The following is a 54,142-nucleotide window of genomic DNA, read 5'->3' as shown; positions in this document are numbered from 1 at the left end:
CACCCAGACGAGTAGCGCTCCGGCCACCCGCGCGGCGATCTGCCGCGCCCACGGGGTCTTCGTGGTGCCCGGAACGGCGGGCGAGGCGGCGTCCTTCTCTCGTTCCACCGTTCTCCGAGACACCCAGATCGTGCTGATGATCCCGACCATTCCGATGAGGGTGCTGACTATCACCCCGATGCCCTGCCATCGGGGATCTCCCAGATTGCCCATGTGACTCCCGCGTGCCGTGGCAGCAGTGCTCCCAAATTTCGCGCCAGATGTTCGTTGCGTAACCAGAACAGTCGATCCCGTAATCGAACCGTTAGCTCCGTTCCGCGTTGAACGCGGAGAGATCGAGGTTTCGACGTGACGAACTTCCGCGTCGCCTCACGGTGGCCCCGCACCGCCGTGAGCCTCATGACCGGTCGTGACCTGCGCGGAAGCGCGGAGAACCGACTCCATCCCGAGGCCGAAGCATGGGTACCTCACTGGAGGGAGGATGAGGATGACCATCGACGACGATATGCGGCTGATCGTGGAGACCGCGCGGCTGTCCTTCGTGGCCACCGTGTGCCCCGACGGCTCACCCAATCTCTCGCCCAAGGGATCGATGCGGGTGTACGACGACGCGCACCTCGCCTTCATGGACATCGCGTCCCCGAACACGGTCGCCAACCTCCGACGCGATCCGCGGATCGAGGTCAACTCGATCGACTTCCTCCGCAGGCGGGGCTACCGGTTCAAGGGCACGGCGGAGCTCCGCGAGCCCGGCGACCCTGTGCACGAGTGGCTGCACGCCTGGCTGCTCGACCTGAACGGTCCCGGCTACCCCGCTCATCGCGCGATCCTGGTGCACGTGGAGCGGGCGCTGCCGATCCTGTCTCCTGCCTACACCTTCGGCGGCGCCGACGAGGTCGATCTCAGGCGGGCATGGGCGGGTACGTACCTCGCCGACCTGGACGAAGAGCGATGATGAGCGTCCGCGAGACCATGACCGCGGCCTACATCACGCGGCCCGGCCCGGCGGACGAGATACGGATCGGCCGGCTGCCCGTGCCCGAGCCCGGCCCGTCGGAGGTACTGGTGAAGGTGCGGGCACTCGCCGTCAACCATGTCGACACCTTCGTCCGTTCCGGCGCCTACCGGACGCCCCTGCCGTACCCGTTCGTCATCGGCCGCGACCTGGTGGGGACCGTGGCGACGGCGGCGCCGGGGTTCGCCCCCGGCGACCCGGTGTGGTGCGACAGCCTGGGGTTCGACGGCCGCCAGGGGGCCTTCTCCGAGTACGCCGCGGTGCCCGCCGACCGGCTCTATCACCTGCCCCGCGGCGTCGATCCGGAGAACGCGGTCGCCTCCCTGCACACCGCCGCCACCGCCTACCTCGGCCTGTTCAGGGAGGCGGGCCTGCGGATCGGGGAGACGGTCGTCGTGACCGGCGCGGGCGGCGGGGTCGGTTCGGCCACCGTTCAGCTCGCCGCGGCCTATGGGGCGCGGGTGATCGCGACCGCGCGTCCGGACGACTTCGACTGGTGCCGGCGGTGCGGCGCCGACGAGGTCGTCGACTACCACGACCCGGACATGTACCCGAAGATCGCCGAACTCGCCCCCAACGGGGTGAACGTGTTCTGGGACAACGCCGGCCACTACCACCTGGAGCGGACCGTTCCGTTGCTCGCCCTCGGCGGCCGGATGATCATCGCGGCCGGTCTCGGCGCCACTCCCGCGCTGCCGGTCGGAGAGCTCTACACGCGTGACGCCAGCCTCCGGGGCTTCGCGATCAGCAACGCCACCGTCGCCGAGCTCACCGCGGCGGCCACGGCGATCAACCACCTCCTGGCCCGTGGCGCTCTGGTCTCCCGGATCGGCACCCGGCTGCCGCTCACCGAGGCCGCCCGGTCCCACCGCCTCCAAGAAGGCGCCGAGCCGCACAGCCCTCGCGGGCGCATCGTCGTCCTCCCGTGACAGGGGCGCTCAGGCGGACCGGGCCCTGCGGCGGATCTTGATGTCGCGCATGTCCGTCACCGCGATCTTCAGAACCTCGTGCGGGTAGCCGTGCGCGTCCAGCGCCTCCATCGCTCCCAGGAACGCCTCCTCCTCACCGTCGTCCGGTCCGGCGGGCACCTGGCAGCGGAAGGTGAAGGCGGACACGCTCTGGTCATGGGTGAACGTCCCTGCCTCCGTGTAGGCGATCTCGCTCGCCGCCCGCACGGCGGCTCGGCCGGCCTCGTCGAGCCCCTTGAACTTGCCACTGATCGTCACTCTGAACATGGGGCGTCCTTTCGTACGGCATAGGTGAGGATGCGCTCGCCGAGCAGTGTCTCGATGGTGTCCAGCAGCTCCAGCAAGGCGGCCGAGATCGCGTCGGCGGACTCGCCCGCGGTCGTCCGCCGTCCGACCTCGGCGTAGACCAGCGCGTGCAGGCTTCCGATCTGCCAGGCCACCGCACGCGGCAGCGGATCATCCCGCTCCGCCCCGGTCTCCTCGGCCAGTACGAGGGCGAGAGCCTCCGTCATCTCACGGCCGAGGTCCTCCAGGCGGGCGGTCAGCGTGGGGGCGGCCCGCATCATCTCCAGCACCCGCCCGAATCCGGCGCTCAGCCCGACCGCGCGGTCGCGCCCGCGTACCTCGTCCCGAAGCCGAGTCAGCACCGCGCCCACCGCCGACTGCCCGACCGGCCGCTGCCGGACGATGTCGGCCAGCCGCTGCGGGGACGCCTCCTCCGGAGGCAGGACGAGCTCCTCCTTGCACGAGAAGTAGTTGTAAACGGTGTTGACCGACACCTCGGCGGCCTCGGCGACCTGGGCGATGGTGACCCCGTCGAAACCGTGCGCCACGAAGAGGCCAAGGGCCACGTCCGAGATGCGCCGGCGAGTCTGCCGCTTCTTCCGCTCCCGCAGTCCCTCTGGCATCTTTGGAGCGTACTGTATTTTTGAAGTGGACTGCACTTTCGTTCGATCGTCATCCGGGCATGGCCAGGCCGGGGGCGGTTAATCGCTTTCGGGGCGGAGCGCCACTGTGCCAGCATCGCCCGATGAGCCTGAACCGATGTGACCTGTTGCGTTGGCAGTTCGACCTGACGTGGTCGCTCTTCGAATATCACCTAGAGCGCCTGAAGCCTGATGACTTCCTGTGGGAGCCGGCGGCCCACTGCTGGACGGTGCGTCATGACGTGGCCGGGAAGTGGGTGCCGGACTGGGCGGAGACCGAGCCCGACCCTGTCCCAGTCCCTACGATCGCCTGGCTGAGCTGGCACATCGGCTGGTGGTGGAGCGTGACGATCGATCACGCCGAGCAACGGCCACCCCGTGAGAGGGCCGAGATCACCTGGCCGGGCGACGGGACGAGCGCCGTCGAGTGGCTGCGCGGCCTTCGCGTGGAATGGCTGGCGGTGCTGGATCGACTCTCCGACGCCGATCTGGACGCCGCGGCCCCGTTTCCCTGGCCGAAGGACTCCGAGCACACGGTGGCCCACATGGTGGCCTGGGTCAACACCGAACTGCTGAAGAACGCCGCGGAGATCGGCCAGCTCAGGCTGACGCGTGCCGCCTCTGCCTGACGGTCCCGAGATCCGCCGCTGGCGGGCGCGTACGTGCTCTCAATCGGCGTGCCTGGTTCGTCCGAGCTTCGACCCGAGCCAATGCCTGCAGCCGTACAACGATTCGATGGTCTGCCCCATCCGGTAGTACAGCCGCGGCGGGACGTGCGCGAGCAGCGCCGACTCCCGCCGGGCCTGAAGAGCGATCAGCTCCAGCGGTGGCAGGTCGATGTACCGCGGCAGGTTCTCGTACCACTGGGCGCTGTAGCGGGCCGCTCGCTGCAGCTTGCGGATCGCTGATCTGCGCTGCCGCTCGTAGCGGGCGAGGGCTGGCTGGAGTCGCGGGTCCCCGTGCAGCGCGTTGACCAGGAAGGCGGCGTCCTCCAGGGCGAGGGCGGTGCCCGCGCCGATGGAGAAGTGCGTGGTGTGCGCGGCGTCCCCGAGCAGCACGAGGTTGTCGTGATACCACCGGCGGTTGGTCAGGGTGCGGAAGTTCAGCCAGTGCGCGCTGCCGTCGGCCTGCGACCGGCCGATCAGCGGATGCCCGTCCAGTATGTCGGCGAAGAGCTTCTCCAGCAGGGCCAGGCTGTCGGTCTCGTTCGTCTGGTCGAGCCCGAGTCCTCGCCAGGTCGCGGGGGAGCACTCGATGACGCAGGTGCTCCGGTCCTCGCTGAACCGGTAGCCGTAACACCACAGCCAGCCGTGGTCGGTCTCCACGAAGGCGAAGATGAAGGAGTCGAAGACCTTGGTGGTGCCGAGCCAGATGTAGGTGTTCCGCTCGACCGTCACCTCGGTGCCGAAGTGATCGGCGTGACGCTCGCGCAGCACGCTGTTGACACCGTCACCGGCCACGACGAGATCCGCGTCGGCCAGCTCGGCCTCACCGGCGATCTCCCGCTGGAACTCGACGCGCACGCCGAGCGCGCGGGCCCGCTCGGCGAGGATGGCCAGCAGTCGGTGGCGGCTGATGCCGAAGCCCTCCTCCGCCTGCTCCGTCACCGTCGCGCGGTCGTGCACGTGCGTGACCCAGCTGTCCCAGGAGACCAGGCTCTCGCTGATGGCGCGCGCGGACTCGGGGTCGGCGACGTGCAGATAGCTGAGCAGCTCGTCGCCGAAGGTCACGCCCCAGCCGTACGTCGAATTGACCGGGTTCCGCTCGTAGACGGTGATGTCGTGGGACGGGTCCACCCGCTTCATCAGGATCGAGAAGTACAGACTGCCGGGCCCACCGCCGACGCACGCGACCTTCACAACTTTCTCCCGCTACTCAAAGTGATCAATTAACAACATAGAGTAGCAAGAGTGTGCACGGCGGGACGATCTAGTCCAGCTGAACCGCCGGTCACGAGATGGCCAATTAGCGAACCGCCTCCAGACCGGGTCCACGCCGAACCAGTGGTAAGCCGACCACGAGAGCGCCTGACCGCCGCCGGGTCAGGCGCTCTCCTCCGGATACGCCGATCCCGGGTCGAGCCGCGGCGGTGCCGGCGCATCCAGCTCGGCGGCCTCACGCAGCGACATCAGGACCGCCAGCGGGTCGGTGATGTGCGGGTTGCGCTCCAGATGCATCAACTGCCGGGGAGACAGCGTCCGCACCGCGAGCAGCCCGTCGTCCTTCACCACCAGGATCGAGCCGACCAGCGCGACCGCCCGGGCGGTGCTCGCCAGCGACTCGATCAGCTTGGAGGCGGCGTCGGCCTGCGCGGTGTCCACGCCCGCCTGGGCCTCGTGCACCAGCCGCAGTTCGGCGGCCCGCTTGAAGCTCGCCAGCACCTCGTCCGCGGTCAGGTGTTCGCCCACGGTCTTGGCGGCCCTGATCCGGAAGATCTGGAACCAGGACCCGTGGATGGGGTCGGAACTGTCGATCACCTCCCAGCCGACGCTCTCGGCGAACCGCCCGATCGCCTCCCGCACCTCGTCCCGCATCCCGTCGTCGTCCTGATAGACGACGATCGTGTGCTCGTCCGCGACCGGGTCGCCGGCCGCGTCCTGCCGCCGCCGGGCGAGCTCCTCGACCATCGCCCGCTCGATCCTTCCCCACATGACGGGTTGCCGGTCCTCGGGCGCCGAGACGACGACCGGAGAGACCGGATCGTGCTCCTCGTAGCCCTCCCGAGATCGGAAGGAGGCCAGGAAGGGTTCGAGGAGCCGGACGGGCGGATAGTCGGCCAGTGCCTCCGCGGAGACGTGCGCCGGCACCTTCATCTCGCTGATCTGCCGGATCAGCCGTTCCATGGCGATCTGGTCCCGGCCCAGGACTCTGATCTGCTCCTCAAGCTCCACGGTCTGGGTCCGGATGCGGTTCCGTTCCAGGTCCATCCGGAGTTCGTCGACCCGCAGCTCCACCTCGGCGGCCCGCCGGGACCCCTCCAGGTCGAACAGCCGGCGGCGCGTCCGCTCCAACTCCGGGTCCTCAGCCTCGAATTCGGTGAGCGTGGTGTCGATCGCGTCGACGCCCCATGCCGAGAGCGCGCTCCGGATCCGGGCCGCCAGCTCCGTCCGGATCTCCTGCGTCGACGCCAGCAGCTCCAGCGCGCCGTACTCCGCCGCGGCGCTCTGGAGGTAGCCCGCCACCACGCTGCCGAGCACGCGTTCGGCGAAGCGCCGCACCGTCGCGGTCACCGGCTCCGGCGGTGTTCCGGCCTCCGCCCGCAGGTAGCCGAACGACTGGACCAGGTGGGGGGCCGTCTCGGGCCGGATGGAGACGGTCTGGGTGAGGCCGGCCCTCAGCCAGTGCCCCTCGACGTTGAACCTGAGCGAGCCGAAGACCAGGTCGTGAAGGTCGGGCGGCCCGCCCGGGCCGCGGTCCCGCCATTCGACGATCAGAATCCTGGTCGGCACGAGGACCACGGTCGCGAACCAGGGGTTGATCCGGTAGCTGCCGGGTCGGAGCACCTCGGCCTGCACCCCGCGCCTGCCGCCCTCCTCCAGGAACCGCCACGGAAGCTGGAAGTTCCGGTGGCCCGGTACGGGTTCGCCCAGCGCGGGCCCCTCCTGCCCGTCGACCGGCTCCTGGCCGGCGAAGGTCACCACGACGCCGACCGAGCCCACGGGGACCTCCACCTCGCGCAGACTCTCGCGGGTGAGCCCGAGGCCGGCGAGTTCCGCGTCGTCCGCCTCAGAGGTCCACACGTCGAACAGCTCGGGGTTGACCGCGTACCTGGCGCCGCCCGGCAGGACCGCCGGCTGCCGCCCCATCTGGCCCCCGTCGAGCAGGAAGGCCCGCCCGTCCTGGAAGTCGTCGCACTCGGTGAACCGGGCCAGCGGCTCCAGCAGCGGGGCCGGGGCGCCGGCCTTGGCGACGACGACCCCCACCGTGCCCGCCGGGACACTGATCTGCGGTCTCTCCCGGACCCGGTACAGCCCGGGGAGCAGGAAATACGCCTGTCCGCTCCGTAGCAGGGCCGCCTGGGCCCCCGGCGACCCGGCGACCTTGACCGAGGCCCGGTCCTCGGCGGAGGACCGCCCGAATCTGCGGTAGACGACGCCGACCCGGTCCGGTGGGATCCGGTGCATTCCGCGAAGGAGAACGAGCAGGACCGCGAGCACCGCGGCGGCCAGATACCAGACCATGTCACTCCGTCCAGCCCGGGGGCCAACTGGAAACGTTATGGAGCGGTCAGCACGAGAAACGGGACAGTCACCCTGGGAGGCCAGCGGCGGCGTACTGCGTGCGTTCGCCAGTGGGGTCCTCGCAGACGATCCTAGAGGGGCGATCGTCGGAGCATCACGTCGATGTCGGCATCGATGCGGACCGGCTGCCTTCCTGTCGATCATGACGGTGGGCTTCCTGTTCTGCGCCGATCCGCTCCGACCTCGACATGCGGATCGATCCGCAGGTCGAGCAGCAGGCGCAGGCCGTACGGGATCTGGCGGTACTCTCTCTCGGAGAGGGACTAGCCAAATTCGGTTAGCTCAAGATCGAGGGAGCTGGATGAAGCCGGTACGGCTGCTGGTGCTGGGAGCGCTGCGCAGGCGCGGTCGCGCACACGGCTACCAGGTCCGCACGGATCTGGAGTCGTGGGGCGCGCACGAGTGGTCCACCGCCACGTCGGGCTCGGTGTACCACGCGCTCAAGAGCATGGCCGACCAGGGCCTGCTGGCGACGTGCGAGGGTGTCCCCTCAGAGGCCGCGGGCCCGCCGCGGATCGAGTACGAGCTGACAGACAAGGGCGAACAGGAGTACTTCACCCTCCTGAGCCAGGCCCTCGCCGACCGCGAGCCGAGCCTGGACGTGCTGGGCGCCGCCGTCGGCCTGATCGAGGACCTTCCCCGGGAGCATGCCCTGCGGATGCTGCGCGAGCGAGCCCGCGCGATGCACGAGTGGCGCACGAGCATCACCTCGCAGCTGCCTGCGGACACCGATCTGGACACCTGGGGGCCGGTGGGCGAGGTCCTGTCTCTATGGCTGACCACCGCCGACGCCCGCGCCCAATGGACCCACCGGCTGATCCGCCGCCTGGAAGAGGGCGCGTTCACCATGGCCGGCGAGGACCCCGCACCCGCACGGCAGGGCGAATAGCGGCCTTCATCAGAACGGAGAAACCATGGCCAACGAGATCACCGTACCGCTGCTTCCCTGCCGGTCCATCGATGAGATCGTCGAGTTCTACACCATGCTGGGCTTCGTCCGGACCTACTACCAGCTCCGCCCGAACCCGTACGTGTCGCTCAAACGCGAAGACCTCCAGTTGCACTTCTTCGGCATCCCGGACTTCAAGCCCGAGGACTCCTACGGGAGCTGCCTGGTCATCGTGCCCGACACCGGGGAGCTCTTCGAGGCGTTCGCGGCGGGCATGCGCGAGGCCCACGGCAAGCTCCTGGTCTCGGGGATCCCCCGGATGACCCGGCCCCGCAAGCGCAGGAACGCCGAGAACCTTTCCGGATTCACCGTCGTCGACCCGGGCGGGAACTGGATCAGGATCGTGGCCGCCAAACCCGCACCCGAGGAGAAGGAGGCGGCCTCCGGCAGGCTGGCCACGACTCTGCAGAAGGCGGTCGTGATGGGCGACTCCCACGGCAAGCACGTACGAGCGGCCCAGATCCTGGACGCGGCTCTGGAGCGGGACAAGGAGACCGCGACGGCGGCCGAGTTGCTCGAAGCGCTGGCCTACCGCGCCGAACTCGCACTCCGCGCCGAGGATTCGGCCGCCGCCCGCGACGCCCTTGCCCGCGCTCGCGCGCTCACCCTCTCCGAAGCCGAACGCGGCGGCCAGCTCGCCGACATCCTGGCCGCGCTGGAAGACCTGGAGGCCATTCTCGGGCCCGCGCACCGGCCCTGACCCCACATCCGGCCCGGGGACCGCCGCGGGCGTTCACAAGCGCAGGCGAATCCCCGTGATCTCAACTCCGGCACCGGCCCTAGCAGTCGCAGATGAAGCCGTAGTTGCCCCAGGAGCCCTTCATGACCAGCTGGTACTTGCTGCCGTACAGTCCGTAGATCCCGTGACGGAATTGCTTGTCCGGCGACACCCGTCCTGATCCGACGCGGGCACCCGTCTCCCTGTCCCACACCTCCCAGTCCACAATGCTGGTGCTGTCGATCCCGATCCATACGCGGTTGAGGGTGCGGTTCGCGGGCGCGTAGCCGCTGGCGCACTTGTTCGTCCAGTAGTCGGGGCGGCAGGTGTGAGTGACCTGGGCATTGGCCGGCTGGGTCGTCGCGACCATAGCGGCTGTGGCAGTGACCAGCGCGAGTAAAGCCATGGCGGCTCGGCGCACGATTCCTCCAAGGGTTGAAGTCACCTTCGCAAACCGGGCAAGTCTCGCATCAGCTATCCCTTCAGTACAAACGTTTTTAAGCAGGTGCATCCGCGGTGGGCTGATCGTCGTCGGCGGGATGCCTGCTTGGAGCCGGACCGGCAGCAGAGAGAGGCGAAGTGCTGATCAGTTTCGACGGGACCTTCTATACGATCACGGATCCTCAGTTCGAGATGAGCATCCCGGCCTGGGACGGCTATGAGCCGGACACGGCCGATGCGGCCGGCGCAGCGATCTGTTGCTCGGCTACCGGATGAATCAATCCTGGCGGTGTCACACGCGGAGATCCACCAGCGGCGCACGAAGGTGTTCAGCGCTCCGAGATCCCGACGACATGTGAAGACTGACCCAGGGCGATGACCGGGTGAAGTCATCGATGGACGCGACCGGCAAGGTCCGGCATGCTGGTTTCTCCCTGTGCGGAGGTTCAGATGACGATGGGGTTCGCCGAGTTTCTGTTTGTGCTAGTGATATGGGTCGTTCCAGCCGTTTTGTTGTTTTTCTTGCTCTACTGGACAATCCGCCTGGCAATCAGACATGAGAAGCGGCGGGTGCCGAGTTCGCGTGAGGCCGCAGATCAGAAACGACGGGAACGCGTGGCGGTGGAGCGTGCCGCTCAGCATCGCCCCAGACGACGTCGCTCCGAATGAGCAAGCGTCCGACGGCTTTCGTGGCCTGTCATGGCGTACTTGAGGAACGCCTCAAGGTCATGCTCGTCCCCGTTGTGGATCCGCTTGGCGACTTTGTTGGGTGGATAACCGCGAAAGGGCTCTCCACGGCAGCGGCATTCTGGTCGTCGCCGTGCAGCGGTTCGAGCTGGGTGAGGCGGTACGGTGGCGGCGTGAGCAGCTCTGACTGACTCACCCAGCTGGCTGAGCGTTCAGTTCCGGCCGCCGCGCGAGGCGAGCTGACTGCGCCGAAGCATTGTTCGGCGTGATCTGGCGTGAAACCCCAGGCGTTCACGCCGTCGCCTACAACGCATCCTCGTCAATACCGGAGAGGGCCGAGGAAAGGAGCAGGCATGTCGACCGAGCCGGAGCCGGGCCTCGCGCCCGAGCACACGAAACCCCCCCACATCAAGAACGAGCCGATCACGATGACGGTCGACGGGCAGGACTTTCGCATTCGTGAGCGTGCTGGGAGGCCCGGCGAGTACGACTTCGACTGGCTCAGCGGGCCGCACGAGTACGGCTTCGGGATCACCAGAGCTGCCGGCGCCGCGATGACCCTGGCTGAGATGGAGGAGGCCATCCGCGGCTTCCTCGCTGAGATCGACCCCGCCACCGGTTACCTGAAGGAATAGCTGAGCGGGCATGACCCTCCCCGGCAGCTCCTGACCGAGGGATGGGCAGGCCCCTGCCTCAGCCATTACAGGCAGCACGTGCTTGATGATCACCCTGGAGTCGGAGCGCCCCCGCAGGAGGCGCCCTTTCAGGCGGTCAGCCGCTTGAACATGTGCACGTCTTCGTGACCGTCGGGAATACCGAGCATCCGACCGGTTTCGACGTAGCCGTGCCGCTGGTAGAAGCCAGGGGCCTGGAAGGTGAAGGAGGAGACGGCGACCCTGTCACACCCTCGTCGCACGGCCTCCGCCTCGGCGGCTTGCAGGATCTTGCTGCCCCATCCCTGCTTGCGACTGTCCCCGCGGACCCAGAGCATTGAGATCCCGCAGAGCCCGCCCCAGGTCCAGGCGGTCAGGCCGCCGACCAACTCGCTGTTGCCGTCGGTGACCTTGATGGAGAAGGAGTCACCGTAGGCCGTGCTGGTGGCGGCTTCGTTGAACGCCGTCAGTGCATCGTCGAGTTGCTTGCTCAACTCGGGGTCGTCGTCGCCGACGACCAAGGTCGAGGCAGAGTCTCCAGTCACGCTGATGGAGTATGTCAGCGGAGTCCGGTTCGGACGAATGAATTTCGCGTGGCCGAGCGGCCGTCCGCCGGGACCGGTCCCGAGGCCGGTCAGCAATCTTCCGGCGCCCTACGCCGTGACGTCCAGCTCCGCGTACATGCCGGCACCGTAGTGACCAGGCATCTCCTGCTCGGCCACCAAGGCCGCCAAGGCCGCCGTGGACGTGGTGCCCAGCACGACTGCCGCCAACACACCAGCCGCCAGCCATCCTCTCCGCCGCAGGACACTCACCTGCGCCCCTGCAGCAACTCCAGACGACGTTTGTATTCGTCGACGTCGATCTCGCCTCGGGCGAGCCGCTCAGCCAGCATGTCCTCGGGCCGCTGTGGCCCTTGGACCTGCCCTTCCGTCTTCCGCGAGCCGCCGATGTAGCGGACCAGCGCCACGATCCCAGCGATGATCAGTCCCCAGAAGAGGATCATGGTGATCCCCATGACCAGCCAGTAGCCGGTCCCATAACCCCACATCATTGCCCCCAGCCCTCCTTTCAGGAGGTCTCCGTTTCAACATGCCACGACGGCGACAGTGACCGGCAGGGCCGTTGGTCCCACTGGAGCATGCTGATGGTCCTGTAGTGGCGAACTTCGGATGCGGCCGAGCGCCGGGCCGCTGTACGGCGGCGCGCCGCGCCGTCGCTTGTCGTGATGACCGCCCACCGCGTTCGGCAGTGGCACACGAAGCCCACGCAGAACGGCCCGGGTTCCTTGACCGTCGCCAAGGCGTACCGACGTTCCGGCCCGCGATCAGGGAGGCCGACGATCGATACGTCTAACCTGTCGGCGTGGGCACCGACATCTACGGCCACATCGAGGCTCGCCACCCATGTGCGGACGAGGATTGGTACGACTGGGATGCATGGGCGGTGTCCATGCCCCTCCACCCGCTCTACGACGGCCGTGATCATGAGTCGTTCGGCTGCCTCTTCGGTGTTCGTAACCGGCTCGGCTGGGCCCCCGTCGCGGCCGGCCGTGGTCTACCTGCCGACGCGTCGGAACCTGTTCGCACTGAGTATGAGGACTGCGTCCGGATCGATGCCGCCATACATGGCTGTACGTGGGTTTCGTGGGCGGAGTTACGCGATCTGGATATGAGTGTTCATTCCGCCGCTCGGGGGGTGATTGATGTCCACTCCGGGCTTGGCTCGTCGATCAGCCGGCATCGGGTCGATGACCAGTGGCCTGATGATGTTGTGAAGGAGTATGGTGTGCCGCCGTTAGGTGCCTCGCCCGTCGAGGCCCCGATGGGTTGCTGGGAGGTTTCTGGAGCAACGCTTGAGTATCGCCCGATGACGCGACTGGACGCGCTGGGACCGGGCACCGGTTGGGACCATGTCTTCGAGGTGATGCGGGCACTGGCGCTGCGGTTCGGAGCTGAGGGCGTGCGATTGGTCGTCTGGTTCGACTGACGACACTGCGAAGGCCGTGCCGAACATTGACAGAACATCATCCGAAAGCTCTCATCCGGGAGTCTGCGACTGTCGGTGGCGGCTGGCAGCATGGCGCCATGACCGCGCATCCCCCTGACGTCTCCTGGCTCTGCGGAGAGTACACCGACTACGGCTACAGCTTCATCTACGTTCGTGACGCACCCGAGCAGGTAATCGCTCGCCTCGGCGGCCGATGGGAGGACTTCACGCCCGGCCCATTCCCCGGCAACCCCGACAAGTTCCCATTCCCTGGCGACCCGATCGGCATCGCCTCCATCGGCGAATGGTCGTTCATCATCGAATCCGGCTCTCTTGGCACCCACGAAGACGTGGTCACTTCGCTGTCCAAGGGCACCCGCCTCGTCTCCCAGTTCGCGCTCAGCATCAAGGGCTTGGACTACTTCTACTGGTGCGAGGACGGTGAGATCAGATTCGGCTTCTGGGCACAAGAGGGATACATGATGGAGACACCGGACGAACTCGTGGACATCCTGGCGGAGATCGACAGGCTCTACCCCGGGTTACCCTATCTCTACGAAGGGCCGGCCTTCCTGCTCGCCGAGCGCCTGACCGGGATAACACTGACCCAGCAACTGTTGGCAGAATCCACCTTTTACTGGGGAGCGGTGCCAGAACCACCCCCATAGCCGTCGTTAACGGCAGGGCAACCAGCCCGTGACCTGCGGTTTCTCATCGCATCGCACGCATCTGCCCTGCCTGGTCATCTCGTCTGTCCCGCCCGAAGGGGAAGCGGGCCAGGGCCACGGATCAAGGGTGGAGCGCCCCCCGCCGAAGGCTGCTTGGTTCTCTATGCCGTGCCACGACCACCAGGCTGAGAATGCCTTGTCGATGGGCCGACCACTCACCACGAACTGTCGTACAGATAGCTGTACCAATACCCTTCGAGATGGGTGTAGCGGTCGCCGCCATCGGCATTCTCGTTTGGTTCGCCAGAGGTCAGCCAGACGAAGCCCTTGTCGTCTTGCCGGAACAGGTCCCGGACGACCAGCCGTGCACTGCCGGGGATCTTTTTCCCTGTTAAGAGATCGTCGTACCGCCTTCCGTCGCATACGTAGTACAGGCCAACCCATTGGCAAGGCTCTTTGCGGCCAGGATTCTCATCCACCGCTGTGGCGTAGGCTCTCAAGCTCGGCTCGGAGATTGTGTAGCGGATCCAGAACGGCGCATTGGTGATGAGGGCGACCCTGACGGCAATCGCGATATACCACGGGGCGAGCGCGCTCTTGAATGAGCCGACTGGCGCCTTTCCCTTGTGGTCGGCCCAAGTGATTCGGATCGTCCAGTACAGGAATAGGAGGAAACCGATGGGGACCCCGAACTTGAACGTCTCGAATCCGTACCAGGAGGGATAGCTAGCCCATATCAAGAGCAAGGTGGCTGCGGCCGAGAAGACGATCAGAAACGGTAATCCAGGCGGCTTGTTGATCACGGTGTCACATTAGCGGTATCCGAAGACGCCGGATAGCCGCTCACGGCAACGAGGCCTTGCTGGAGGAGCCCATCAGGGCAGTAACTGGTCCCCTCCTCGGCGTGGTGGGCAAGCTCGCCTCACGGGCCAGTCAGGGGGCAACGATCGAGCTGCACCTTACGCGTGAGCAAGTCCCAACACAACCAGGCCTAAGGGCCGACGATTCCATCCTGCCTGGGCCTGAAGATGAGAGCGGGTGACGGAATTGAACCCGCGCTGTCAGCTTGGCTCCGAACGGGTGCGTCAGCATATTCGCCCTGGGGTTCTTGGAGTCGTACGGATCTCCACTCCAAGGGGCGGATTCGCCTGTGTTTGCCGGTCGCAGCGGATATAATTGCACCTTGATCGAAGTCATCGCTGAGGAGGCAGATGCATGACGGACCAGGGGAATGGCGACGGCGGGAACAAGGGCAAACCCGGAGAATCGCTGTTCGCGATTTGGGCCGCCCTAGGGTTTGTCATTGGGGCTTCCCTGGCAGTGAAGTACGTTTACTCCATGGGTTATACCGCCGATGATGACTTGCCTTGGTGGCCACAGGGCATCATCATGATATCCCTGTTCTTCGGGCCTATGTTTCTGCTTGGTTGGATCGCGGAGCAGCTGAGCGAAGAAGTGTTGTCAGGGAATTCCACCTGGGCGACATATTGGACGACAATGGTCGGCATCACCGTGCCTGTTTTAGCTGTCGCGGGCATCACAACTTTCGAAGATGTTCTTGATTTGTTCAACCATCTGTGAGAATTGATATCCATATCACAGTGAAGCATGGTCCGCTTCATGTCGTTTCGTGAGGCGGGGGCCGGCGGACTAAACGGCGGGTGCACCAAAATCGACACTACTGCTGCTGACAGCTGACCACTGAGGAAGAAGGCGGAAGCGAAACCTAAAGTTTTCCACGAAGACGACGAGCAGCGTGAGGCGAGCTCCGTACGCGCCTGGGCGCGGTCCTGGGTTGGCTACGGGCTTCTGTGCGTCCTGGACCTGTGCCCTCTTGCGCTGATCACGCGTAGGTTCGCGTGCCATCATCCCTGATCAACGTGCTTGGCCGCCACTTGGAGTACGTCCTCGTCACTGACCCGCCGAGAGACCTGCCCGATCTGCCGACCCTCGCCTAAGATCCTGGACACCATCCCCGATCCGCGCAGCCGTTGAGGGCGCTGCTACCGACTCGGTCCACTGCTGGCGTTACCCCTTGCTCGGCTTGTCCCGGGTCGATGGCGGGCGGGATAGCCAAGCTTGTTGGCGAGGCCGACCGCTTACCAGCTATCCCAGCCTTTGTAGCCGTACCAATGATCCTTCAGATAGCGGTAGCTGTCGTCAGCTGTCTCGTCTGGCTCGCCGGAGGGTAGCCAGAGGAAACCTCTATTGTCGTCCAGGAACCACTCCTGCACTCCGAACGTTGCGCTGCCGGGCACCTCTTCACCAGTGTCGAGATCTGAGTATTGCCACCCGTCACACACGTAGTACAGCCCCGCCCATTGGCAAGGCTCTTCGCGGTCGGGGTTCTTGGCTACGGCTTCGGCGTAGGCTTTCATGCTCGGTTCGGAGATCGTAAAGCGTATCCAGAACGGGGCGTCGGTGATGAGGGCGAGCACGACACCGACGGCGACGAACCACGGCATGAACCAGCGGCTGCCTAGGCCGTCTGTCAAGGTTCCCTTGTGGTCGGCCCATATCATCCGGATTGACCAATAAGCGAGCAGGAGCCAGCCAACGGGGATCGCGAACAGGAACATCTCGATCCCGTACCAGTATGGATAGCTGGCCCATATCAAGATGACGGATGCCGCGGCCGAGAAGACGGCCAGAAATGGTAATCCGGGCGGCTTGCTGATCACGGCGTCACCCTAGCGCCATCCGGTTAGACCGGACAGTCATGTTGTGAGGGCTGCCGTCGAGGTCGACCACGGTGGCTCCCGCTTCACGGGCGATGATGACGCCCGCAGCGGTGTCCCACGGTTGTTGCTGAGCATGGCGACCTATCACCAGATCTGGTGGCCTCAGGCGGATGAAGCGCGCTTTGAGGGCGATCGTCTTCCCGTCTGGAACGACGGTGTCGGCTACGTGGACCCTGACACGGGCGAGGTCCTGTCCACCTGGGACGAAGCTCTCGACCAACTCGGGGACGAGCCCATGCAGGTGGACGTCAAGGGCGTGCTGGCCGGGTCATCGGACGCTGACCAGTGCATCCGGTACTTGTCCAGGTACCTGACGAAGAGTCTCGGCGAGATCTTGGACGGTCAGGCTCAGCGAGAGCATGCGGCCCGTTTCGTCGATGCCCTGCGGTACGCTAATAACCGTGGTTGACCCCTAATTACCACCCTTAATGGCACGCTAATGGCACGACGATCAAGGCTCTAAGCAGGACTCGGCGGCGATGGTGCGGAGTCGCTCGATCTCGGCGAAGATCTCTTGATCGGTGAGCCCGGACTGAACGATCAGCCCCTGCGGCTCAGGTTCGCTGTGGTACTTGCGAAGAGAAAAACAGAGGCCGACTCGGAGGGCTGCCAGTTCCCGGCGGAGCGCGTCGCGTTCGGCGATCAGCTCGTCTACGTCGTCCAGCGTGAAGAGCGTCTTGGAGGGGTCATTTATGGTCCAGCCGCGCTCGCCGGCTTCCCAGAAGATATTGATCTCAACGCCTTCAAGAGGGTCGCCACCAAGTGTCGCGTCTTGGGCGGTGGTCACGTTGAGATCTTCTACACGGAGATGCCAACCCCCTGCGTTGACGTCGACCACGACGGGGGTTTCGTCGGACTGGCCGGTGAGGTAGTCGAGAAGTTGGCCGACGGTGAGCATGGGCGCAGGGTGACATGAATTGCGCACCTGCGCACACCCCGCCTGCCATCGACCCGCCCGAAGGGGAAGCGGGCCAAGGCCACGGGTACCAGATGGAGCGCCCCACCGGACGAACGATCTGGTACCCGTGGCCCTGGTCTGCTCGGCTTGTCCCGGGTCGACGGCGGACGGGATGATCAGGCTTCCACCTCAGCCACTTATGGACCTTTCGATGAGCACATCCTTGGCGGTCATCCCGGAGTCGGAGGCCCCTGCCGGAGGCAATGGTTGGAGCCACACAGGATGGTGCTTGCTCAATCTGGTCGGGAGGTGCGCCGAATGGTAGTTCGCCGGAGGTATTGGAGCCGAGAATCACGTAAGGCTCTGCTCTGCTGGACCTGCTTCGTCGCGGCGTGGTTCTTGGTGAACCTGGCCGTCGACTACGTCACCGAGGGAGCGCAAAGGATCACAGCGGCTTACCTCGCGGCACGGCCTGTCGTGCTTGGCGTCTTTTGGTTGGTCGGGGTAGTGGTCATTCGCTGGTCGGCACGCCGAGCACCTGGCGATTCGGATGAGTCGAACCAGAGCGGCCCATAGGCTCTCGTTCCTGGAGAGGCCGGGAGCCGGGAGTGATCTGGCGGCGGTGTGCCGGTGGTCGGTGGGGTCGGCTGGGTACGGCGCGGCGGCCGTGCGGCGATGCCCCGCGTGGCGCCCGCGCCGTGACCGGCCTCCAGGCCGCAGCGCGGCGCGGGGACGCCGGCGCGGGGCGTACGGCGGCGCGGCGCGCCGCCGCTTGATACCTACAAGAACAACTCGGCAAGTCGGCTGTGGCGTTCAGCGTGATCTGGCGTGGAACCCCGGGCGTTCACGCCCGGGAGGAAACGACAGCGCGGGAGGGCCGCCAAGGCCCGAGCGGTGCGGTGACCGGTAGGCCGTGGAGCGGCTCAGGGTGAAGATCACATGCGCGTGAAGCGCGCGGACGACGCGTCCGCCCTCTTCTCACGCCGGGTTCGGTTTCCATCCCGGTGGCGTGGGCTTGGCGATAATGTGTTCGAGGTGAAGCTGGTGGTGCAGGTGAAGCTGCTGCCGACGCCTGAGCAGGCGGCGGCGCTGGAGGCGACGTTGCGCACGGTCAACGACGCGGCCACCTGGGTGGCGGCGCTCGCCCATAGCCAGCGGGTGTTTCGCAACTACGATCTGCGCAGGCACGTCTACGGGCAGGTCAAGGACAGGTACGGGCTGGCGGCCCAGGCCGCGCAGCATGTCATCAAGAAGGTCGCCGACGCCTACACCACCCTGCACGCCCATGTCCGCAACGGCAATCTTGGCAAGCGCGGCTCCGTCCGGCGTGAGCGGGTGCTGGCCCGGCCGATCGTCTTTCGCCCGGGCGCGGCCCAGCCGTTCGACGACCGCTGCCTGTCCTGGCGGATGGACGCCCGCACGGTGTCGATCTGGACCGTGGGTGGGCGGATGAAGGGCGTGGCGTTCACCGCCTCGGCCGATCAGCTCACCCTGCTGGCCGCTCACCGCAAGGGCGAATCAGACCTCCTCTACCGCGATGGCAGGTGGTTCCTCATCGCCACCTGCGACCTGCCGGACGTGCCGGTGCGCGCTCCGGACGGGTTTGTCGGGGTGGATCTGGGGATCGCCAACATCGCCACCACCGCCACCGGCACCGGCGATGGTGTCCGCCACAGCGGCAAGACCCTGAACGCGGTCCGTCACCGCCACCGCGAGTTGCGCCGCCGCCTGCAGGCCAAGGCCACCAAGTCCGCGAAACGGCTGCTGAGGAAACGCCGCCGCAAGGAAGCGCGTTTCGCCGCCGACACCAACCACACCATCGCCAGACGCATCGTGACCGAGGCTGCACGCACCGGGCGAGGCATCGCCCTGGAAGATCTCCAGGGCATCCGCGACCGGGTACGGCTCCGCAAGCCCCAGCGGGTCACGCTGCATGCGTGGTCGTTTCACCAACTCGGCCACTTCATCGCCTACAAGGCGGCCCGCGCCGGTGTCGCCCTGGTCTGGGTGGACCCGGCCTACACCTCGCAGGCCTGCTCGGCCTGCGGGCACGTGGCCAAGAACAACCGGCCCGACCAGGAAACCTTCGCCTGTACGTCGTGCGGCTTCGCTGAGCACGCCGACGTCAACGCAGCCCGCAACATCGCCGCACGCGGCGAGACGGGCTGGGCAGTGAGTCACGCTGCCTGACGCGGACCAGACCGTCGAAGCCACCGACGGCCAGGAGTTGCAAGCTCAGTCCCTTCAGGGCTGAGAAGCTGACTTCTGGGTTCCCTCGCAACCCGAAACGGCAAAGCCATTTCTAGTCCAAGGGGCCTACCTGGACGGAAAGTATCAGAAAGGTGTGATTTCTATTGTGCGGAGAAGGGGGGAGCATTCCATACCCATCACCGCGCGAGAGATTCATGCGATGTTGGCAGCCGGTCGAGCCCTGCTGCAGAGGGGATCTATGCCACGTCCCACTGATCCGACAGAGGATTAGGACCGATTGAGCCCGGTAGCCGTGTGGGCTTCAGTTATGAGCTCCACAAGATCGGCCACGAGTTTGGGACTTGCAGCGATGGTCGCGTGGGCGGTCATGCTGTGCGGGCTGCCGTCGAGATCGACCACCGTAGCTCCCGCCTCTCGGGCGATGATGACGCCCGCGGCGGTGTCCCATGGGTTGTTGCTGAGCATGATGTTGGCGTCGATCTTGCCGTCCGCAACCCACGCGAGATCGATCGCGGCTGAGCCGAACATCCTGATGCGCTGGACGCGAGCGGCGAGTTCTTGGGTCAGGACGAGCCGCAGCCGGTTCCGCTCGTGTGCGTCCTCGCCCACGGCGTAGTCGCCGATCGCCACGATTGCGGTTTGCAGCTCGCGGGCGTCGCTTATCCGGATATCGGACCCGTTGGCGACAGCGCCGGCCCCTTCGGCTGCCGAGTAGCGGAGGTTGAGAAACGGTAGGTCGATCACCCCGAGCGTGGGCATGTTCTTATCGACCAAGCCCAACGACACTCCGCATAGCGGGATGCCGTGCAGGAAGTTGGCCGTTCCGTCCACGGGATCCAGCGCCCACATCAGGCCGTCGCCCATACTGCTGACGCCTTCTTCCTCGCCAAGGAATCCGATCTCAGGCGTCTCGCGAGACAGGAACTCCCGCACGGCGTGCTCCACGGCGTAGTCCACCTCCGTGGCCATGTCCCGGTCACCCTTCGCCGTGATAACGCCAGGAGCCTTGGTTCGGATGATCTCGCTGGCGATCGATACGGCACGTTCGGCGATGGGGAGAAGCGTTCGGGCGTCGGTGGTCATACAGGTTTGCTCCGCTCCCACATGTCCCTGAACACCTGGTCGAAGACGGGGAACAACCCCTCTGCGGCAGTGTTGTCCCTGATCACAAACGTTGGTGAGTCGACTCCGCGGGACTGCGGTAGGTACGGCTGGACCACGCAGAGTGCCCGGTCCACGATCAGCACATTGAATCGGATCGTCTCGTCGTAGACGTGGAGTTCAAGGCGCTGGGCTGACGTGGTGTCGAGTCGATCGCGGAGTCTGGTCAGCATGCTGATGTTGAGCGCCGTGAGGGTCGTCAGGGTGCTGTCGGTGTAGCCCTCTTCGGCTTCGCGGGCGCGGATCGCCTGACCCTTCGGGTCGAGAAAGAGGCAGCGGATCCGGGTGCCCGAGTCCAGCAGGCGCTTGAGCTGATGGTCGGGGTAGCTCTGGCAGAGGATGTTGAGCGACAGGCCCGCCGCGTTGATCTCCTTCGCGCTGTCGAACATCGCCGACGCGGGGTACGCGGAGGAGAAGGCGGAGCGGCTGCTGAAGACTGCGGTTACGTCGGCCACCTGAGGCATGGCGCAGGTCTCGGCCCCGGGGCCGGCGCTTCTGACTGGCTCCGGCTCTGTCCTCGGCGTGGGTACTTCGATGGTGTTCGTGGAGAACAGCTCGTGCGCCGACCTTCCTGGGAACATCGCCTCCAGGACGCGGCAGTGGCCGGAGTAGGGCAGGCCCTTGAGTTCGCCGGTCAACCACCGGTGGAGCTGCGCTCGGCTCGGCCAACCGCCCTGCAACGAGGGGTCCACTTTCTTGGCGGCTTTGTCGTACTCCTTGTAGAACGTGCTGTAGGTCTGCCAGTGGCGTTGCGTCAGCAGAGTCTTCAACAGGATCGGCTGGTCAGTCATGATCCGCGCCTCGGGCTGGGGTGCCACATGGGCCCAGGTTAGCGACAGAGACGGGCTCGGAGGAGACAAAGAGGAGACGGACGGAGACAAGTCGATCACAGACGGCACTCGCGCGCGATCGAGACGTGACAGGTCCTCGGGCAATCCTCGTCACATGACTGCGCGATGCGACTCCTGCTCAGGACGAGGCTGGAAGTACATCAGCCTGCGCCGGGGTGTGGTGGCGGCTGAGAATCCCGATGACGCCGCCTCCGGCGACGGGTGCCGGGGTGACTGCTGGCGTTGCAACGGGACCGGCGAGGCAGGTGCACTGTCGTGACCCGGGTCTCCGACTGCCTCAGTTTCCATGTCGCTCCGCTTCAGCCGGATCACATGCGTCTGGTCTGGCGGGATCCCACCCGAGCGGAGAACCGCGTACGCGTGACCGCTCATACCTGCGACTGCGTGAACACGGTCTACGAGCTGTGCCACGCGGGGGGCCAGGCGCACATTCGCCGGACTCGGCGAGGCGATGGGCCGGTACAGGTCCACGAGAGCCATCGATGGCTGTTCAAGGAGGCGCAGGCCGTCTGGCTGGCCCTTCTCGACGGTCGGGCCCGATGAGCGGGCGCGGCGGAGGGTGAGTCCAGGGTGCCCATTCCGCCGCGCCTTGGGTTGGTGGGGGACTTCTGAAGCGCAGCCAGACAGTCCCCCACCAGTCCGCACGCTTCTTTCAACCAGGCCGGGAGGCTGGCGTACTCGATCAAGGTTCGCGAGATAAGGGCTCCTCGCCCTGCCGCCAAGACCACCTCCGCTAAGGACGCGGCGTGATGGCGCGGCGCAACACTCGTCCCGCCAGCACGATCAATCTCAAGGTCGGTCAGGGTGCTGACGTGCGCAACCATCCGTACCCGCAGCGGTCGCCGGTCCTGGGCCTGGCCTTCGGCGGCACTCAGGTGCTCGTCATCACGTAGGCGAACGACCACGTCACTCTCGACGACGTCGAGTTCGCTCGGAGCTTGGCGCGCGAGGCCGCCATGTTCGCCGGCGCGGTGGAGCGGATGTTCCACGGTCTCCCGAACGGGCTGGGGGTGACGGGGCGATGACTCTCAGCCCGTACACCTACGTGCCACGTTCGCAAGCCTGCGTTGGGGTGAGGTCAGCGCGCTACGCCGGATGGACGTCGATCTCAAGACACGTACCGTCCGCGTCCGGGGCGACTTCGTCGAGCGCTCTCCGGGTGGGCTGGTGCTGGGGCCTCCCATGTCCAAGGCCGGTCGCCGTGTCGCCGGACGGTGGGTATTCCGCAAAGCGTCGTCCCTATCTCCGAGAGCACATGGATACCTACGTTCAGAGTGAGCCGGGCTCGCTGATGTTCCTGGGAGCCAAGGGCGGGCCGATACGCCGAAGCGGCTTCAACGCCCGTACACGCTGGGTGGACGTGGTCACGGAGATGGGCCTGCCAGGGCTTCATTTCCACGACCTGAGACACACGGGCAACATGCTGGCCGGGCCGAGTCCGGCGCGGGCCTCAAGGACCTCGTGGCGCGCGTGGGACACGACAACGTCCGAGCCGCCATGATCTACCAGCACGCCGTCAGGGGAGCCGACGAGGCGATCACCAACGCCATCGATCGGCAACTCGAAGCACGCGACGATGACGACGACAAGGGCACGGCGGGCGTACTGGTCACGGCAGAGTGATCACGAGCTAATGGCCCGTTAACGGCCCGCGAAGATCGAACCAGTCCGGAAACGATCAAGGCCCGGGTCGGGATTCATGTCCCTACCTGGGCCTTCACGGTGAGAGCGGGTGACGGGAATCGAACCCGCGCTGTCAGCTTGGGAAGCTGATGTTCTGCCATTGAACTACACCCGCATCGGGCCGAAGCCGCGTCCACCACTGTAGCGGAAACCGAGCCCACTTCAGCAAGCCCAGGCACGGTAGGTTGCTCCACGTGCTGCTATCTGACCGTGACATCCTCGCCGAGATCGACGCCGGGCGGCTAGCGCTCGATCCCTTCGACCAGGAGATGATCCAGCCTTCCAGCATCGACGTACGGCTCGACCGGTTCTTCCGGGTGTTCGAGAACCACAAGTACCCGCACATCGACCCCTCGGTGGAGCAGCCGGATCTCACCCGGCTGGTGGAGCCCGACGGCGACGAGCCGTTCATTCTGCATCCGGGCGAGTTCGTGCTGGCGTCGACGTACGAGGTGGTCACGTTGCCGAGTGATCTGGCGTCGCGGTTGGAGGGCAAGAGCTCGCTGGGCCGGCTGGGTCTGCTGACCCATTCCACGGCGGGTTTCATCGATCCCGGGTTCAGTGGGCACGTCACGCTGGAGTTGTCCAATGTCGCGACGTTGCCGATCAAGTTGTGGCCCGGGATGAAGATCGGCCAACTGTGCGTGTTCCGGCTGAGTTCTCCTGCCGTGCATCCGTACGGTTCGGCGAAGTACGGCTCGCGTTATCAGGGGCAGAGGGGGCCGACTCCTTCACGGTCCTTCCACGGCTTCCACCGGACGGCGATCTGAGAAAGGCGGGGAAGGTAAGCCCATGGGCATCCCAATGTCACGGTGTCACGCAACACACGGAGGGTAGCGACTAGGAGAAGGGGACATGAAGTTCGCATTTTGCCTGGTTACCCGTACTCTCTTCCACGGACCATCCCCGCACATCTGGAGATCGACGTGCGCCTGCGTCTCACGCCACGTGAGGACAGCTACTACGACCTGTTCGCCGACTCGGCGAACAACCTGGTCACAGCATCACGCCTGCTGGTAGAGATCATCAGCGACGGTTCGGACAGGGAAGCCCTGGCCGACAAGATGCGCGTTTGCGAGCACACCGGTGATGAACGCACCCATGCGATCATGAACCGGCTCAATGAGAGCTTCATCACTCCGTTCGATCGCGAGGACATCTATCGTCTCGCCTCGAACCTCGACGACGTGATGGACGCCATGGAAGCGGCCTCCGACCTCATCGTCCTCTACCAGATCGACCACCTGCCCAAAGATGTCGTGCGGCAGGTCGAGGTGCTGGAGAGGGCCGCCGAGCTGACGGCCGAGGCGATGCCCCGGCTGCGGTCGATGAAGAACCTCAACGAATACTGGATCGAGGTCAACCGGCTGGAGAATCAGGGCGACCAGGTCTACCGGCGGCTGCTGGCCAAACTCTTCAGCGGCGAGTATGACGCGTTGACGGTCATGAAGATGAAGGAGGTCATCGACGCCCTCGAAGAGGCCGCCGACGCCTTCGAGCACGTGGCCAACACCGTCGAGTCGATCGCGGTCAAGGAAAGCTAACCTCAGTGGACCTCACGCTCGCCCTCGTCATCAGTGTGGTCGTCATCGCGTTGATCTTCGACTACACCAATGGCTTCCACGACGCGGCGAACGCCATCGCCACCTCGGTCTCCACGCGCGCGCTCACCCCTCGGGCCGCGTTGTTCATGGCCGCGGCGATGAACTTCATCGGCGCCCACCTCGGCACGCAAGTCGCCCAGACCGTCGGCAAAGGGATCATCGACGCTCCCCAGGGCTCACACGGGCTGGTGATCGTGGCGTCGGGGTTGATCGGCGCCATCGCCTGGAACCTCATCACCTGGCGCTTCGGTCTGCCCTCCTCCTCCAGCCATGCGCTGATCGGTGGTCTCGTCGGAGCGGCGCTGGCCTCGGCCAGCCTCGTCCACTGGGATGGCGTGGTGGACAAGGTCGTCATCCCGATGATCCTGTCACCGCTGATGGGCTTCACGCTCGCCGCGGCGATCATGATCGCGATCTACTGGATCTTCCGCAACGCGCAGCCCGGCAAGACCAACCGCGGCTTCCGCTACGCGCAGACCGTCTCAGCCGCCGCCATGGCGCTCGGGCACGGCCTGCAGGACGCCCAGAAGACCATGGGTGTGATCTTCCTCGCCCTCGTGGTCGGCGGTTACGCCGCTCCGCAGGACGAGATCCCGCAGTGGGTCATCCTCGCCGCCGCGACCGCGATCTCCCTGGGCACGTACGCCGGCGGCTGGCGGATCATGCGGACCCTGGGCCGGCGCATCATCGCGCTGGACCCGCCGCAGGGGTTCGCGGCCGAGACCGCGGCGGCCACGGTCCTGTACGGCGCGGCGATCGGGTTCGGCGCGCCCATCTCGACCACCCACACCATCACCAGCGCGATCATGGGCGTCGGCTCGACCAAGCGGCTGTCGGCCGTGCGGTGGGGCGTGGCGGGCAACATCGTGACCGCCTGGGTTCTCACGATTCCGGCGGCGGCTCTGGTGGCTGCTCTGTCCTATTACGCCCTGCACTGGATGGTGGAGTAGCGGCCTACATCACGTAGCGCGGCCTACTTCACGAAGCGGCGTACATCACGTCCACGTCCCACCGGTTGAACCCCAGTCCCTCGTACAACCTGATCGCCGCCGTGTTGGCCTCGTCCACGTAGAGCATCGCCTGGGCGAGGCCGCGCGAGCGCAGGTGGTGGAGCCCGGCCAGGGTGAGGGCCCTGCCGAGGCCGGTGCCCTGCTGGGAGGGGTCGACGCCCACGACGTACACCTCGCCGAGGGGCTCGTGGCCGTGCCCGGAGGACCCGTGGATCTTCGTCCAGTGGAATCCGACGAGCCGCTCGCCACGGCAGGCCAGGAAGAACCCGGCGGGGTCGAACCACGGCTCGCGCTCGCGCCGGAGCAGGTCGTCCCTGGTCCACGAGCCCTGCTCGGGGTGGTGAGCGAAGGCGGCGGCGTTGACCTTGAGCCACTCCTCCTCGTCCTGTCCGGGCACGAACGCGCGCAGCCGTACCCCGTCGGGCACGGCGTAGGGCGGCAGCGGCGCGAACAGCGAGCGGCGCATCTGCCACAGCGAACGCATCCGCTCGAACCCCATCGACGCGGCCAGCGTGCCGGCTCCGGCGTGGTCGCCGTGCGCCCACAGCCGCAGCCTGCCGCCGGTCAGTTCGAGTACGGCTTCCAGCAGTCGCCTGCCGTGTCCCGTGCGCCGGAAGTCCGGGTGGACGACCAGCTCGCCGCTCGGGCCCTCGACCTCGTCGGTGGGGTCGACGTGCGCGTAGCCCGCCAGGGCGGGGCCGTCGTACAGCAGGAGCGAGCGGGCGAGCGGGTCGCCGCCGTAACGCATGTGGAGCATCACGTGCTCGTTCAGCGGCCGTACGCCGTCGGTCTCCGTGGCCGCGTCAACGATGCGCTGGACCTCGGCGATTTCCTGGTCATCGAGCCGTTCTCTGATCTCCACGTGCGTTTCCACAGCTCGCACTCTAGGCGTACAACTGGCAAATAACGCCATGTAGGGGTGCCACGAATCGTTACCTTTGCGACATTGGCTGCTCAGCTTGTCGCCGTAACGTCTTGGGCCATGACGTCTCGTTCCCTCCTCCGGCTCGCGCTGGCCGGAGCCGTCGCCACAGGCTCGGTGCTGCTCGCCGCAGTGCCGGCGGACGCGGGTAAGGCTCCCAGGACGGTCCCCATCCGTCTGCTCGCCCTCAACGACTTCCACGGCAACCTGGAGCCGCCGGGCGGCTCCTCCGGCCGGATGGTCGACGAGAGCGGCGCCACGGTCGACGCGGGCGGTGCCGCCTTCGTCGCCACCCACATGAAGGCCCACGCCGACCAGAACACCATCGCCGTCGCCCAGGGCGACCTCATCGGCGCGACCCCGCTGGTCTCCGCCGCCTACCACGACGAGCCGTCGGTCGAGTTCATGGGCAAGATCGGGCTGAAGGTGGCCGCGGTCGGCAACCACGAGTTCGACGAGGGCTACGCGGAGCTGCGCCGGATCATGAAGGGCGGCTGCCACCCGGTCGACGGCTGCTCCCCGGCGGGGCAGTGGAAGGGTGCGGCGTTCGACTACGTGGGCGCGAACGTCCTGTTCAAGAACCCGAACGAGAAGACCGACGCGCTCGCGGCGCTCGGCGCTCAGGGCCAGGTCAAGAAGCTGATGGCCGACTGGGGCGTGCCCGCGCTGCCGCCGGTGAGCGTCAAGTGGATGAACGGCGTACCGATCGGCTTCATCGGCCTCGTGACGCAAACCACGCCGAACATCGTCACCGCGGAGGGCATCAAGGACCTCAAGTTCGTCGACGAGGTCAAGGCCGCGAACGTGGCGTCCAAGCTGCTCAAGCTGCTCGGCGTGAAGGCCCAGGTCGTCCTCGTGCACGAGGGCGACCAGGTGACGGCCGGCCAGTCGCCCGACGCGTGCAGCGCCGTCCCGGGCGCGGGCAACCGCATCGCCACGCAGGTCGACCCCGAGATCGACCTGGTGCTCAGCGGCCACTCGCACCAGGCGTACCTGTGTACCGTCAAGGACCCCGCCGGGCGGAACCGCCTCTACTCGCAGGGCGGCTCGTTCGGCCGCGTCATCACCCAGGTCGACCTCCAGGTGAACGTCAAGACGCGGGACGTCGACCGCTCGACGGTCGTGGCGGACAACCACGTCGTGACCCGCACGGTCACCCCGGATCCCGAAATTTCGGCGTTCGTGCAGACGTGGAAGGATCGCGTCGCGCCGGTGGCCAACAAGCCCGTCGGCACGATCTCCGCGGACCTCACCAACACGGCCGCCCCGAGCGGTGAGTCGCCCCTCGGCAACCTCATCGCCGACGGCCAGCTCGCCGCGACCAGGACCGGCGGCAACGCCCAGATCGCCCTGATGAACCCGGGCGGCGTCCGCAACTCGCTGAACTACGCCGGCTCCCCGGCCGGAGAGGGCGACGGGGTCGTCACCTACGGCGAGGCGTTCGCCGTCCAGCCCTTCAACAACCTCATGCAGGTGGTCACGCTGACCGGCGCCCAGCTGAAGACGGTGCTGGAGCAGCAGTTCACCGGAGGCCCCAACAACCAGGCGTTCACCAAGATCCTGCAGCCCTCGGCGAATCTGACCTACACCTACAGCAGGTCCGCCGCCTGGGGCGCCAAGGTCTCCGACATCACGATCGACGGCACGCCGGTGACCGACACCCAGTCGATCCGGGTCGCGGTCAACAACTTCCTGGTGGGCGGCGGGGACGCGTTCCTCGCCTTCACCGAGGGCACGGACGTGTGGAGCGGCCCGCTCGACATCGACGCCTTCGTCGAGCACCTCGGCAGAAACAACCCCATCGCCCCGCCCGCCACGAACCGCATCACCGTGGTGGACTGACCCGCTCGGCGAGGCCCGGTCCCCGCTGCGGGGACCGGGCCTCGCGCCGCGCGACGTCCCCCGGCCGGCCCCTCGGCGGCCGGAGGACGCGCGATCCCGTCACCCCAGGAACAAGGCGGTGACGAACTGCAGCAGGTGCCACGCCACGAACGCGCACAGCGAGCAGAACGCCCATTCCTTGGCCCGTGAGACGCGGGACACCCAGCGGAGCGCCTCCACCGAGTCCCCCCGCGGCCGGACCGTCCTGGCCAGGAAGTACGCCGACATCAGCCAGGCGACGGCCGAGGCCACCGCCAGCCCGAGCGAGAGGGCCAGCAGCGGCGGTGAGGAGGGCATGGCGTCGGCGGGGGAGAGCTGCCGGCCCCACAGGGCCAGCAGTCCGGCGAGCACGGAGAGCGTGATCCGCCGGTCCTTACGGGCCTGGCGCTTCAGCCAGCGCAGGTCTCGGCGCAGTTGGTTCTTGGTGAGCATCCGGATCACCTCCGACGGAGTAGCTGGGACACCAGCTAACGGGAGGAGCCGGGAGGGAATCTGCGACCTCGGGCCGCGAAATCTACGACATTTCGCGGAGTTCGGTGGCCGCCCGCTTCAGCTCGGCGAGGTCGCCCACCTCCTCCAGGATCCGCACCGCCTCGGTCAGGTGCTGCCTGGCCTGCGCGAAGTCGCCGAGGCGGCGGGCGATCAGGCCCAGGGCGCGCAGGGCGCAGCCCTGGTCCCGCCGCGTGCCGCAGGCCAGGTGCACGTCCCTGGCCTGGGTGGCATGGGTCAGCGCCTCCTCCGGCCGCCGCAGGTCGAGCAGGATCATGGCCAGCGTGGTCAGGGCGGCGGCCCAGCGGTCACGGGTGCCCGTCTTGTGCTGCAGCGCGGCCGTCGTCCTGGCGTACTCCAGCGCCTCCTCCGGCCGGCCCGCCGTGTGCAGGGCCTGCGCGATCGAGAGCAGCGCGCTCGCCTCGTTGTCGCGCATCTCCTTCCTGATCGCGAGCGACGCCCTGGCCGCGCGCAGCGCGTCCTTGTGCCGGTCGAGCGACAGGTACGTGTAGGCCAGCGTCTCCTGTACGTCCGCCTCGGCCCGGCGGTTGCCCATGCCCTGGACGATGTCGAGCGCCTCCAGCGCGTAGACGAAGGCCACCTGCGGGTCACCCTGACGGCGCCGGACCCGCGCCAGCCGGTTGAGCATCCGCGCCTCGACGGGCGGGTCCTGGATCACCCGGCTGATGGCCAGAGCCTGGTTCAGGTAGTCGGCGGCGCGCAGGTAGTCGGCCAGCCGCCAGTGCACCAGCCCGATGTCGCCGAGGGTCTCGGCCTTGCCCTGCTCGTGATGGAGCTCCCGCTGCACGTCCAGCGCCAGCTCGTAGTGGTCGAGCGCCTCGTCGTAGCGGGAGCCGTTGCGCGCGATCCGGCCCAGCGTGCACAGGGCTCGGCCGCATCCGTGCTGGTCGCCGGTCGCCGTGTAGCCGGCGAGGGCTCGTTCGGCGTCGCGCTGCGCGTCGTGCGGCAGCCGGAGCGTGTCGTAGATCTCGGCCAGGCACAGGAGGGTCTCGGCCTCGGCGTGCTCGTCGCCGAGCTCGTGGCAGATCGACAGCGCCTCCAGGCCCTCGGCCAGGGCGGCTTTCGGCGCGCCGAGGTGGTGGCGCACCCTGGCCAGGATGATCAGGCTCTGCGCGGTGCCTCTGCGGTCGCCCAGCCGCTCGCGTACGTCCAGGGCCTGACCGGCGTGGTGCAGGGCGAGTTCGTGGCGTTCCTGCGACAGGTGCAGGCACGCCAGGGTGTGCAGGCAGTCGGCGACCCCGGTCAGGTCGCCGATCTCGCGGTACAGCTCCAGGGCCTCGCCCGCGCACTTCAGCGCGTCGTCGTTGTGGCCCGCGATGCCGTGCACCTCGGCCAGCTCGTTGAGCGCGCGGGCACGCCCCTCCCGGTCGTCCAGCTCGGTGAAGTCCGCCAGCGCCTCGCCGATGTAGCGGGCGGCCTGCGTGGACGGGCCGATGTCGTGGTGGATGGAGCCGAGATGGCTGCGCATCCTGGCGATCGCCCGGCGGTTGCCGATCCGCGCGGCCGAGGTCAGACCGGCCTGCTGGATCTCCAGGTTGTTCTCGTAGTAGCGCAGCCGTTTGAACGGCTCGAACACGGCCGCCGCGAGCTGCCAGGCGATGCCGTGCGCGTCGGTCTCCTCCGCGAGCCGGACCGCCGAGACCAGCGAGCGCCGCTCGGCCTCGAACCACTCGCGCGCCGTGGCCGGATCCGTGGCCACGGCCAGATAGTGGTCGAGCAGCCGCACCCTGGCCTCCCGCACCCCGGCCTCGGCGTGCCGGCCCAGCTCCCTGGCCAGCCCCTTCACCAGGTCGTGCACGCGGTAGCGCGGCCCGGGCATCGGCTCGACCAGGTACGCCCGGTGCAGCCCCTCCACGGCGATCACGGCCTCGCTCACCGAGCAGCCGAGCGCGGCGGCCAGCACCTCGGGCGTGAAGTCCCGGCCGGGCAGCAGGCCGACATGCCGGAAGGCTCGCCGCTGCGGCGGGCTGAGCGACTCGTAAGCCAGGTCGAGGGCGGACCGGAAGGCCTCCTCGGGATCGCCGGAGAACGGCGGGCGCCGGTCGGGCCGGCGCAGCTCCCGCACCCGGGAGGCGACGCTGAGCTCGGGGTTCTCGCTCAGCTTGGCTGCCGAGATCCGCAACGCGAACGGATGGTAGGAGCAGACCCGGGCCAGCTCGGCCAGCGCGTCGCGATCGGCGGCCCGGGGCGAGTCGGCGCCGAGCACGGACACCAGCAGCGCGACGGCGTTGCCCGGGTCCAGCACCGGCAGGTCCATCAGGTCGGCGTGCCCGGTGGCCCGCAGCGGCGCCATCCTGGTCCGGCTCGTCACCAGCACCACGCAGTCCTTGCTGCCCGGCAGCAACGCCCGCACCTGGGCCGGATCGGCGGCGTTGTCCAGGATGAGCAGCAGCCGCCGCCCGGCCAGCCTGCTGCGGTAGAGCAGCATCAGCTCGGCCTCGTCGGAGGCGGGCATGTGCTCACGGACGCCGAGCGAGCGGAGGATCTGCCCGAGCGCCTCGGCCGGGGTCATCGGCGGCTGGCTGGGCGACTGGCCGCGCAGGTCGATCACGATCTGCCCGTCGGGGAACCGCTCCTCGTGCAGGTGTCCCCAGTACGTCGCCAGCGTGGTCTTGCCCACTCCCGGCAGCCCCTGGACGACCATCGTGTTGGTCCGGTTGGGCCGCTCCAGCCAGGAGGTGAGCAGGTCGAGGCTGAGCTGCCGCCCGGTGAAGTCGGGCACGGCGGCGGGCAACTGGGCGGGCCTCGGCACCTCGCGCACGGGCAGCGGCTCGGCCTGCGCGCCCGGCCGGGTCAGGAACGGCGTGACCTGGCCCTCCCACGGGGCGGAGAGGTGCTCCCAGCCGCCCGCGACGGTGCGCAGGGCGGCGGCGTCCACGATCCGAACCCGCCGGTAACCGGGGCGTTCCAGCCAGCCTCGCCGTACCCACTGGGCGACCTGCCGCTGCACCACGTCGGGCGCGCTGCCGACCAGGTCGGCCAGGGTCTCCACGGACAGCGGCGGCGCCGCGTCCGAGGCCAGCCCGTAGCGTCCGTCCAGGTGCAGCAGCCACACGGCCAGCCGGGCCGCCACGGGCGCCCGCGCGAGCGCCTCGTGCCGGCGGGCCGCCAGGTTGCGGGCGAACAGGTCCTGTACGAGGGCGGTGGCCACCGCCGGGTTGGCCGAGGCGTGCTCGCGCAGCGCCCGGATGTCGATCGGCCACGCCCGCACCTCGGTCAGCGCGTCGACCCGCACCCGCTCGCCCGCGCTCCAGAAGGCCAGCTCGCCCACGAGATCGCCGCCGGCGCGCAAATCGTGAATGGTCTCGCGTTCGCCCGGCGGTGTGTATTCGCGGGCATAGCCGTGGTCGATCAGGTAAACGCGGTTGGCCGGCCGTAACGGTGAACAAATGCAGTCATTACGTCGATACACGCGGGGCCGGGCGGATTCGTCGACCAGCGCTCTGAACAAGCTCACGGAAACACCACCAATCCGGGGGGACGGCGGTGTCCACAGCATGACGGTCAGGGGCGGCGAAGCGCCGATCATGTCACATCAGTGCACCCTGGACTGGGCACCCTGTCAACGGGCTACACGTGAGCGGGGTCCGCGCGGTCGGGGACGAAGCGGTAGCCGACATTGCGGACGGTGCCGATGAGCGACTCGTACTCGGTGCCGAGCTTGGCGCGCAGCCGCCGCACGTGCACGTCGACCGTGCGGGTGCCGCCGAAGTAGTCGTAGCCCCAGACCTCCTGCAGCAGCTGGGCGCGGGTGAACACGCGCCCCGGGTGCTGGGCGAGATACTTCAGCAGCTCGAACTCCTTGAACGTCAGGTCGAGCACCCGGCCGCGCAGCCGGGCCGTGTAGGTGGCCTCGTCGATCGACAGGTCGCCGCTGCGGATCTCGTCGGGCACGTCCTCGCCGCCGGCCTGCGAGATGCGGCCGGTCGCCATGCGCAGCCGCGCCTCGACCTCGGCCGGCCCCGCGGTTTCGAGGAGAACGTCGTCGGCGCCCCATTCGGCGGTCATCGCGGCCAGGCCGCCCTCGGTCACGATCACCAGCAGGGGGCAGTCGATGCCGGTCGTGCGGATCAGCCGGCACAGGCTCTTGGCCTGTACGAGCTCCTTGCGGGCGTCGACGAGCACGGCGTCGGCAGGTGGCGCGTCGATGAGCGCCGAGGCCTCCGCGGGCGCGACGCGGACCGAATGGAGCAGCAGGCCCAACGCCGGCAACACCTCGGCGGACGGCTCGAGGGCGTTGGTCAGCAGGAGCAGGTTGCTCATTACGGCCTCCTCAAACACGACGGGACCCGGGGGCTACGTCGCCCAGGTCCCGTAGGCGAGGATATCCCACGGGAAGAATGCGTCCATTACGGGTCCACCTGGTGAACAGCGATTCTCCTGAAACACTGACGTTCACGATGTCGCACAATGAAGCGGACTCGATTGTGAGGTTCCCATGGCTAGGGGAAAAGTTAGGTATTGGGCCGCGGCGAAGGAGGCCGCGGGGTTGGCCGAGGAGCCGTTCGAGGCGGCGACACTGGGCGAACTCATGACGAAAATCACACAGGATCGCAGCGATTTGGCCCGGGTCATGAGCCGATCCTCGTTCCTGGTCGACGGCTCCCCGGTGGGCAGACGCGCCCACGACGAGGTGCGACTTCACGACGGCGCGACGGTCGAGGTGCTGCCGCCCTTCGCCGGTGGGTGATCAAGCGGGCTGGTGGGGCAGATGCCATGCATCGATAAGCTCATGACCCCCGCTTGAGACAGGGAGCCCGATGCGCAAACTGGCTGTGTTCCTGATCGTGCTGGCCCTGATCGTCGTCGTCCTCGACCGGGTGGCCGTCGCCGGCGTGGAGCGAGACCTGTCCAACCGGATCGCCGCCGCCGCCGACCTCAGCCGCACCCCGACCGTGACGATCGAGGGCATCCCATTTCTCACGCAGGCCCTCTCCGGCCGCTATCCCGAGGTACGGTTCGATCTCGGCACGCTCACCTACGGCGGCGTGCCGGTGAAGAACCTGCGAGGTGCCGCCTACGACGTGACCGCTCCCCTGGCTGATGTCATCCAGAACACCGCCGACATCAGGGCCGAGCGGCTGACCGTCATCGGCACCCTGACCAGGGAGACGATCGACAAGTACGCGCCGCGCGGCGTCAAGATCTCGGGGAACGGCCGGCGGCTCGTCGCGTCCGGCGAGGTGAGGGTTGGCGTGAACCAGGTGAAGTTCGACGCGGAGATGCGGGTCGACGTGGCCGACGGCGGCATCCGGCTGCAGGCGGAGAAGATCCAGGGCGTGCCCGACGCGCTGGCCAAGTTCGTCAGCTACACGATCCCCTTCCAGGGCAAGCTGCCCTTCGACGTCAAGGTGACCGGGGTGAAGAGCGTGGCCGACGGATTGGAGTTCTCGGCCGAAGCGACAGACGTGCCGCTTCGTGGATGAGGCTGAACCGGTCGGCCCCGCCGTACGTGAAGAGGGCGTGAGTCCAGCTGGCACCGCCGACGAAGAGCTCGTGCGGACCCTTTTCGACGATCACGCCGGGCCACTCTACGGGTACGTACTGCGACTTACCGGTGATTCCGGACGTGCGGAGGATGTGGTGCAGGAGACGCTGCTGCGGGCGTGGCGGCATCCCGACGCGCTCACCGGGCGGCCGATCCGCGCCTGGCTGTTCACCGTCGCCCGCAACCTCGTCGTCGACCAGCACCGCGCCCGCAAGTCGCGGCCGCCGGAGACGGGAGACGAGGCGCTGGCGGTCGTTCCCGCCGACGACGAGCTGGAGCGGGCGGTCGAGTCGTGGGCCGTGGCCGAGGCGCTGGCCGTGCTGCGGCCCGAGCACCGCGACGTGCTGCTGGAGGTCTACTACCGGGGGAGATCGGTGAAGGAGGCGTCGGCGACGCTGGGCATCCCGCCGGGCACGGTCAAGTCACGCACCTACTACGCCTTGCGGGCGCTCAAGCTCGCCCTGGAGGAGCGGGGGCTGGCGCCGTGACGTGCGAGGAGGTGCGACTCTCGCTCGGCGCCCACGCGTTGGGCGCGCTCGACCAGGAGGAGGCGCTGCAGGTCGACCTGCACCTGGCGACCTGCGAGGAGTGCGGCGCGGAGCTGCTCGACCTCGAAGGGGTCTCGGCGTTCCTCGGCAAGGTCTCCGAGCGTGACGTGGAGCTGGTGGCCAGCCCCCCTCGGCAGGTGCTCGACCGGCTGCTGAACGCGCGGGCCAAGCGCCACCGCAGGGGCCGCGTGCTGATGGCCGCCGCCGCCTCCGTGGCGGTGCTGGCCGTCGGCGGCACCGTCTGGACGGTCTCCGCGCAGCGCCCGGACGTGGGCACCACCGCCGCCGCGCCCGAGAGGTCCGTTTCCGAGACGCCGGCCGACACGGCCGGCTCAGCGGACGCCTCCGACACGGCCGTCCAGGCCGAGACCAGGATCCTCGCCGAGCCGACCCCCAGCACCCTGCTCAAGTCGGCTCCGCCCGAGGACGCCGGCGGCCGCGAGTTCCCCGGCGCGAACGAGGCCAGGGGCTACTACGCCCACGTGACCGCGATCCCCGGTGAGAGCGGCACCCAGCTCGCGGTGCGGGTCACCGGGGTGCCCGAAGGCACGACGTGCCGGCTGCTCGTCATCGGCAGGAACGGCGAGCGCGACTACACCGACGCCTGGACGGTCGACCGCGACACCTACCGGAACAAGACCGTCTTCCCGCGCCACACCCGCATTCCGATGACCGACATCGCCAGGTTCGACCTGCTCGACCCGTCGGACAAGGTGCTGGTGCGGGTCAAGGCGCCCGCGCGGAAGTAATCCGGGCCGCCCGTGGTTGCACCCTCCGATGACTGGTGTGTGGGTGGTTCTGGCGACGCTGGCGCTCGGCCTGGCGATCGGGGTGGTGAGGATGCTCCGTGACGGACGCGTGCGCGACCGGCCCGGCGACCGGCTGACCGAGGCGTCTCTCGGGGCGCCGCTGGGGGAGCGGGCGACGCTGCTCCAGTTCTCCACGGCGTTCTGCCAGCCGTGCCGGGCGACGCGGCGGATCCTGGCCGACGTCAGCGCCGTGGTGCCCGGGGTGACGCATGTCGAGATCGACGCGGAGTCGCGGCTGGATCTCGTCCGTGAGCTCGACATCATGCGCACGCCCACGGTCCTCGTCCTGGACGGCGACGGAAACATCGTGAAGAGGGCGTCGGGACAGCCGCGCAAGCAGGACGTCCTCGCCGCGCTCGCCGGAGCGGTGCCTGACCCGGCTTCTCATGCTCCGTCTCACGAATCGGACGAGAAGTGACAGATGTCGAGACGCCTAGTAGTGTCGGGCCCATGAACCCATCGACAGAGCTGCTGACGAAGCGGCGCGCGGTTGATTTCTGCCGCGTGGCCACCGCGCTCTGTCGTGCTGCCTGAGGACGGTCTCGCGCGGATTTCCGATCCGCCCCACATCCGACCCTTCAGGAGCATCCCACGATGCGTGCCGATCCTAGAGCGTTGCGCTTCGGCGCGGCCATCACCGCACTGGTCCTCGCCCTCGTCCTGGTGACGGGGAGCGCCTGGCTGCTGGCCGCCCAGGCAGTGGTGTTCGCGTGCGGCGCCCTCGGGCGTCAGCCGTACGGGATGCTCTTCAAGGCGCTGGTCAAGAGCGCCCCGGAGGAGACCGAGGACGCCCGGCCGCCGCGTTTCGCGCAGGTCGTCGGGCTTGTCTTCGCGGTCGTGGGCCTGGTCGGATTCCTCGCCGAGATCACCCCGCTCGCCCTCGTGGCGACGGCGGCGGCCCTCCTCGCCGCCTTCCTCAACGCAGCCTTCGGATTCTGCCTTGGCTGCGAGATGTATCTGCTTGTTCGACGTCTACTGCCCGCCGCCAAAATGGAGGTTTCGAAATGAGCCGTTCCGCCGCCCTGGTGGACGCTGACTGGGTCGAGGCCAACCTCGACACGCCCAACGTCGTTCTCGTCGAGGTCGACGAGGACACCAGTGCCTATGACAAGGGGCACATCCGTGGCGCCGTGAAGATCGACTGGAAGCAGGATCTGCAGGATCCTGTGCGCCGCGACTTCGTGGACAAGACCGGTTTCGAGACGCTGCTCTCCGAGCGCGGCATCTCCAACGACGACACCGTGGTGCTCTACGGCGGCAACAACAACTGGTTCGCCGCCTACGCCTACTGGTACTTCAAGCTGTACGGCCACGGCGACGTCAAGCTGCTCGACGGTGGGCGCAAGAAGTGGGAGCTCGACTCGCGCGAGCTGGTCAAGGAGGTCCCCGAGCGGGCCAAGACCCAATACACCGCCCAGGACCAGGACACCTCCATCCGCGCCTTCCGCGACGACGTGCTCGCCTCGATCGGCAAGCTCAACCTGGTCGACGTGCGCTCGCCCGACGAGTTCACCGGCAAGCTGCTCGCTCCGGCCCACCTGCCGCAGGAGGCGGCCCAGCGCGGTGGCCACGTGCCCACGGCCCGCAACATCCCGTGGTCCAAGGCGGCCAACGACGACGGCACCTTCAAGAGCGACGAGGAGCTGAGCGCCCTCTACGGCGAGGCCGGTGTCGACTTCGGCAAGGACACCATCGCCTACTGCCGCATCGGTGAGCGTTCCGCGCACACCTGGTTCGTCCTGCACGAGCTGCTCGGCCAGGCCAACGTGAAGAACTATGACGGTTCGTGGACCGAGTACGGCTCGCTCGTGGGCGTGCCCGTCGAGTTGGGGGAGGCCCGCTGATGACCACCGCGCCAGGGTGCGGAGCACCCGAACAGACGGTCGCGCTGCCGACCGGCATCGACCTGGCCGGTCAGGCCGTGATCCAGGGTGTGGTCACGGGCGCCGGCACCGCCTACGCGCGGCTGCTCGACCGCTCCGGTGAGTTCACCGGTGAGGTCGTGGTGTCCGACGAGGGCGTCTTCCGCTTCTTCGCCGCGCCCGGTGACTGGACCGTCCGCATCATCGCGGGCGGCGGGTTCACCAGGGACGTCCAGGTCGAGGCCAAGCTGGGCGAGGTGTCCCAGCTGGCGGTGGCCGTCTGACCACTGCTCGTCCGAGGGGGCCCGCGCCGGCAACGGCGCGGGCCTCTTCCGTGTCCGCTACCGGCCTTGCCGCGCCGGGTGGCGCATCAGCAGCGTGGCCCGCACCTCTTCGAGGCCGATCGCCCGATAGCCGTGGGGCACGTCCGACCGCCACGCGATGTGGTGCCCCGGCCCGGCCGTGAGGGGCGCCTCCAGCGGCCCGGCGATCAGCGTGCCGCTGAAGACCGTGAGGTGCTCGCTCACCCCCTCGCGGTGCGCCCGCGACGTCTGCGTGGTGCCGGGCGGCACCCGGAGCCGATAGAGCTCGAAGGTCGCCCCCTCCTCCTCGAACACCTCCAGCAGCGCCGCCTCGATCACGGCGCCGCGCACCAGCCTCGGCTCGGGCGGCGTGTCCAGGATCGCGCCGATGGGCACGCCGAGCTGGGCGGTGATGGCCCAGAGCGCCTCCAGCGTGATGTCGCGGGTGCCGGTCTCGACGCCGGACAGCGTCGCCTCGCCGATGCCCGCCCGCCTGGCGAGCTCCGACAGCGACACCCCCCGCGCGTGGCGCAGCCGCCGCAGCCGCTCCCCGACCAGGCGAGGGTCGGGGTCGAGCGCGGACAGAGGTTCCATGCCGCCATGGTCCCGCAGGGTTCGCGCCGATGCGCCGGAGGTCCCGGAGATGTGACGGTAGGGATTCCTGACCCTCGTCGGGGCTCCGCCTGCCGCCGTTCGTGGTGGCCGCGGGTTGCCGGTCCGGGCTGCGACAGAAGAGGCAGACCGCTACGATTCGGCAAATGTCAGGTTCGTCAGGAGTGGCGGCACCGCCCCGACCGGCGCCCTATCCGGCTCAGAGGATGCCTTCGCCGTTCTCGCTGCCCGCGCACACCCTGCGCCTGCTGGGGAAATGCGCGTTGCCGCTGATCCTGTGGTTCTCCGCCGGCCAGCTGGTGCGCTTCGTGTTGCTGTACGGCGCGACGGAGGTCGCGTACGGAGACTTCCGCCAGGTCCGCCTCGTGGTCACGATGACGCTCCTCACGCTCGTCGTCCTGGCGGCGATGACGGTCGTCACCGGCATGCTGCATAGCCTGCGCGGCGCGCTGTGGGAGATGCGCGCCCGTGCCGCCGACGGCGTGCGCGACGAGCGCTTCTTCCGGGCCCTGGACCGGGTCGCCCCCACCTTCGCCGCGCTCTACCTGGCCTGGGGCTTCCACGTGGAGGACGCCCGCGATTTCCAGCAGATGGACCTGCTCCACCACTTCCACGACCTGACCGACGCCGCCTGGTTCGGCGAGGAGACGCAGGTCGGCGGCAGTCTGATCGATCTCGACTGGCGGGTGTCCCTGGGCGCGATGGTCGTCGCCTTCGGGTTGAAGACGCTGTTCGCGAAGCTGGTGGAGAAGGGCAGGAGCGGGTTCCACGGCTTCGCGGCGGCCTTCTCCGAGTTCGCCTTCGTCTTCTACGGGCTGAACGCCACGGTCGCCATCGCCGACGCCCGTTCGGAGTGGATGGAGAGCCGCGCCGTCGTGACCGGCGCCGAAGAGGTCCTGGCGCAGGCCAAGGAGACCGTCCCCGGCTGGAAGGACGTCGGTGGCGCCATGAGCGAGATCTGGCCGCTGTTCGTCGACGCCGTGGTGATCCCGCTGGCCTGGCTCACCGTGGCGCTGCTGGTCTTCGGCGCCTTCGCCGACGACACCCGCACCCTGGTCAAGGGCACCCGGTTCGAGCGCGGGGTGGATCGCCTGGAGCAGAGCCACGACCTGACCCAGAAGTCGATCGACCGGGTGACCGGCGGTTTCCGGGACCGCTGGGTGCCGCTGGCCAACGCCTTCCGGCTGATCGTCAGGGGCGGCGCGCCCCTGTTCGGCATGATGTGCCTGTGTTACGTGGCCATCGCGGTGGGCGCGCGGTACGCCGATCGGGCGGTCCGGACGCTCATCGGCTCGCAGGTCGACTGGGCCTGGTTCCATCTCGGGCCGCCGATCGACTTCGTCCGCGACCTGCTGGTCACCGTGATCACCATGGCCCTGCTCGCGGCCACGTTCGACCTCGCGGCCACCCGGGCCAGGCTGCGCGGCCAGTCGTTCACCGTCTGAACCTCAGCACCTCGGTGTTCGGCTCCAGCGCCGCCACGGTGTCGCGCTTGAAGAGGTCCTCGGTCGGCGTGTCCGAGCGGTAGGTGCTCGGCCTGAAGGAGAGCTCGACCTCGTCCGCGAGCCGCGCGGGCACGATGGCCACCCCTTCCAGCACGTACTCCTTGCCCACGTCCAGCCGATCCGTCGGCCGGTCCGCGTCCAGCAGCTCCACGGTCCAGGCGCGTCCGGCGCGGTCCTGGAGCTGGATCTCGCCGGGCTCCGCGGTCATGGTCGCGCTGCCCTGGTCGACGACCTTCTCCCTGATGTCGATCTTCAGCCAGGCGACGTCGGCGCCGTGCCTGTTGTCGGCCGGCGGTTGCGTGGGCGCCACCGTGGCCTGCCACTCGATGCCGTGCGCCGTCCCGGCCTGCCCCGGGGCGACGGAGATCAGCCGGGTCTCGTCGGTGGCGACCTTCTCGTAGAAGAGGTAGCCGTCGTACGTGCGGACGGCGCCGGCGGCGCCCGCGAGCAGCACCGCCGCCACGGCGACCAGGAGCGTCCGGCCCCGGCGGCGCGCGGGGGGCGGCGCGGCCGGCTCGGCGGAAACAGGCGCGGCCGGCTCGGACGAGACAGGCGGGGGAGGCTCGGTGTCCAGCACCTTCGGAAGCGGCTGGGTGGAGCCGCCGGGCGTCTCCCGCGCCAGGGGCGGCCAGACCTGCTGGTCGGGGCGGGGAGCGTGGGAACGGGAAGGGGGCGGGGTGAGTGGGGGCCAGGCGCCGTCGCGCCGCCGGTCTTTCCTGGGTGAGAACCAGTCGCCGTCGTTCGCGCTCATGTCCCGCTCACTTCTTGACGATCGGGTAGACGTCCTGAGGCTGGGCGGCGAGCTTGCGCGCGCCCTCCTCGTCCAGCCCGAGATCGACCTCGACCTCGGGCTGGTACGGCTCGACCAGCGCGGACGGAGGCAGGCCGAACACGATCCGGGCGCCTGGGAGCACCGAGGCCGGCACCTCGAAGAAGAACGCGCCGGTGACCCAGATGTCCGGCTGCACCCAGGCGGCGGCCAGCGTCGAGCCGGAGTCCACCCGGTCCGTGGCGGCGAACCTGCGCTCGTCGCCGGTCAGCAGCACGGGCTGGCCCAGGTGGTAGGGCTTGAGGCTGGACTTCGCCGAGGCGTTGACGATGAGGAACAGGTTGTCGGTCGTGACGGTCTTGGAGCTGCTCCGGATGGCCTTGGCCACGGCGAACGAGTTGAGCCGGACGGTGAAACGACCGGCGTCGACGTTCGCGCCCTTGTCTCCGGTGTACGTCAGCGGGGCCGTGTAGTCGTTCTCCGACAGGTGCAGCCCCTGCAGGCCGACCGCGCCCGCCACGAGCAGCAGGCCGATCGCGCCGTTGAGCAGCCGCGACCCGCCACTCCCGCGCCCCGGCCTCCTGCCCCGCCGGGCGGGCGCCGCGGGTGGTCGCTGCTCGGTGGCGGTCATGCGCCCGCGCCTTCCCGGACGGGCATCGTCACCCGGGCCCTGATCTCGGGGACGAGCCTGTCGCCGACCTCCTGGGAGATCATCGACCACTTCTCGGTGGGATCCTGGAAGCCCGCCCCGTACTCGAACGCCGCCACGTCGAGGGTCACCTTTTCGGGCGGTCGCTCGGTGTCCTTGAGCTCGTACCGGACGATGACCTTGGTGGTGACCCCGGGATGCAGCTGGCGGGTCTCGTCCTGGTCCTTGCTCAGGGCGAACACGAACGGTCCGGCGTCCTCGGGGAAGGCAGGAGCGATCTTGACGAGCGAGCCGGCGAAGAACGAGCTCGTCGCGGCGCCCTCCGGTTCGCTGGGTGGCAGGCCGACCGGGGTCGTCTCGTCGCCGAGGTTGGTGACGTCGAAGACCAGCTCCAGAAACCTCTTGTCCTCCGCGAACGTCGACTCGGCCGGCTCCACCCGCACCCGCGACTCGACGAAACGGGTCGAGTAGCGGCCCTGGTCGAGCACCGCGCCCGAGGTGAGCTGAGGCGGGGCCTCGGGGGCCTCTTCGAGACCGCCCAGCAGAGCGGTGATCCCGATGACCGTGACGGCCACGAGGGCCAGCGCGGGCACCACCACCGGCCGTCTGGGCCTGTCGTGGCCGCCGGAGGGTTCCGTCATGGACAAGGATGGTAATAGGTCACGGTTGCCCCATCCGTCGCAATCCTTCCAACAGGCTGGCTGAATTGCCGAGAACCCTGCCGCTGCAGGGGTTCTAGCTCATACGCTGTCACGGAGCGGAGGGACAAGCCCCTACTACTAACGACATATCGCGGCCGGAGGGTCACGTGGTGGACGTGCATCCCGAGCATGCGCAGCTCCAGGCGGACCGCATCTACCTGGGCTGGCAGTACATCCTGCTGCACCCCGACCCCGGCCCCCCGCCGAAGCGCCCCTCGCCCGCCGAGGACGAGCCGGTCCCCGAAGAACCCGACCCCGACCGGATGCGCCGCGAGCGCCTCCAGGAGGACATGCTCAACCGGCCCGTACGGGTCTTCCGGATGCTCATGCTCGTGGTGACCGGGCTGATCGTCGGTGTGGCCGCCGCCGGCTACCTCAACTGGTCCTTCGCCCTGCTCGGCCTGGTCGCGGCCGGAGGCGTGGCCGCGATCTGCAGCTACGCCCTGCTCCAGGGCGACCGGGCGGTCCGCTACCGGGTCTACGAGCAACAGGTCCGAGACGACCGCAGGCGGCAGGAACGTGACAAGGAGCTGTTCCGCGCCCAGGAGGAGCACGCCCAGCGCTACCGCGAGTGGCAGGAGGTCAAGGACCGCCACGACCGCCAGCTGAGCTGGTACGCCGTGGCCGTGCCCGACGAGATCGACCGCATCGACGTGGCCGGCGGCACGCTGCCCGGCTGGTCGGCGCTGATCACCCTGCTCGGCGCGACCCGCCTCTACAGCGGCGGCCACCTGACGGTGCTCGACCTGTCGGAGGGGGCGATCGCCAAGGACCTCATCGAGCTGGCCCGCCGAGGCGGCGACGACCCGCTGGTCTGGGTGCTGCCGGTCGACCTGCCCCGCCTCGACCTGGGCGCCACGCTCAAGCCCGAGGCGTTCGCCGACGTCCTGGCGCACGTGGTGAGCGTGAGCGAGGAGCACCGCTCCACCCGCGACCTCAGCTTCGACAACGCCATCCTGGAGCGGGTGCTCGAAGTGCTCGGCGAGAACGCCACGATCAGCCAGGTGACCGCCGCGCTCCGGGCGCTGGCCCAGGTCGGCGACCCACGCGACGACCTGCGCTACGGGCTCATCACCGCGACGCAACTGGAGCGCATCGGCACCCTGTTCGGGCGCGGGGTGAGCGACCGCGTGGTGATCGAACGAGCCTGGGCGCTGGAGTCGCAGCTGCGCAAGCTGGAGACGCTCGGCACCCAGGCGGTGCGCCTGCCGCCCGCCAGGCTCCGGGTGGTGAGCATGGACCGGCAGGCGGGCGTGTTCGGCAACCGGGTGCTCGGCACCTACGTGGCCACCGCGCTGACCCACATCCTGCGCCAGTCGCCGGCCTCCGACCGGCCCTGGTATCACACGATCATCGTCGCGGGCGCCGACAAGCTCCGCGGCGACGTGCTCGACCGGCTCATGGACGCCTGCGAGACCTCCCGTACCGGACTCGTCCTGACCTACCGGTCGCTGACCCCGGCCGTCCGCGAGCGGCTGGGCCGCGGCCACGCGGCGGTGGCGTTCATGCGTCTCGGCAACGCCGAGGACGCCCGGGTCGCCAGCGAGCACGTCGGCACCGAGCACCGGCTGGAGCTGGCCCAGCTGACCGAGACGATCAGCGACTCGCTCCCCGGGCTCAACGGCGGCTACACCTCCACGATCTCCCAGGTCGAAGGCCGGGAGGAGGCCCACGGCGAGAGCCGCACCGACCTCGCCGAGGACATCACCGAGTCGACCCAGTGGGGCAGGACCGCCGACAAGATCGGCGAGAAGGAGCGGGTGCTGCAGCGCTCCCGGGAGTTCCTGGTCGAGCCGCACCAGCTCCAGCAGCTGCCCACCACGTCCGTCATCGTCACCGACGCCACCGCCAAGGGCCGGCGGGTGCGCCTGGCCGACGCGAACCCGGCCATTCTCACCTTCCCCAAGACCACGCTCGGCGAGCTGGAGGATGTACGCGAAGCCGTCCTCTCGGTCGACGGCCCCAAAGATCCCGAAGGCGACGGAGACCCCCCTCCCAACCTCGGACCGCCACCCGAGCGCCTGGACTGGCGCAAGCAAAGGCAATGACATGGTCAATGTCGAGGTGTCGTCCTGACGGTGGGCGGACTTTACTAAGAGACCGTCGTGGGGGGATGAAATGCAGCCGAGTGTCTCGCTGAGTGGGCCCTGGTACCGGATCCAGTCCATCGCCGCGCCGTCGCGAAGCTCATCGGCGGAGTGGGACTTCGTCACCGTCCTGCCCGCCGTGCTGTCGGCGGCGCAGCGCGACCGGCCGTTCGTCATCGGCTGGCTGTCACGCGGCTCCGGCGCTCCGCTGGAGCTGATCACCAACGCCGGGCCGCTGTCGCCGCCGCGCCAGCCGCGCCGCTCACCCGACACGCCCGGAGCGCCGTCCGGGCCGCAGCCGCTGCTGTTCCCCGGCGGGGCGCGCGGGGTGCAGCTCGACGAGGAGTACCTCGCCGACCTGGCCGACCTGGTGTGGACGACGTGCCCCGGCCGCCAGGCGCCGCCGCTCGGCGGCCGGCGCGAGTTCGCCGAGCTCGACTCCGACGAGCTCAAGCGGCCCACGTTGTTCGAGTCGACGCTGGTCACGCTCATGTCGCGGCCGTTCGCCTGGCTGGTCGTGGCCGAGCCCACCGACCTGCTCGACGCCGAGGTGGCCCACCTGCGCACCCAGCTGAACGTGCTGCGCCAGTACGGCGACGCCTCCGAACGCTCCCGCTTCGACGCCGAACGGGCCGAACGCCGCATGCAGGAGCTCGACGCCTTCCGCGAGGCCGGGCTGTGGAACGTCCGCGTGCTGGCCGGCGGCGCCACGGCCGACGAGCTGCGCCAGATCGCGCCGGTGCTCGTCGGCTCGGTCGAGATGAGCCATCACCCCTACCGGCTGCGCAGCGCCCAGGGCTCGGTCTACGCCCTGTCGGAGGCGCTGGCGGTCACCATGCAGGACCCGGCCGACGGGGCCGCCGCGCCGTTCGCCGCCACGGCCGGGGCCCTCGCGGCGCTGGCCGGGCTGCCCCGGCGCGAGGTGCCCGGCGTACGCGTGCTCGACTCGGGGTTCTTCGACGTGACCTCCGAGACCGACGGCGGCGAGCTGGAGCTGGGCGAGATCCTCGACGGGCAGGACCGCGCGGTCGGCTCCTTCCGGGTGCCGCTGGCCACGCTCAACCGGCACGCCTTCATCACCGGCGCCACCGGCTCCGGCAAGTCGCAGACCGTCAGGCACCTGCTGGAGCAGCTCAGCCAGGCGCGCATCCCGTGGCTGGCGATCGAGCCCGCCAAGTCCGAGTACGCCGCCATGGCCGGCCGCCTCGCGTCACTGGGAGACCAGCAGGGCCAGGCGCGCGGCCGGCCCGCCAACTCCGTCACCGTGATCAACCCGTCCGCCCCGGGGGGCGTGCCGTTCAGCGTCAACCCCCTGGAGCCCGAGCCCGGCTACCCCGTGCAGGCGCACATCGACATGGTCAGGGCGCTGTTCATGGCGGCGTTCGACGCCGAGGAGCCCTTCCCGCAGATCATGTCGCTGTCGCTGCAGCGGGTCTACGAGGCCAACGGCTGGGACGTGGTCACCGGCGGCGCGGTCCCCGGCTCCAAGGTGCCGCCCAGCGTGCCCACGCTGGAGCAGCTGCAGCACCACGCGATGGACGTGATCAAGGAGATCGGCTACGGCCGCGAGGTGCAGGCCGACGTCGAGGGGTTCATCTCGCTCCGGCTGCGCTCCCTGCGGGTCGGGTCGGCCGGGCGCTTCTTCGAGGGCGGCCACCCCGCCGACATCGGCGGCCTGCTGAAGCGGAACGTGGTGCTGGCGATCGAGGACGTGGCCAACGACGAGGACAAGGCGTTCCTCATGGGCACGCTGATCATCCGCATCGTGGAGCACCTGCGGATGCGCGCCCGGCAGGAGAGGTCCACCGGCCTGCGGCACGTCATCGTGATCGAGGAGGCGCACCGGCTGCTGCGCGACCGCGGCGCCGGCCGGGCCGCGACCCACGCCGTGGAGCTCCTGGCCGGCATGCTCGCCGAGATCAGGGCGTACGGAGAGGGCATCGTGGTGGCCGAGCAGATCCCCACCAAGCTCGTCTCCGACGTGGTGAAGAACACCGCCCTGAAGGTCGTGCACCGCCTGCCCGCCGAGGACGACAGACAGCTCGTCGGCGCCGCGATGAACCTGAGCGTCGAGCAGTCCCGTCAGGTCGTCTCCCTGCAGCCGGGCTCGGCCGCGGTGTTCACCGACGGGATGGACCGGCCGCTGCGGGTCCGCGTGCCGCTGGGCGAGTCCCGCGAGAAGACGCTGCCCGGCCCGCCCCCGCCGATCCGCGGCCGACGGTCGTCGGCCTGCGGCTCGCAGTGCCGCGCCGGCCAGGCGTGCACGCTGGTCGAGCTGCGCGAGGCCGACGTGCTCGCCGACGCGCCCGACTGGGCCTGGCTGCGCGTCTGGTGCGACACGGTGGTGCTCGCCTTCGTCTGCAACCGGCCGCTGCCCGGCGTGCCCCGCGCCCTGGCCGCCATCTGGTCCGACCTGCCCGTACGCCGCCGCGAGTGCCTGCTCGCCACCCTCGTCGAACGCTCGGTGCGGCGGCGGGCCTGGTCACTGCGGAGCTGGTTCGACCCCGCGCTGCTCACCGAGAAGGCCGCCGAGACCGCCACGCGGCTGCTCGGCGGCGTCGAGGGCGGCGAGCGGCCCGGCCCCACCTGGGTCATCCCGCAGGTGCGCTGGCTGCACGAGGTCGACCGGCTCTTCCCGTACGGCCGCCCCGCCCCCGACCTGCGCAGCCCGGCGCCGCCCATGGAGTACGCCCTGTTCCGCCACACGCAGAACGGCGGCGGCCCGACGGAGCCCGCCCAGACCGAGTTGCTCGGCCACCGGGCCAGAGCGCTGCGCCACCACCCCCTGTCGATGGAGATCGAGCACAACCGGGCGCTGGCCTGGCGGGTCATCCTCGGCGACGACGAGAACGAGGGGCTGCAGCGCGACGTCACGACGGTCGCGATCGGCATCGACCCGGCGGCCCGGCTCCGGCACGTCGGCCAGACCATGGGGGCCGGCTGGCTCGAAGGCGTGCTGTCGTGGCCGAGCCGGTTCGTGCTGCCGTTCGACCAGGGCGGCGCGCCGGAGATCACCTTCGCCGATCCGGGCCGGCGCGCGGCGTTTTCCGGCGCGGCCCCCGAGTAGGGAGTGCCGCGGGTCGGATGGCGACTAGGATCGATGTCCATGACCCAGCTTCCACTGCGGGCTCAGCTCGCGAGCGCCCTGGGACGCAGTGCGGCCACGCTCTCCAGGATGACCGGGCGAGGCGACGGTTCGGTGATCGGCGGACGGGTCGGCCTGATGCTGGAGCCCGATCTGCTCCGCAAGCTGGCCCGTGACCGCAAGCTGGCCCTCGTCAGCGCGACCAACGGCAAGACCACCACCACCCGGCTGATCACCTCCGCCCTGCTGGAGCTGGGCGAGGTGGCCACCAACGCGTTCGGCGCCAACATGCCGGCCGGCCACGTCTCGGCGCTGTCCCAGCACAAGGGCGCCCCCTACGGCGTCCTCGAGGTCGACGAGAAATACCTGCCCGAGGTGCTCGACACCACCGGCGCGGGCGTCGTCTGCCTGATGAATCTCAGCCGCGACCAGATGGACCGCGCCGCGGAGATCTGGCTGCTCGCGCAGAAGTGGCGCCGGGCGCTGTCCGGCAGGCCCACCCACGTCATCGCCAACTGCGACGACCCGCTCGTCACCTGGGGCGCCTCGACGGCGGCCCAGGTCACCTGGGTCGCGGGCGGCCAGCGGTGGAAGGAAGACTCCTGGTGCTGCCCCGAGTGCGGCGGCCCGCTCGACCGCAAGGACGCCGACTGGGCGTGCCGCGAGTGCACCTTCCACCGGCCCGAGCCGCACTGGGTCCTCGACGACGACGCCGTCCTCGACCCGCGTGGCCAGCGGTGGCTGCTCGACATCCAGCTGCCCGGCCTGGCCAACCGCTCCAACGCGGTCATGGCGCTGGCCGTCGCCGAGACGTTCGGGCTGCCGGTCGACCGGGCGCTGCCCAGGCTGCGCGAGGTCACCTCGGTGGCCGGCCGCTACACCACGGTCCAGCGCGACGGCAGGCACGCCCGACTGCTGCTGGCCAAGAACCCCGCCGGCTGGCTGGAGGCGTTCGACGTCTCCGACCCCCGGCAGCCGATCATCCTGTCGGTCAACGCGCAGGGCCCCGACGGGCGCGACACCTCCTGGCTGTGGGACGTCGACTACCGCATCCTGCGCGGCCGTCCGGTGTTCGTCACCGGGGAGCGCCGCCTCGACCTGGCCCTCCGGCTCGACGTGGCCGACGTGCCGTTCGCGCTCTGCGAGTCGTTCTCCGAGGCGCTGGCCATGCAGCCGCCCGGCCCGGTCGACGTGATCGCCAACTACACCGCCTTCCAGCAGATCCGATCGGAGTTCGGTCGTGCCGTCTGACAGCGCCCTGCGCATCGTGTGGATCTATCCCGACCTCCTGAGCACCTACGGTGACCAGGGCAACGTGCTCGTGTTGGAGCAGCGTGCCCAGCGCCGGGGCATCGCCACCGAGACCGTGCACGTGCGCTCGGCCGACCCGGTGCCCGAGACGGGCGACATCTACCTCATCGGCGGCGGCGAGGACCGTCCGCAGATCCTCGCGGCCGAGCGCCTGCGCCGCGACGGCGGGCTGCGCAGCGCCATCGGCCGGGGTGCCGCGATGCTCGCCGTGTGCGCCGGCTACCAGATCATGGGCAGCACGTTCGGCGGTGAGGAGGGCCAGCCGGTCGACGGCCTCGGCCTGCTCGACATCGCCAGCTCCCGTGGCCCGGCCCGCGCGGTGGGCGAGCTCGTGGCGGAGGTCGACTCGGCCCTCGGGCTCCCCACGCTGACCGGTTTCGAGAACCACATGGGCGTCACCCGGCTGGGCCCCGGAGCCAGGCCGCTGTCGCGGACCATCAAGGGCGTCGGCAACGGCGACGGCTTCGAGGGCTGCTACGCGGGCCACGTCGTGGGCACCTATCTGCACGGCCCGGCGCTGGCCCGCAACCCCGCGCTCGCCGACCTGCTCCTCGGCTGGATCGTCGGCGAGCTGGCGCCCCTCGACGACACCCGTTACGAGCAGCTCCGCCAGGAACGCCTGGGCGCCGTCCTCAGCGCCTGACCGGCACGGAGGGTCTGGTGCAGGAGACGAGAAGCCGGTCGGCTCAGGGCCTGAGGCAGGAGACCTGGCCCAGGCTGTCGGCTCAGGGCCGGGGTCAGTAGACCAGGGCTTGGGCGCCGTCGGCCACGGCCTCCTCGACGAAGGCGGGCGCGCCGGCGATGCGCACCCCCTCGATGAGGTCGTCGACCGTGATGTCACGACGGGCCGCGCACTGGGTGCACACCGTGAGCCGCCCGCCCGCGAGCACGGCGTCGAGCAGGTCGGGCAGCGGAGCCGCGTGTGGCAGGCTGAGATCCTTGGCCCGGCCGGGCACGGCGAACCACGACGCCTCCCCGGTCAGCCAGACGGAGACGGAGACCCCGCTCGCCAGCGCGGCCGCCGCGACCGTGAATGCCTGGTTGCAGCGCTCGGGGTCGTCGGCCCCGGCGGTCACTTTGATCACCAGTGATCGTGCCATGCCCGTACCCTAACGCCCCGCCGAGACCGCTGCCGGGATGGACGGCGGCGGACGTGGACGGCGGCCCGGCGACTAGGGTTGTGACCCATGGAAGAACCTGAGATGCACGCCGATCTCGAGCCCATCGCCTTCCTGCTGGGCCGCTGGGAGGGCGCGGGCGTGGGCGGCTATCCCACGATCGACAGCTTCAACTTCGGCCAGGAGATCGAGTTCACCCACAACGGCAAGCCGTTCCTGTCCTACGTGAGCCGCACCTGGCTGCTCGACCACGACGGCGACCGGGTCAGGCCGCTCGCCACCGAGTCCGGCTACTGGCGGCCACAGCCCGAGCGCCAGGTGGAGGTGGTGCTCGCGCACCCGACCGGCATCGTGGAGGTCTACGTCGGTGAGGTGGTCTTCCACAAGATCGAGCTGCGTACCGACGTGGTGGCGCGCACGGTCACGGCCAAGGAATACACCGCGGGGCACCGGCTCTACGGGCTGGTCAAGGGCAATCTGATGTGGGCCTACGACATGGCCGCGGAGGGGCAGCCGCTCACCTCGCACATGTCCGCGGAGCTGAAGAGGGTGTCATGAGCAGTCCGTTCACCGCCGAGGCGGTCGAGGCGATCAAGCGCCACATGAACGACGACCACGGCGACGACGCGCTGGTCATCGTCCGAGGGCTGGGCGGCCGGCCGGCCGCGACCCGGGCCACCACGAGCGGCGTCGACGCCGAGGCGATCGAGTTCACGATCGACGGCGGCGAGCTGGTCAGGGTGGCGTGGGGCGAGACGCTGACCGAGCGGCAGCAGGTGCGCATGGCGGTCGTACGGCTCTATCGGGAGGCGTGCGCCGCGCTCGGCGTCGAGGCGCGAGGCGAGCACTGAGCGCGAAGTGAGCGCTGAGCGTGTGGCGAGCGCTGACTGTGTGGCGGGCGCTGAGGGGGCGCTGAAGGCTCTGGGAAAGTGAGAAGGGCCCCGGGCGAGCTTCCGTCTGTCGTGCAGACGGGCCGGATGGACCATGGTCGGGAAGGGTTCCCGCCCTCCGGCTGCCAGGGGCCCCGGTGGTTGCCTCGAATTCGCCGAACGGCCGAGACTGGAGTCCGCGTCGTCAGCGGACAACCACCTCGCTAGCCCAACTATGAATCACCATTGTTTGGACCACCTCCTTTCCGCGTACTCACGAAGCTATGCGTTCTGTCGCGAACAGGGCAAGCGATTAACGCCCGGCCGTAGACTCGGGTGCATGACGGAGACGCAGTGGCACGAGCAACTCCGCGCCAAGGGCTACCGGGTGACTCCCCAGCGGCAGCTCGTGCTTGAGGCGGTCAAGGAGCTGGAGCACGCCACGCCGGAGGAGATCTGCGTCAAGGTGCGCGAGACGGCGCGCGGGGTCAACATCTCGACCGTCTACCGCACCCTCGAGCTGCTCGAAGAGCTCGGCATGGTGACCCACACCCATCTCGGTCACGGCGCTCCCACCTATCACCTGGCGGCCGTGGCCGACCACGTCCATCTGGTGTGCCGCGGCTGCGGCGTGGTGAGCGAGGTGCGGCCCCAGCTGGCCGAGGGGCTGATCAAGGGGCTCGACGACGAGCTGGGCTTCCTGGCCGACGTCCACCATCTGACCGTCTTCGGCCGTTGCCGCGACTGCAGATAGCCTGAGGGCATGCGTAGCCCTCTGCTCGATCTCCCCGGCGCCGTCCCCGCCGACGCGCCGGACTCCGACGTAGCCGCGCACTATGGCGACCTCTACGCCGAACAACGCGCGCTGGTCAAGGGCGAGGCGGTCGTCGACCGCAGCAACCGCGAGGTGATCCGGGTCTCGGGAGCCGACCGGCTCAAGTGGCTCAACGACCTGACCTCGCAGAAGCTCGACACGCTCACCCCCGGTGAGTGGACCCAGACGCTCGACCTCGACCTGCAGGGCCGCATCCGGCACCACCTGACGCTGGTCGACGACGGTGAGAGCGTGCTGGCCCACGTCGAGCCGGGCACCGCCCAGAGCCTGATCGACTACCTCGACCGGATGCGGTTCATGCTGCGCGTGGAGGTGTCGCGGGCCGACGACCTCGCGGTGCTCTCCTCGGCCACCGAGGACTTCCTGGTGCCGCGCGCCGAGCTGGCCGACCACCTGGGCAAGCCGCTGGCGGGCCTGTGGGCGTACGAAGCGCTGCGCATCGAGGAGCACCGGCCGCGGGTCGGCTTCGACACCGACCACAAGACGATCCCGCACGAGATCGGCCTGATCGGCACCGCCGTCCACCTCACCAAGGGCTGCTACCGCGGCCAGGAGACGGTCGCCCGGGTGCACAACCTCGGCCACCCGCCCCGCCGCTTGGTCTTCCTGCATCTCGACGGCAGCGTCGATACGCTGCCGCCGCACGGCGCGCCGGTGATCTTCGAGAGCCAGGAGGTCGGCGTGGTCGGCTCCGCCGCCCGCCACCACGAGCTGGGCCCGATCGCGCTGGCGATGGTCAAGCGCACGGTGCCGGTCGACGCCCCGCTCCTCGCGGGCGGTGTCGCCGCCTCCCAGGAAGTGATCGTCCCGCCCGACGCCGGGCGCAACGTCACGATCGACCCGAGCCTGCGGCGCCGGCTCCGCTGACGCCTCAGACGTCCACGACGAGCGTGATCGGGCCGTCGTTGACCAGGGAGACCTTCATGTCGGCGCCGAAGACGCCGGTCTCCACCCGGGCGCCCAGGGCCCGGAGCTCCTCGACCACGGCCTCGACCAGAGGCTCGGCGACCGGCCCTGGGGCGGCCGCCTGCCAGGTGGGCCGGCGGCCCTTGCGAGCGTCGCCGTACAGGGTGAACTGACTGATCACCAGGAGCGGCGCCGCGATGTCGGAGCAGGACTTCTCGCCCTGAAGGACGCGGAGGGTCCAGAGCTTGGCGGCCAGCCTCGCCGCCTCGGCCGGGGTGTCGGTGTGGGTCACGCCGACCAGGACGAGCAGGCCGGGCTCGTCGATCGCGCCGACGGTGCGCCCGTCGACGACCACGGACGCGGAGCTCACTCGTTGTACGACTGCTCGCATGGGATCCCATTCTGGCCCAGCTGGAACGCTCCGTAGACTCGCCCCGAAAGGGGAGGCGATATGTCGCTGGTGGTGGAGGTCGTCCGGTCCGGGTTCGTGGAGTCCAGGCACCAGGCCCGGATGCTGACCTTCGACGCCGACGGGCGGCCGGGTGAGACGCACGGGGCGGTGCACGTTCCGGCGTCGCCGCGGTCGTCGATGAAGCCGTTGCAGGCTCTCGGCATGCTGCGCGCCGGGCTCCGGCTCGACGGTGAGCTGCTCGCGCTGGCCTGCGGCTCGCACGCCGGTGAGCCGTACCACGTCAACGGCGCGCGGAAGATCCTGGCGGGGGCGGGGCTGGACGAGTCGGCGCTGCGATGCCCTGAGGACTACCCGGAGGACCGGGCGGTGACCGAGCGGAGCCGGGTCCGCATGAACTGCTCGGGCAAGCACGCGGCCATGCTCGCCACCTGCGTGGTCAACGACTGGCCGGTCACCGGCTATCTCGATCCGGCGCATCCCCTGCAGCGCGCGATCCGCGCCACGGTGGAGGAGCTGACCGGCGAACGGGTCGCGGCCTCGGGAGTCGACGGGTGCGGCGCGCCGCTCTTCTTCGTCTCGATGGTGGGCGTGGCCCGGGCGTTCCGCACGTTTCCGCTCGCCGCCGATGACTCGTTCGAACGACGGATCTATCACGCCATGACGGCCCACCCGGAGTGGACGTCCGGCACCGGCCGGATGGAGGCCACGCTGATGCGGGCCGTCCCGGGGCTGATGCTGAAGGCGGGCGCCGAGGCGTTCGAGGCGTTCGCGCTCGCCGACGGGCGGGTGGGGGTGGTCAAGGTCGAGGACGGATCGAGCCGGGCCCGCACCCCGCTGACCGTGGCCGCTCTGCGGGCTCTGGGAGTCGACGTCGACCTGCCCGCCACGCCGGTCATGGGCGGTGGCCGCCCGGTGGGCGAGCTGCGCGTCACCGCCTCCTGAGAGCTCCTGAGGGCTGCCCTGGTGCGCGTCGCGCACCGGCCCCTCGGGCGTGGTCCCGCACCGGCCCCTCGGGCGTGGTCGCGCACCGGCCTCTCGGACGTGTCACGGGCCGGCGTCTCGGGCGCGTCGCGCACCGACCCGGGATGCGACCCGGGTGCCTTCAGGCGCGTCCGGCGCCGGCGGCTCGCAGGAGGTCGGCGATCTCGTGCTGGCCCTTCGCGACCGCGTGCTCCAGCGGCGTGACGCCGACGTTGTCGGCCAGGTCGGGGGCGGCGCCGGCGGCCAGCAGCAGCCGGACGATCTCCTGGTAGCGCTCGGACCCGTCGCCCAGGATGATCGCCTCCAGCAGGCCGGTCCAGCCCAGGTCGTTGACGTGGTCGACGTCGATGCCCGTCTTGAGCACCTCGCGCACGTACTCGACGTGGCCCCGCTCGCAGGCGGGGAGCAGCGAGACCCCGCCGTAGCGGTTGCGGACGGTCAGGTCGGGCCCGGCGGGCAGCAGCGCGCGCATCATCGCCACGCTGCCGGTCACCCCGGTCACCAGCCACGGGGTGTCGTGCTGGGCGTCCGGCGCGTCGGGGTCGGCCCCGGCCGAGACCAGGATC

At 68.9% G+C, this 54,142-nt stretch carries 62 protein-coding genes and 1 tRNA gene (2 of these 63 running past the window's edge); 36 read left to right on the top strand and 27 right to left on the bottom strand.

Annotated elements, in window-relative coordinates; translation table 11 throughout:
* Positions 1-108, bottom strand: partial view of a hypothetical protein gene (locus IEY82_RS13545; protein ID WP_189124434.1) — the beginning only. The gene continues 336 nt to the left of window position 1, outside the view; 108 of the gene's 444 nt are visible here — the first part of the coding sequence; its start codon is at positions 106-108; its stop codon lies off the left edge, out of view.
* A gap of 379 nt (positions 109-487) precedes the next feature.
* Between IEY82_RS13545 and IEY82_RS13540 the strand changes: the two genes are divergently transcribed.
* Entirely contained in the window at positions 488-955 is a 468-nt protein-coding gene (locus IEY82_RS13540) for a pyridoxamine 5'-phosphate oxidase family protein (protein ID WP_189124433.1), read from the top strand.
* Positions 952-1,944 (top strand): NADPH:quinone reductase, encoded by a 993-nt coding sequence (locus IEY82_RS13535; protein WP_225263228.1) that lies wholly within the window; start codon positions 952-954, stop codon positions 1,942-1,944. The genes IEY82_RS13540 and IEY82_RS13535 overlap by 4 nt, the downstream gene beginning before the upstream one ends.
* Before the next feature lie 9 nt (positions 1,945-1,953).
* Here IEY82_RS13535 and IEY82_RS13530 read toward each other — a convergent pair whose 3' ends face one another.
* Together IEY82_RS13530 and IEY82_RS13525 are read right to left on the bottom strand one after the other, a co-directional pair.
* Positions 1,954-2,250: a DUF6204 family protein gene (locus IEY82_RS13530; protein WP_189124432.1), complete on the bottom strand. Its 297-nt coding sequence runs from the start codon at positions 2,248-2,250 to the stop codon at positions 1,954-1,956.
* Complete coding sequence (locus IEY82_RS13525; protein ID WP_189124431.1) at positions 2,238-2,891, bottom strand: TetR/AcrR family transcriptional regulator; 654 nt, start codon at positions 2,889-2,891, stop codon at positions 2,238-2,240. The genes IEY82_RS13530 and IEY82_RS13525 overlap by 13 nt, the downstream gene beginning before the upstream one ends.
* Positions 2,892-3,013: 122 nt before the next feature.
* Here IEY82_RS13525 and IEY82_RS13520 point away from each other — a divergent pair, with 122 nt between their 5' ends.
* Positions 3,014-3,538: a DinB family protein gene (locus IEY82_RS13520; protein ID WP_189124430.1), complete on the top strand. Its 525-nt coding sequence runs from the start codon at positions 3,014-3,016 to the stop codon at positions 3,536-3,538.
* A 39-nt stretch (positions 3,539-3,577) separates the two neighbouring features.
* Here IEY82_RS13520 and IEY82_RS13515 read toward each other — a convergent pair whose 3' ends face one another.
* Positions 3,578-4,768, bottom strand: a complete 1,191-nt coding sequence (locus IEY82_RS13515) for an FAD-dependent monooxygenase (protein ID WP_189124429.1) — start codon at positions 4,766-4,768, stop codon at positions 3,578-3,580.
* A 183-nt stretch (positions 4,769-4,951) separates the two neighbouring features.
* On the bottom strand, positions 4,952-7,090 hold the full coding sequence (locus tag IEY82_RS13510; RefSeq protein WP_189124428.1) for an SPFH domain-containing protein: 2,139 nt from the start codon (positions 7,088-7,090) through the stop codon (positions 4,952-4,954).
* 361 nt (positions 7,091-7,451) lie between these two features.
* On the opposite strand from IEY82_RS13510, the gene IEY82_RS13505 reads away from it, so the two are divergent.
* Positions 7,452-8,039 (top strand): PadR family transcriptional regulator, encoded by a 588-nt coding sequence (locus IEY82_RS13505; protein WP_189124427.1) that lies wholly within the window; start codon positions 7,452-7,454, stop codon positions 8,037-8,039.
* A gap of 25 nt (positions 8,040-8,064) precedes the next feature.
* Positions 8,065-8,799 (top strand): DUF8817 family protein, encoded by a 735-nt coding sequence (locus IEY82_RS13500; protein ID WP_189124426.1) that lies wholly within the window; start codon positions 8,065-8,067, stop codon positions 8,797-8,799.
* A gap of 79 nt (positions 8,800-8,878) precedes the next feature.
* Here the strand turns inward: IEY82_RS13500 and IEY82_RS13495 are convergent, their stop codons facing one another.
* On the bottom strand, positions 8,879-9,238 hold the full coding sequence (locus IEY82_RS13495) for a hypothetical protein (protein ID WP_189124425.1): 360 nt from the start codon (positions 9,236-9,238) through the stop codon (positions 8,879-8,881).
* A gap of 158 nt (positions 9,239-9,396) precedes the next feature.
* Here IEY82_RS13495 and IEY82_RS13490 point away from each other — a divergent pair, with 158 nt between their 5' ends.
* Both IEY82_RS13490 and IEY82_RS13485 read left to right on the top strand, forming a co-directional pair.
* Complete coding sequence (locus IEY82_RS13490) at positions 9,397-9,534, top strand: hypothetical protein (RefSeq protein ID WP_189124424.1); 138 nt, start codon at positions 9,397-9,399, stop codon at positions 9,532-9,534.
* A gap of 764 nt (positions 9,535-10,298) precedes the next feature.
* Positions 10,299-10,580, top strand: coding sequence for a hypothetical protein (locus IEY82_RS13485; RefSeq protein ID WP_189124423.1), 282 nt, complete (start codon positions 10,299-10,301; stop codon positions 10,578-10,580).
* A gap of 128 nt (positions 10,581-10,708) precedes the next feature.
* On the opposite strand, the gene IEY82_RS13480 is transcribed toward IEY82_RS13485, so the two are convergent.
* The 3 genes from IEY82_RS13480 to IEY82_RS13475 form a co-directional block, all read right to left on the bottom strand.
* Complete coding sequence (locus IEY82_RS13480) at positions 10,709-11,143, bottom strand: GNAT family N-acetyltransferase (protein WP_225263226.1); 435 nt, start codon at positions 11,141-11,143, stop codon at positions 10,709-10,711.
* A 108-nt stretch (positions 11,144-11,251) separates the two neighbouring features.
* The gene (locus IEY82_RS39875) at positions 11,252-11,374 is read right to left on the bottom strand and encodes a hypothetical protein (protein ID WP_263648154.1); all 123 of its coding nucleotides are present in this window, start codon (positions 11,372-11,374) and stop codon (positions 11,252-11,254) included.
* Positions 11,375-11,409: 35 nt separating this feature from the next.
* Entirely contained in the window at positions 11,410-11,652 is a 243-nt protein-coding gene (locus tag IEY82_RS13475) for an SHOCT domain-containing protein (RefSeq protein WP_189124422.1), read from the bottom strand.
* A gap of 311 nt (positions 11,653-11,963) precedes the next feature.
* On the opposite strand from IEY82_RS13475, the gene IEY82_RS13470 reads away from it, so the two are divergent.
* Positions 11,964-12,587 (top strand): hypothetical protein, encoded by a 624-nt coding sequence (locus IEY82_RS13470; RefSeq protein ID WP_189124421.1) that lies wholly within the window; start codon positions 11,964-11,966, stop codon positions 12,585-12,587.
* Positions 12,588-12,685: 98 nt separating this feature from the next.
* A complete protein-coding gene (locus IEY82_RS13465; RefSeq protein WP_189124420.1) occupies positions 12,686-13,255 on the top strand; it encodes a DUF6461 domain-containing protein in 570 nt (189 codons plus the stop codon).
* 215 nt (positions 13,256-13,470) lie between these two features.
* Here IEY82_RS13465 and IEY82_RS13460 read toward each other — a convergent pair whose 3' ends face one another.
* Positions 13,471-14,058, bottom strand: a complete 588-nt coding sequence (locus IEY82_RS13460; protein WP_189124419.1) for a hypothetical protein — start codon at positions 14,056-14,058, stop codon at positions 13,471-13,473.
* 412 nt (positions 14,059-14,470) lie between these two features.
* Between IEY82_RS13460 and IEY82_RS13455 the strand changes: the two genes are divergently transcribed.
* Complete coding sequence (locus IEY82_RS13455; protein WP_189124418.1) at positions 14,471-14,836, top strand: hypothetical protein; 366 nt, start codon at positions 14,471-14,473, stop codon at positions 14,834-14,836.
* A gap of 518 nt (positions 14,837-15,354) precedes the next feature.
* On the opposite strand, the gene IEY82_RS13450 is transcribed toward IEY82_RS13455, so the two are convergent.
* The 3 genes from IEY82_RS13450 to IEY82_RS13435 form a co-directional block, all read right to left on the bottom strand.
* On the bottom strand, positions 15,355-15,936 hold the full coding sequence (locus IEY82_RS13450; RefSeq protein WP_189124417.1) for a hypothetical protein: 582 nt from the start codon (positions 15,934-15,936) through the stop codon (positions 15,355-15,357).
* Between the two features lie 4 nt (positions 15,937-15,940).
* Positions 15,941-16,084: an inositol monophosphatase family protein gene (locus IEY82_RS13445; RefSeq protein ID WP_225263253.1), complete on the bottom strand. Its 144-nt coding sequence runs from the start codon at positions 16,082-16,084 to the stop codon at positions 15,941-15,943.
* Positions 16,085-16,447: 363 nt separating this feature from the next.
* A complete protein-coding gene (locus tag IEY82_RS13435) occupies positions 16,448-16,894 on the bottom strand; it encodes a hypothetical protein (protein WP_189124416.1) in 447 nt (148 codons plus the stop codon).
* 1,035 nt (positions 16,895-17,929) lie between these two features.
* On the opposite strand from IEY82_RS13435, the gene IEY82_RS13430 reads away from it, so the two are divergent.
* Complete coding sequence (locus IEY82_RS13430) at positions 17,930-19,084, top strand: RNA-guided endonuclease InsQ/TnpB family protein (protein ID WP_372459723.1); 1,155 nt, start codon at positions 17,930-17,932, stop codon at positions 19,082-19,084.
* Between the two features lie 288 nt (positions 19,085-19,372).
* Here the strand turns inward: IEY82_RS13430 and IEY82_RS13425 are convergent, their stop codons facing one another.
* Positions 19,373-20,188: an inositol monophosphatase family protein gene (locus IEY82_RS13425; RefSeq protein WP_189124414.1), complete on the bottom strand. Its 816-nt coding sequence runs from the start codon at positions 20,186-20,188 to the stop codon at positions 19,373-19,375.
* On the bottom strand, positions 20,185-21,057 hold the full coding sequence (locus IEY82_RS13420; protein ID WP_189124413.1) for a DUF5919 domain-containing protein: 873 nt from the start codon (positions 21,055-21,057) through the stop codon (positions 20,185-20,187). Before IEY82_RS13420 ends, IEY82_RS13425 begins: the two co-directional genes overlap by 4 nt.
* A gap of 806 nt (positions 21,058-21,863) precedes the next feature.
* Between IEY82_RS13420 and IEY82_RS13415 the strand changes: the two genes are divergently transcribed.
* Complete coding sequence (locus tag IEY82_RS13415; protein WP_189124412.1) at positions 21,864-22,010, top strand: hypothetical protein; 147 nt, start codon at positions 21,864-21,866, stop codon at positions 22,008-22,010.
* A gap of 577 nt (positions 22,011-22,587) precedes the next feature.
* Positions 22,588-22,740, top strand: coding sequence for a hypothetical protein (locus IEY82_RS13410; protein ID WP_189124411.1), 153 nt, complete (start codon positions 22,588-22,590; stop codon positions 22,738-22,740).
* Between the two features lie 104 nt (positions 22,741-22,844).
* Here the strand turns inward: IEY82_RS13410 and IEY82_RS13405 are convergent.
* Positions 22,845-22,915, bottom strand: a tRNA-Gly gene (locus tag IEY82_RS13405).
* Positions 22,916-22,994: 79 nt separating this feature from the next.
* Between IEY82_RS13405 and dcd the strand changes: the two genes are divergently transcribed.
* The 3 genes from dcd to IEY82_RS13390 all read left to right on the top strand — a co-directional run bounded on the left by dcd (position 22,995) and on the right by IEY82_RS13390 (position 25,354).
* Positions 22,995-23,570, top strand: coding sequence for a dCTP deaminase (gene dcd / locus IEY82_RS13400; RefSeq protein WP_189124410.1), 576 nt, complete (start codon positions 22,995-22,997; stop codon positions 23,568-23,570).
* 156 nt (positions 23,571-23,726) lie between these two features.
* The gene (locus IEY82_RS13395) at positions 23,727-24,344 is read left to right on the top strand and encodes a DUF47 domain-containing protein (protein WP_189124409.1); all 618 of its coding nucleotides are present in this window, start codon (positions 23,727-23,729) and stop codon (positions 24,342-24,344) included.
* A 5-nt stretch (positions 24,345-24,349) separates the two neighbouring features.
* On the top strand, positions 24,350-25,354 hold the full coding sequence (locus tag IEY82_RS13390; protein ID WP_189124408.1) for an inorganic phosphate transporter: 1,005 nt from the start codon (positions 24,350-24,352) through the stop codon (positions 25,352-25,354).
* Between the two features lie 28 nt (positions 25,355-25,382).
* Here IEY82_RS13390 and mshD read toward each other — a convergent pair whose 3' ends face one another.
* A complete protein-coding gene (gene mshD / locus IEY82_RS13385) occupies positions 25,383-26,288 on the bottom strand; it encodes a mycothiol synthase (protein ID WP_225263223.1) in 906 nt (301 codons plus the stop codon).
* A gap of 108 nt (positions 26,289-26,396) precedes the next feature.
* Between mshD and IEY82_RS13380 the strand changes: the two genes are divergently transcribed.
* Positions 26,397-28,178: a bifunctional metallophosphatase/5'-nucleotidase gene (locus IEY82_RS13380; RefSeq protein WP_189124406.1), complete on the top strand. Its 1,782-nt coding sequence runs from the start codon at positions 26,397-26,399 to the stop codon at positions 28,176-28,178.
* Positions 28,179-28,277: 99 nt separating this feature from the next.
* Here the strand turns inward: IEY82_RS13380 and IEY82_RS13375 are convergent, their stop codons facing one another.
* The 3 genes from IEY82_RS13375 to IEY82_RS13365 form a co-directional block, all read right to left on the bottom strand.
* A complete protein-coding gene (locus IEY82_RS13375; protein ID WP_189124405.1) occupies positions 28,278-28,649 on the bottom strand; it encodes a hypothetical protein in 372 nt (123 codons plus the stop codon).
* A gap of 82 nt (positions 28,650-28,731) precedes the next feature.
* Positions 28,732-32,184 (bottom strand): tetratricopeptide repeat protein, encoded by a 3,453-nt coding sequence (locus tag IEY82_RS13370; RefSeq protein WP_189124404.1) that lies wholly within the window; start codon positions 32,182-32,184, stop codon positions 28,732-28,734.
* 113 nt (positions 32,185-32,297) lie between these two features.
* Complete coding sequence (locus IEY82_RS13365) at positions 32,298-32,990, bottom strand: response regulator transcription factor (RefSeq protein WP_189124403.1); 693 nt, start codon at positions 32,988-32,990, stop codon at positions 32,298-32,300.
* 175 nt (positions 32,991-33,165) lie between these two features.
* Here IEY82_RS13365 and IEY82_RS13360 point away from each other — a divergent pair, with 175 nt between their 5' ends.
* The 9 genes from IEY82_RS13360 to IEY82_RS13325 all read left to right on the top strand — a co-directional run bounded on the left by IEY82_RS13360 (position 33,166) and on the right by IEY82_RS13325 (position 37,718).
* Positions 33,166-33,417, top strand: coding sequence for a MoaD/ThiS family protein (locus tag IEY82_RS13360; RefSeq protein ID WP_189124402.1), 252 nt, complete (start codon positions 33,166-33,168; stop codon positions 33,415-33,417).
* Between the two features lie 70 nt (positions 33,418-33,487).
* On the top strand, positions 33,488-34,153 hold the full coding sequence (locus IEY82_RS13355) for an LmeA family phospholipid-binding protein (RefSeq protein ID WP_189124401.1): 666 nt from the start codon (positions 33,488-33,490) through the stop codon (positions 34,151-34,153).
* The gene (locus IEY82_RS13350) at positions 34,146-34,703 is read left to right on the top strand and encodes a sigma-70 family RNA polymerase sigma factor (protein ID WP_443686090.1); all 558 of its coding nucleotides are present in this window, start codon (positions 34,146-34,148) and stop codon (positions 34,701-34,703) included. The genes IEY82_RS13355 and IEY82_RS13350 overlap by 8 nt, the downstream gene beginning before the upstream one ends.
* Positions 34,700-35,512, top strand: a complete 813-nt coding sequence (locus IEY82_RS13345; RefSeq protein WP_194518790.1) for an anti-sigma factor family protein — start codon at positions 34,700-34,702, stop codon at positions 35,510-35,512. The genes IEY82_RS13350 and IEY82_RS13345 overlap by 4 nt, the downstream gene beginning before the upstream one ends.
* 28 nt (positions 35,513-35,540) lie before the next feature.
* On the top strand, positions 35,541-35,990 hold the full coding sequence (locus tag IEY82_RS13340; RefSeq protein ID WP_189124398.1) for a thioredoxin family protein: 450 nt from the start codon (positions 35,541-35,543) through the stop codon (positions 35,988-35,990).
* A gap of 32 nt (positions 35,991-36,022) precedes the next feature.
* Complete coding sequence (locus IEY82_RS40315) at positions 36,023-36,106, top strand: putative leader peptide (RefSeq protein ID WP_350668905.1); 84 nt, start codon at positions 36,023-36,025, stop codon at positions 36,104-36,106.
* 81 nt (positions 36,107-36,187) lie between these two features.
* Positions 36,188-36,580, top strand: a complete 393-nt coding sequence (locus IEY82_RS13335; RefSeq protein WP_443686089.1) for a DUF4395 domain-containing protein — start codon at positions 36,188-36,190, stop codon at positions 36,578-36,580.
* On the top strand, positions 36,577-37,416 hold the full coding sequence (locus IEY82_RS13330; RefSeq protein ID WP_189124396.1) for a sulfurtransferase: 840 nt from the start codon (positions 36,577-36,579) through the stop codon (positions 37,414-37,416). The genes IEY82_RS13335 and IEY82_RS13330 overlap by 4 nt, the downstream gene beginning before the upstream one ends.
* Complete coding sequence (locus tag IEY82_RS13325; protein WP_189124395.1) at positions 37,416-37,718, top strand: DUF1416 domain-containing protein; 303 nt, start codon at positions 37,416-37,418, stop codon at positions 37,716-37,718. Before IEY82_RS13330 ends, IEY82_RS13325 begins: the two co-directional genes overlap by 1 nt.
* Before the next feature lie 57 nt (positions 37,719-37,775).
* On the opposite strand, the gene IEY82_RS13320 is transcribed toward IEY82_RS13325, so the two are convergent.
* Positions 37,776-38,330 carry a helix-turn-helix domain-containing protein gene (locus IEY82_RS13320; RefSeq protein ID WP_189124394.1) on the bottom strand — a complete coding sequence of 185 codons (555 nt, stop codon included), beginning with the start codon at positions 38,328-38,330 and terminating at the stop codon, positions 37,776-37,778.
* Positions 38,331-38,554: 224 nt separating this feature from the next.
* On the opposite strand from IEY82_RS13320, the gene IEY82_RS13315 reads away from it, so the two are divergent.
* Positions 38,555-39,793, top strand: coding sequence for a hypothetical protein (locus IEY82_RS13315; RefSeq protein WP_189124393.1), 1,239 nt, complete (start codon positions 38,555-38,557; stop codon positions 39,791-39,793).
* On the opposite strand, the gene IEY82_RS13310 is transcribed toward IEY82_RS13315, so the two are convergent.
* Genes IEY82_RS13310 through IEY82_RS13300 form a run of 3 tightly spaced genes read right to left on the bottom strand, consistent with a single transcriptional unit; the run spans position 39,783 to position 41,912 of the window.
* Entirely contained in the window at positions 39,783-40,604 is an 822-nt protein-coding gene (locus IEY82_RS13310; protein WP_189124392.1) for a hypothetical protein, read from the bottom strand. The genes IEY82_RS13315 and IEY82_RS13310 overlap by 11 nt on opposite strands.
* A 7-nt stretch (positions 40,605-40,611) precedes the next feature.
* Positions 40,612-41,253 (bottom strand): hypothetical protein, encoded by a 642-nt coding sequence (locus IEY82_RS13305; protein WP_189124391.1) that lies wholly within the window; start codon positions 41,251-41,253, stop codon positions 40,612-40,614.
* Positions 41,250-41,912: a hypothetical protein gene (locus IEY82_RS13300; RefSeq protein WP_189124390.1), complete on the bottom strand. Its 663-nt coding sequence runs from the start codon at positions 41,910-41,912 to the stop codon at positions 41,250-41,252. Before IEY82_RS13300 ends, IEY82_RS13305 begins: the two co-directional genes overlap by 4 nt.
* Positions 41,913-42,079: 167 nt before the next feature.
* Between IEY82_RS13300 and IEY82_RS13295 the strand changes: the two genes are divergently transcribed.
* The 4 genes from IEY82_RS13295 to IEY82_RS13280 all read left to right on the top strand — a co-directional run bounded on the left by IEY82_RS13295 (position 42,080) and on the right by IEY82_RS13280 (position 49,098).
* Positions 42,080-44,020, top strand: a complete 1,941-nt coding sequence (locus tag IEY82_RS13295; RefSeq protein ID WP_189124389.1) for a hypothetical protein — start codon at positions 42,080-42,082, stop codon at positions 44,018-44,020.
* Positions 44,021-44,090: 70 nt separating this feature from the next.
* On the top strand, positions 44,091-47,126 hold the full coding sequence (locus IEY82_RS13290) for an ATP-binding protein (RefSeq protein WP_189124388.1): 3,036 nt from the start codon (positions 44,091-44,093) through the stop codon (positions 47,124-47,126).
* Positions 47,127-47,165: 39 nt separating this feature from the next.
* Complete coding sequence (locus tag IEY82_RS13285) at positions 47,166-48,395, top strand: MurT ligase domain-containing protein (protein WP_189124387.1); 1,230 nt, start codon at positions 47,166-47,168, stop codon at positions 48,393-48,395.
* A complete protein-coding gene (locus tag IEY82_RS13280; protein WP_189124386.1) occupies positions 48,385-49,098 on the top strand; it encodes a type 1 glutamine amidotransferase in 714 nt (237 codons plus the stop codon). The genes IEY82_RS13285 and IEY82_RS13280 overlap by 11 nt, the downstream gene beginning before the upstream one ends.
* A 94-nt stretch (positions 49,099-49,192) precedes the next feature.
* Here the strand turns inward: IEY82_RS13280 and IEY82_RS13275 are convergent, their stop codons facing one another.
* Positions 49,193-49,555, bottom strand: a complete 363-nt coding sequence (locus tag IEY82_RS13275) for a DsrE family protein (RefSeq protein ID WP_189124385.1) — start codon at positions 49,553-49,555, stop codon at positions 49,193-49,195.
* An 87-nt stretch (positions 49,556-49,642) separates the two neighbouring features.
* Between IEY82_RS13275 and IEY82_RS13270 the strand changes: the two genes are divergently transcribed.
* The 4 genes from IEY82_RS13270 (at position 49,643) to ygfZ (ending at position 52,144) form a co-directional block, all read left to right on the top strand.
* Positions 49,643-50,131: a heme-binding beta-barrel domain-containing protein gene (locus IEY82_RS13270; protein WP_189124384.1), complete on the top strand. Its 489-nt coding sequence runs from the start codon at positions 49,643-49,645 to the stop codon at positions 50,129-50,131.
* Positions 50,128-50,424, top strand: coding sequence for a DUF2470 domain-containing protein (locus IEY82_RS13265; RefSeq protein WP_189124383.1), 297 nt, complete (start codon positions 50,128-50,130; stop codon positions 50,422-50,424). The genes IEY82_RS13270 and IEY82_RS13265 overlap by 4 nt, the downstream gene beginning before the upstream one ends.
* A gap of 358 nt (positions 50,425-50,782) precedes the next feature.
* Positions 50,783-51,196, top strand: a complete 414-nt coding sequence (locus IEY82_RS13260) for a Fur family transcriptional regulator (RefSeq protein ID WP_189124382.1) — start codon at positions 50,783-50,785, stop codon at positions 51,194-51,196.
* Between the two features lie 9 nt (positions 51,197-51,205).
* Positions 51,206-52,144: a CAF17-like 4Fe-4S cluster assembly/insertion protein YgfZ gene (ygfZ, locus tag IEY82_RS13255; protein WP_189124381.1), complete on the top strand. Its 939-nt coding sequence runs from the start codon at positions 51,206-51,208 to the stop codon at positions 52,142-52,144.
* 4 nt (positions 52,145-52,148) lie between these two features.
* On the opposite strand, the gene dtd is transcribed toward ygfZ, so the two are convergent.
* A complete protein-coding gene (gene dtd / locus IEY82_RS13250) occupies positions 52,149-52,574 on the bottom strand; it encodes a D-aminoacyl-tRNA deacylase (RefSeq protein WP_189124380.1) in 426 nt (141 codons plus the stop codon).
* 60 nt (positions 52,575-52,634) lie between these two features.
* On the opposite strand from dtd, the gene IEY82_RS13245 reads away from it, so the two are divergent.
* On the top strand, positions 52,635-53,537 hold the full coding sequence (locus IEY82_RS13245; RefSeq protein WP_189124379.1) for an asparaginase: 903 nt from the start codon (positions 52,635-52,637) through the stop codon (positions 53,535-53,537).
* 160 nt (positions 53,538-53,697) lie between these two features.
* Here the strand turns inward: IEY82_RS13245 and IEY82_RS13240 are convergent, their stop codons facing one another.
* Positions 53,698-54,142 carry the 3' portion of an ankyrin repeat domain-containing protein gene (locus IEY82_RS13240; RefSeq protein WP_225263222.1) on the bottom strand. The gene runs 155 nt beyond the window's last position, so the window shows 445 of its 600 coding nt (coding positions 156-600); the start codon falls outside the window, past its right edge — the gene reads right to left on this strand; the stop codon is at positions 53,698-53,700.

Source organism: Nonomuraea cavernae (genome assembly GCF_014646355.1).
Classification (GTDB): domain Bacteria; phylum Actinomycetota; class Actinomycetes; order Streptosporangiales; family Streptosporangiaceae; genus Nonomuraea; species Nonomuraea cavernae.
Note: the sequence above shows the minus strand (reverse complement) of the source record. Positions and strands in the feature narration are given on the sequence as shown.

Bases quoted from the DNA above. Each gene is read 5' to 3' on its own strand.
- IEY82_RS13260 (WP_189124382.1), top strand. From the start codon at position 50,783: ATGACGGAGACGCAGTGGCACGAGCAACTCCGCGCCAAGGGCTACCGG.
- IEY82_RS13485 (WP_189124423.1), top strand. From the start codon at position 10,299: ATGTCGACCGAGCCGGAGCCGGGCCTCGCGCCCGAGCACACGAAACCC.
- ygfZ (WP_189124381.1), top strand. From the start codon at position 51,206: ATGCGTAGCCCTCTGCTCGATCTCCCCGGCGCCGTCCCCGCCGACGCG.
- IEY82_RS13455 (WP_189124418.1), top strand. From the start codon at position 14,471: ATGACGGACCAGGGGAATGGCGACGGCGGGAACAAGGGCAAACCCGGA.
- dtd (WP_189124380.1), bottom strand. From the start codon at position 52,574: ATGCGAGCAGTCGTACAACGAGTGAGCTCCGCGTCCGTGGTCGTCGAC.
- IEY82_RS13245 (WP_189124379.1), top strand. From the start codon at position 52,635: ATGTCGCTGGTGGTGGAGGTCGTCCGGTCCGGGTTCGTGGAGTCCAGG.
- IEY82_RS13285 (WP_189124387.1), top strand. From the start codon at position 47,166: ATGACCCAGCTTCCACTGCGGGCTCAGCTCGCGAGCGCCCTGGGACGC.
- IEY82_RS13320 (WP_189124394.1), bottom strand. From the start codon at position 38,330: ATGGAACCTCTGTCCGCGCTCGACCCCGACCCTCGCCTGGTCGGGGAG.
- IEY82_RS13305 (WP_189124391.1), bottom strand. From the start codon at position 41,253: ATGACCGCCACCGAGCAGCGACCACCCGCGGCGCCCGCCCGGCGGGGC.
- IEY82_RS13420 (WP_189124413.1), bottom strand. From the start codon at position 21,057: ATGACTGACCAGCCGATCCTGTTGAAGACTCTGCTGACGCAACGCCAC.
- IEY82_RS13435 (WP_189124416.1), bottom strand. From the start codon at position 16,894: ATGCTCACCGTCGGCCAACTTCTCGACTACCTCACCGGCCAGTCCGAC.
- IEY82_RS13540 (WP_189124433.1), top strand. From the start codon at position 488: ATGACCATCGACGACGATATGCGGCTGATCGTGGAGACCGCGCGGCTG.
- IEY82_RS13310 (WP_189124392.1), bottom strand. From the start codon at position 40,604: ATGAGCGCGAACGACGGCGACTGGTTCTCACCCAGGAAAGACCGGCGG.
- IEY82_RS13340 (WP_189124398.1), top strand. From the start codon at position 35,541: ATGACTGGTGTGTGGGTGGTTCTGGCGACGCTGGCGCTCGGCCTGGCG.
- IEY82_RS13365 (WP_189124403.1), bottom strand. From the start codon at position 32,990: ATGAGCAACCTGCTCCTGCTGACCAACGCCCTCGAGCCGTCCGCCGAG.
- IEY82_RS13465 (WP_189124420.1), top strand. From the start codon at position 12,686: ATGACCGCGCATCCCCCTGACGTCTCCTGGCTCTGCGGAGAGTACACC.
- IEY82_RS13505 (WP_189124427.1), top strand. From the start codon at position 7,452: ATGAAGCCGGTACGGCTGCTGGTGCTGGGAGCGCTGCGCAGGCGCGGT.
- IEY82_RS13360 (WP_189124402.1), top strand. From the start codon at position 33,166: ATGGCTAGGGGAAAAGTTAGGTATTGGGCCGCGGCGAAGGAGGCCGCG.
- IEY82_RS13325 (WP_189124395.1), top strand. From the start codon at position 37,416: ATGACCACCGCGCCAGGGTGCGGAGCACCCGAACAGACGGTCGCGCTG.
- IEY82_RS13520 (WP_189124430.1), top strand. From the start codon at position 3,014: ATGAGCCTGAACCGATGTGACCTGTTGCGTTGGCAGTTCGACCTGACG.
- IEY82_RS13330 (WP_189124396.1), top strand. From the start codon at position 36,577: ATGAGCCGTTCCGCCGCCCTGGTGGACGCTGACTGGGTCGAGGCCAAC.
- IEY82_RS13265 (WP_189124383.1), top strand. From the start codon at position 50,128: ATGAGCAGTCCGTTCACCGCCGAGGCGGTCGAGGCGATCAAGCGCCAC.
- IEY82_RS13525 (WP_189124431.1), bottom strand. From the start codon at position 2,891: ATGCCAGAGGGACTGCGGGAGCGGAAGAAGCGGCAGACTCGCCGGCGC.
- IEY82_RS13315 (WP_189124393.1), top strand. From the start codon at position 38,555: ATGCCTTCGCCGTTCTCGCTGCCCGCGCACACCCTGCGCCTGCTGGGG.
- IEY82_RS13475 (WP_189124422.1), bottom strand. From the start codon at position 11,652: ATGATGTGGGGTTATGGGACCGGCTACTGGCTGGTCATGGGGATCACC.
- IEY82_RS13290 (WP_189124388.1), top strand. From the start codon at position 44,091: ATGCAGCCGAGTGTCTCGCTGAGTGGGCCCTGGTACCGGATCCAGTCC.
- IEY82_RS13300 (WP_189124390.1), bottom strand. From the start codon at position 41,912: ATGACGGAACCCTCCGGCGGCCACGACAGGCCCAGACGGCCGGTGGTG.
- IEY82_RS13530 (WP_189124432.1), bottom strand. From the start codon at position 2,250: ATGTTCAGAGTGACGATCAGTGGCAAGTTCAAGGGGCTCGACGAGGCC.
- IEY82_RS13380 (WP_189124406.1), top strand. From the start codon at position 26,397: ATGACGTCTCGTTCCCTCCTCCGGCTCGCGCTGGCCGGAGCCGTCGCC.
- IEY82_RS13535 (WP_225263228.1), top strand. From the start codon at position 952: ATGATGAGCGTCCGCGAGACCATGACCGCGGCCTACATCACGCGGCCC.
- IEY82_RS40315 (WP_350668905.1), top strand. From the start codon at position 36,023: ATGAACCCATCGACAGAGCTGCTGACGAAGCGGCGCGCGGTTGATTTC.
- IEY82_RS13270 (WP_189124384.1), top strand. From the start codon at position 49,643: ATGGAAGAACCTGAGATGCACGCCGATCTCGAGCCCATCGCCTTCCTG.
- IEY82_RS13425 (WP_189124414.1), bottom strand. From the start codon at position 20,188: ATGACCACCGACGCCCGAACGCTTCTCCCCATCGCCGAACGTGCCGTA.
- IEY82_RS13355 (WP_189124401.1), top strand. From the start codon at position 33,488: ATGCGCAAACTGGCTGTGTTCCTGATCGTGCTGGCCCTGATCGTCGTC.
- IEY82_RS13375 (WP_189124405.1), bottom strand. From the start codon at position 28,649: ATGCTCACCAAGAACCAACTGCGCCGAGACCTGCGCTGGCTGAAGCGC.
- IEY82_RS13500 (WP_189124426.1), top strand. From the start codon at position 8,065: ATGGCCAACGAGATCACCGTACCGCTGCTTCCCTGCCGGTCCATCGAT.
- IEY82_RS13510 (WP_189124428.1), bottom strand. From the start codon at position 7,090: ATGGTCTGGTATCTGGCCGCCGCGGTGCTCGCGGTCCTGCTCGTTCTC.
- IEY82_RS13275 (WP_189124385.1), bottom strand. From the start codon at position 49,555: ATGGCACGATCACTGGTGATCAAAGTGACCGCCGGGGCCGACGACCCC.